This window comes from Nocardiopsis metallicus, from assembly GCF_014201115.1.
Taxonomy (GTDB): domain Bacteria; phylum Actinomycetota; class Actinomycetes; order Streptosporangiales; family Streptosporangiaceae; genus Nocardiopsis; species Nocardiopsis metallicus.
In genome coordinates this window covers 5,380,590-5,438,260 of the sequence record NZ_JACHDO010000001.1, presented here as the reverse complement: position 1 = coordinate 5,438,260, position 57,671 = coordinate 5,380,590, and the positions used below count along the sequence as shown (strand labels likewise).

Genomic DNA, 57,671 nt, shown 5'->3' with positions numbered 1-57,671 from the left:
GCGGGAACCTGGGTTCCATGCACAGAACCGTTCCGAACCCGACCCTTCCGAATCCGGTGCGTTGGGCCACGATCCTGTGGGCGGTGGCGATCGCGGCGGGGATCACCGAGACCTCCCTCGCTGTCGCCCCCGGACTGGCCGACGGCGGGGCCGTGCCGTGGCTCGCGCTGGTCACGCGCGCGCTGCTCTACACCTTCTCCGCCCTCCTGGTGGCCTGGTTCGCCCGCGGCCACGGCTGGTCCCGGGTCACCCTGGTGGTGCTCATGACCGGTGTGGGACTGGTGAGCGTGCTGGTCTCCATGGGGATCGGGGTGCTGTCGGGGCTGGGGGTGTTCGTCGGACTGGGCTATGAGGGCCACGGGGTCGCCCTGCTCGTGCGAATCGCGCACACGCTGGTCTACGTCGTGGCCGTGGTGGTGGCGACGGTGGCGGCCTTCACACCCGCCGCCAACCGCTACTTCCGTTGCTCCCGCGAGGACCGGCTGGCGGCCGCGGGGGCGCGCCCCGCCGCGGTTCCAGCTCCCCGTGGCGTCTCCGCGTAATCCCGCGGAGCCAGCCCTACCCCTCCGTTGTCCCCCTCCTGACCGCCCGGGAGGATGGGTGCCATGACCCTTTTGTCGTATGGCATGTGGCTCGGGATCACCTTCGGTGTTCTGTCCTGTGTCTCGTACACGGCCGCCGCCGTGGCCCAGCGCAGGCTCGCCGTCCGGATGACCGAACCCCTGACCGGCCGTAGGCAACTGGGTTCGCTCCTTCGCCACCCGCTCTGGTGGGTGTCGCTGGTGTTCAACGGGGGCCGTGCCGGTTTCCAGGTGGCGGCGGTGAGCTTCGCGCCGCTGACCGTCATCCAGCCCCTCGGCGTACTGGTGCTCATCTTCGGTATCCCGTGGTCGGCCAGGCTCGCCCACCGCAAGGTCAGCCGCGCGGAGTGGCACGGCGCCGCCTACACGATGCTGGCGCTCGGGGTGCTGCTGGCGGTCACGGTCACCGGTGACCAGGGAGGGGTGCTGTCCGCCGAGGATTCGGTGCTGGTGGGGGTCGGGGCCGTCGTTCTCCTCGCCGCCATCGCCGGGATCGCGGGCCGGGTCCCCTCCGCGTCCTGGCGCAGCTACCTGCTCGCCGCCGCGGCCGGAATCGCCTTCGGGGTGGCCGCGGCGACGGTGAAGACCGCGGTGTGGGCCTTCGGCGACGGTCTGTTGGCCGGGCTCACGCACCCGTCGGCGCTGGCCACCGCGGTGATCGCGGTCTTCGGGCTCTTCCTGGCACAGGCCGCTTACCAGGGCATGGACCTGGGGGCGCCGTTGGGTGTCACCACGCTGGCCAACCCGGTGGCGGCGGCGCTGGTGGGGGTCGTGTTCATGGGCGAGACCTACGCGGGCGGCTGGCTCGGCGGCGCGGTCGCCCTGCTGTGCGGCCTGGTGGCGGCCTACGGGATCCGTCTGCTGACCGTGCCCGCCAACGGCGTCGCCGAGTCCGCCGTTCAGACCCAGGAGCCCGAGCCCCGGGCCTGACGTCCTGTCCTTGACGCCTTGACGCCTTGACGCCTTGACGCCTTGACCCCGCAGCCCCCTTGCTTCGACTTTCGGGGGAACGCGGGCAGCACGGAGCAGGCGGGAGCGGAGGCTCTCCCGATATCGACATCAGGTCGGGTGGGGTGCGTGTGCCGGGTGTTGTCCCCAGGCTGTGGATAACCCGCGCCGAGAAACGTTACGCCCGCCACCTGTCTTCCGCTCCTGGGATCGCCCTACCACTGGGGCTCGCTTTCGTTGCGTAGTTTCGTCACGACTGCTTCGTCACGGCGGCGCCGTGACCGAGTGCCCGTTCGTCGGCCTGTCCGTCCGTCTGACCTTCTGTTCGGATCGGGTGGCGGGGATCAGAGCTCCGGGAAGCCGACGGTCACGACCAGACCCCCCTCGGGGCGGGGCCTCGCGGTGGCCCTGGCGCCGTGGGCGGTGGCGATCGATCGGACGATGGACAGCCCGAGCCCGCTGCCCGGGCGGTCACGGTGCAGGCGGGCGGCGTCGCCGCGGTGGAAGGGCTCGAACAGCTCGTCCGCGTCACCGGCCCCCGAACCACCGACCTCGGCGCCGGTGTTGGTCACCTTGAGCACCGTGCGCCCGGCCGCGGTCCGGCCCGCGGCGGTGCGCACGCGCACCTCCACCCAGCCGCCGGGGGTGTTGTAGCGGACCGCGTTCTCCACCAGGTTGCGCACCAGCTGCTCCAGCAGGACCGGATCACCGTCCACCCGCGCTGACTCCACGTCCACCCGCAGGTCCACGCCCTCCTCCTCCGCGGCGCCCGCGTACTGGGCTGCCACGTCGCCCACCACCTCGGCGAGGTCCACCTCCCGGGTCCGGGCCGGTCCGCGGTCGGAGCGGGCCAGTAACAGCAGTCCGCTGATCAGCGCTTCGCTGCGGCCCACCGAGTCCAGCGCCCGCCGGAAGGCCGGCCGCAGGTCCTCGGGCACCCGGTCCTGGGCCAACGGGACCTCCAGGGCCGCGCGCTGCACCGACAGCGGGGTGCGGAGCTCGTGTGAGGCGTTGGCGACGAACCGGCGCTGGGAGTCGAAGGCTCGTTCCAGCCGGCTGAGCATGTCGTCGAAGGTGTCGCCCAGCTCGCGGAACTCGTCGTCGGGACCCCTGAGGTCGAGTCTGCTGTGCAGGTCGCGCTCGGACAGGGTGCGCGCGGCCTCGGTCACCCGGTGCAGCCGCCGGAGCGGACCGCCCGCGATCACCCAACCGGCCAGCGCCGCCAGCAGGGTGACCCCCACCAGGATGAGCACCGAGTTGAAGAGCAGGTCGGAGAGCACCCCGTCCTGGTAGTCGTCCACCATGACCGTCAACGGCTGGGCCTCGGTGCCGCCGCCCTCGGGCAGTTCCTCCGTGGGGGCCGGGTCAGCCGGCTCGAACGGCACCGCCGGGGTCACGGGCACCGCGATGACTTCGGACGGGTCGCCGCGGTACACCGCGGTCGTGGCCAGGTCGACCCCTCGAATCTCCAGGCTCGCGGAGACCATCGCGTAGTTGGCGGTGAGCAGCAGCGTCCCGCCGAGGGCGAAGACCCCGGTGTAGACGAGGGCGAGCTTCGTGCGCAGGGTCAGACCGGTGAACCGGGCCCGCCACCGCCGCGTCGGGTCGGGGCGCTTCCCGGCGCCGGAGCGCGCGCCGGGCCCGGAAGCGGCGTCAGTTCCGTCGGCCATGTCAGATCCGGTAGCCGTGGCCGGGGACGGTCTCGATCACCGGCGGATCGCCGAGCTTGCGGCGCAGCCCGTGCACGACCACCTTCAGCACCCCGCTGAACGGGTCCAGGTGGGCGTCCCACACCTTCTCGATCAGGTGCGTCGCGCTCACCGGGGCACCGTCCGCGCGCAACAGCTCCTCCAGGACCCCCAGCTCCTTGGGGGAGAGCGAAAGCTCCCGGCCGTCGCGGAAAGCGGCCCGCCGGGTGGTGTCCACCACCAGCCCCGCCCGGCTGAGCCGGGGCGGTGCCGCCGGTCGCGCCCTGCGGCCCAGTGCCCGCACCCGCGCCACCAGTTCCAGGTAGGCGAAGGGTTTGGCCAGGTAGTCGTCGGCGCCCAGGTCGAGCCCGTCCACCCGGTCCTCCAGACCTCCGGCGGCGGTGAGCATCAGCACCCGGGCCTCCACCTCAGGGTTCTCAGCGATGCGCAGACACACCTGATCCCCGTGCAGCACCGGTAGGTCGCGGTCCAGGACGACCACGTCGTAGGAGTGCACGGCGGCCATCTCCAGCCCCGTGTCGCCGTCGTGGCACACGTCCACCGCCATGCCCTCACCGCGCAGCCCTTCGGCGACCGTCTCCGCCAGATCGGGTTCGTCCTCCACCACCAGGATCCGCATCCGCCCCCCTCACCCCGAAAACCCGACTGACCAGCACTATCGCCCGCCCGGTTAGGCCGAGGTTAACCCGACCCACCACGGATCACCCAAGGAGACAGAACCCGACCGGCCCTAACCACCGGCTAACCACGAGCCCGCTGACATGTCCTCCGAAGTCACCAGCGGCGCCGGAGGACCGGCGCCATGATCAGGAGGACGACATGCGCGCACTGACCCTCACGGCCGCGGTCACCGCGGCGGCCGGGCTGCTGCTCACCGGATGCGGGGTCCTCGGCGGGGACGACGCGGCGGACTCGGACGCGGGTGCCGGGAAGTCCATGGAGGAGGCGATGCTCGACTTCGCCGCCTGCATGCGCGACAACGGCGTCGACATGCCCGACCCCGAGCCCGACGGCGGCATGATCGCCCTGCCCGCCATGGGCGAGGACGACGAGTTCGAGGCAGCGATGGAGGCCTGCGAGGGCCTCCTCCCCGTCGACGAGAACGCACCCTCCGACGAGGAGCGGTTCGAGACCGACCTGCGGATGGCCCAGTGCCTGCGGGAGAACGGCATCGACGTCGAGGACCCCGAACCGGGCATGGGCATCGCCCTGCCGGTCGACCCCGAGGACGACGAGCACATGGCCGCCCTCACCCGGTGCTCCGACGAGGCCGGTCTCGGTCTGGAACTCGGAGACGACACCGAGGAGGGCTCGTGAGCGCGGACACCGAACTCCTCCCTGGGGACGAGAGCGACGAGACCCGCGACACCGACGCGTTCCGGCCGCGCCGCCGTCGCGGGTTCGTGTGGCTGTTCGCGGCGCTGCTCACCCTGGCGGTGCTGTGCGCGGGCGCGGCGGTGACGGTCTGGGGCTGGCCCCGGGGCGCCGCCGAAGAGGAGACCGCCGCACCCGGGGCCACCGCCTCGATCGAACGGACCACCCTGCTCCGCGAGGAGCGGCTGGAGGGCACCCTCGGCTACGCGGGAGGGGGTTCGTTCTTCGCGCGCTCCGACGGCGTGCTCACCTGGCTGCCCGAGGAGGGGGCCGAACTCGCCGCGGGGCAGCGGGCCTGGGAGGTCGACGGCCGCCCCGTCATCCTGCTGCGGGGGGACAAACCCGCCTACCGAACCCTGGAGCCCGGCGCCAAGGGTCCGGACGTGCGCCAGTTCGAGCAGGCCCTCGCGGAGCTGGGGTACGGCGGCTTCACCGTCGACGACGAGTACACGCAGCTCACCGCGGAGGCGGTCAAGCGCTGGCAGGAGGACACCGAGGGCATGGCGGTCACCGGCACCGTCGGCCCCGACCAGATCTGGTACGCCTCCGGACCGGTCCGGGTGACCGGCCACGAGGTGTCGGTGGGGGAGAACGTGGCCCCGGCGACCCCGCTGCTGACCACCGCCTCCACCCGCCGGGTCGTCCGGCTCGATCTGGAGGTGGGCGACCGCGACCTCCTGGCCGAGGGCGACGAGGTCACCGTGGAGATGCCCGACGGCCAGGCGGTCACCGGAGAGGTGGAGTCCGTGGGCGACGTCGCCCAGGTCGAGGAGGACGAGCCCGGAACGGGCGGCGGCGGTGGCGGCAAGCCGACCGTGCAGGTACTGATCTCGCTCGAAGCGGGGGACGAGGGCGCCGGGGGCTTCCTCGACCAGGCCCCGGTCGAGGTCCTCGCCGGGGGTGAGTCGCGCGAGGACGTGCTCGCCGCCCCGGTCGGCGCGCTGATCGCGCTCTCCGGCGGGGGCTACGGGCTGTCCGTGGTGAGCGCAGACGGAGGGGTGGCGGACGTCCCGGTGGAGACCGGCTGGTTCTCCGACGGCCTGGTGGAGGTGGCCGGCGACGGCATCGACGCGGGCACCGAAGTGGTGGTCCCCGAATGACCGCCGCGGAATCCGCCTCCAGATCCGCCCCGGCCTCCGAGCCCGGTGCAGCCGTCGAGTTCAGCGGGGTGAGCCGCCACTACCCGGGCGGGGTGCGGGCCCTGGACGGGGTGGATCTGCGGATCGACCGCGGGGAGATGCTCGGGATCGTCGGCCCGTCCGGGTCGGGGAAGTCCACGCTGCTCAACCTGCTGGGCACACTGGACGCGCCGACCTCGGGCAACGTGCGCGTGTTCGGGTACGACATCGGATCGCTCACCGACGACCAGCTCTCCGCGCTGCGGGCGCGTTCGATCGGGTTCGTCTTCCAGCAGTTCCACCTGGCACCGAACGTGTACGCCGTGGACAACGTGGCCGACGGACTCCTGTACTCCGGCGTTCCCGCCCGAACCCGGGTGCGGCGGGCGTTGCGGGCCCTGGAACGGGTCGGACTGGCCGACCGGGCCTACCACCGGCCGCACGAACTCTCCGGCGGTCAGAAACAGCGGGTGGCCATCGCCCGCGCAGTGGTGGGTGCGCCGCCGCTGCTACTCGCCGACGAACCCACCGGCGCCCTGGACACCGTCTCCGGTGAGGCCGTGATGCGGGTGCTGCGGGAACTGCACGGGGACGGGGTGACGGTCGTGGTGATTACCCACGACCGCGAGCTGGCCGCCGACCTGCCCCGACAGGTGGAGGTGCGCGACGGCCGCGTCCTCACGGACTCCGGTACCCCGAAGGAACCGGACACCTCCGGGGTGCGGAAGGGGGCTGGCCGATGAGCACGCTTCTCCAGCGGTGGCGTGCGCGCTGGGCGCAGCCGCGGCCCGCTCGGCTCTCCCCGGCCGACCGGCTGCGGACCGGGTCGAGCGGGCTGCGGGCCCGGCCGACCCGGGTGGTGCTGTCCGCACTCGGCATCGCCATCGGGATCGCGGCGATGGTCGCGGTGGTGGGGGTGTCCTCCTCCGGTCAGGCCGAACTCGACCAGCGGATCGCCCGGCTGGGCACCAACCTGGTGACCGTGGAACCCGGCAGCGACCTGTTCGGCGGGGACGCGAAGCTCCCGGAGGAGGCGCGGGGGCGGATCGACCGGATGCCGGAGGTCGAGCACACCTCGCAGGTGGAACTGGTGGGCGGGACCAACGTCTACCGCAGCGATCTCGTACCGAGCGGGGAGTCCGGCGGGATCGGCGCCTACGGTGTCGACCTCGACCTGTTGGCGGCGGTTCGCGCCGAGGTGCGCGAGGGGTCGTGGCTGAACGGGGCCACCTCCGACCACCCCGCGGTCGTGCTCGGAGCTTCGGCCGCCCAGCGCCTGGGCGTCAACCGAATCACCCCGGACACCCTGGTGCTCATCGGGGACACCTACTTCTCCGTGGTCGGTGTGCTGGAACGGGTGGAGCTGGCGCCGGAGCTGGACAACGCCGCGCTGGTCGGCCAGGAGGTCGCCGAGGAGGTGCTCGGCGCAAAGGGGGAGGCCTCCACGGTGTACGCGCGGGTCGACCCCGAGCAGGTGGAGCGGGTCCGGGACGAGGTGGGCCGCAACGCCAACCCCGAGAAGCCGAACGAGGTCCGGGTGTCCCGTCCCTCGGACGCGCTGCAGGCCCAGCAGGCCGCCGACCAGACCTTCCACGGGCTGCTGCTGGGGCTGGGCGGGGTGGCCCTGCTCGTGGGCGGGGTGGGGGTGGCCAACACGATGGTGATCTCCGTGCTGGAGCGCCGGGGCGAGATCGGCCTGCGCCGGGCCCTGGGCGCGACCCGCCGCGACATCCGCGGTCAGTTCCTGGTGGAGGCGATGACCCTGTCCGCGCTGGGCGGGGTGTTCGGAGTGCTGCTGGGTTCCCTGGCCACCGGCGGATACGCGCTGCTGCGCGGCTGGCCGGTCTCTCTGCCCTGGTGGGCGGGGGCGGGAGCGGTGGTCGCCACGGTCGTCATCGGCGCGGTCGCCGGGATCGTGCCCGCCCTGCGGGCCGCAGCCCAGCAGCCGACCCGGGCCCTGGGCACCGGCTGAGCTCCCGGTTCACACCGAGGCTTCCGGCGCTGGTCCCGGCTGACGACTCCGGTACCGACTGGACCCACGGCGCGATCGGCCGTGCGCCGGCGTCCGCGGGGCTGTCCACAGACTGTGGACAGCCCCGTCCAGCGGTGAACCCCCGGCTCAGGGTTCCGAGTCCGGATCTCCGCGCCCGCCGTCTCAGACCTCCGGGTCGGGTACCGACACCGGCACCTTCCACACCAGGACGGTGCCGCCGCCCTCGCCCCTGCCCGCGCTGAACCCGCCGCCCAGGGCCCGGGCGCGCTGGTCCAGGTTGCGCAGGCCGCTGCGGCGGCCCTCCTCGGGCAGCCCCACGCCGTTGTCGGTGACGGTGAGGGTCAGGGTGGTCGGACGATCGGTCACCGATGTCTCCTCCACCGTCACCGAGACGTGCACCTCCGTGGCCCGGGCGTGCCGGGCGACGTTGGTCAGGCCCTCGCCCAGGACCGCCAGCAGCTGCTCGCCCACCTCGTCGGGCACGGAGGCGTCGATCGGCCCGTCCAGGCTCACCCCCGGATGGCAGCCCAGACTGTGCGCGGTGTTCTCCGCCAGCCGCAGGATCCGCCCGCGCAGTGAGGTGTCCCGCCGGCTCGGCGGGTTCTGCAGGTCGAAGATGGTCGAGCGGATCTCGCGTATCGTGCTGTCCAGCTCGTCGATGGTGCGCTGGACCCGCTCCTCGGCCTCCGGGGAGTTGATCAGCCGGACCGTGCTCATCAGCGTCATCGCGGAGGCGAACAGCCGCTGGATCACCACGTCGTGCAGGTCCTTGGCGATCCGGTCCCGTTCCTCCAGGACCACGATCCGCTCGCTGTCCCTGCGTGCCTCGGCCAGTTCCAGCGCCACCCCCGCCTGCACGGAGAAGGCGTGCAGCATGCGCCTTGTGTTGGCGTCGAAGGGTGCCCGCTCGGAGAGCTTGCCGAGCAGCAGGACCCCGCGGGTGTTCCCCGGAGTGCCCAGCGGCACCAGCAGACCGGGCCCGTACCCGCGGTGCGTGAGCATCGGGCAGTTGGCCTGCCGCAGGTCGGGGATGGCCGTGGCCTCGCCTGACTCGTACACCCACCCGCAGGTGGAGTCGTGGATGTCCACCGGGGTCCCCAGGATCTCCTGGGCGATCGGGCCGTCCGCGATCTCCGCGAACAGGTGCCCGCGCGCGTGCGGGTCCGGCAGCATGATCACCGCCGTGTCCGCGCCGCCGATCTCCCTGGCCTGCGACGCCAGGTAGGCCAGTACCTCGTCGGTGTCGGCCCCCGACAGCAGCCGGGTGGTGATCTCGGTGGTGGCGCCCAGCCACCGCTCGCGCAGCCGGGTCTCCTCGTACAGGCGGGCGTTCTCGATCGCCACACCGGCGGCGGTGGCCAGCGCGGTGACGATGGTCTCGTCATCCTCGTCGAACTCCCCGCCGTTCTCCTTCTCGGTCAGGTAGAGGTTGCCGAAGATCTCGCCGCGCACCTGGATCGGCACTCCGAGGAAACTCGACATCCCCGGGTGGCCCTCCGGGAAACCGCTGAAGTCCGGGTGTTCGCGCAGGTCGGACAGGCGGATCGGGGCCCGTTCGCGCAGTGGGGTGCTCAGCACGCCCTTGCCGTAGGGGAAGCGGCTGATCCGCTCGGCCTGGGCCTGGGTGAACCCGACCGGGATGAACTCGGTGAAACTGCCGTCCTCACCGATCACACCCAGCCCGGCGAACCTGGCCTCGGCCAGGTGTGCGGCGGCCTCCGTGAGCCGACGCAGCACGGTCGCCAGGTCCAGGTCGCCACCGATGTCCAGGACCGCCTGAAGCAGAGAGTGCACCCTCCCCTGGGCGGAGAGCCCTGGGTTCATCTGGGAATGCACCTCCGCGAGGAGTTCGTCCAGGGGCTTCGGGGACAACCGGTGGCTCTGGGGGATCTCGGTCATGTGTGGTTCAACCTCCGCAGAGCCGTTGAGGGGTTGAGGACTATTGGATGAATTGTCGTTGGTTTTTTCCCGATTTGCCACATCTGGCTGCTCGGAAGCTTGTCCGAGGGGCTGGGAATTCCTCTGGAATCGAGGACAGCGGCCCGGTAATTCATGCTAACGTCACGGTCAGTCGGCGCACGAAGGCCTCTCTGGCCTCGCGTTGGGCACCCGGATCCCAGTTTTTCCGGTGCCATTCACATGACTCCCATGAGCTTGTCGTCCCTTCGGTACTTCGCCGGAGCGGACCGGCCCACACGGCGGAAGGAAACCCCCGGTGTCTGGATACCACGGTACGGTCGGCGCCACAGGCGTCCGTCCCGCCGTGTGCCCGGAACCACTCCGGCGGGCCCTGGCGCTGGTCGGTCTGCTCACCGGAATCCTGTTCACCGTGTGGCTCGCCTCCGCCGCCCCCGCGCACTCCGCGGAGCTTTCGGGGCCCGGTCACGCCCTTTCTGGCGGGCTCGTGGAGAGCACCCAGAACCTCGGCGGGTCCATCAGCGGGGCCGTCACCACCGTCGGCGAACACACCGCGAAGACGGTGGACGGTGCCTCGGAGGCCGCGCAGGCGGTCGAGACCGAGGCGGCCGACCCCGTGCAGCACGTCCGTGACGCGGTTCGGGAGACCTCCCTGCCGCGTCCCGAACCGCTTCCCGAATTCGTCGCCCCGGCGCCCGAGCAGGTCACCGCACCCGCTCCGGAGTCCGACGGCGGCGACGCAGCTTCCGACGAAGCCCGCGAGGCCGGCGAAAGCCGGGCGCGGACCTCCGAAGAGGTCGTGGCGGTGGCCGAGGAGCCCGCCGCCCAAGCCCTGAGTTCGGTGCGGGAGCAGAGCGCCTCCGTCGCCCAGGACTCGGGTTCGGCCGAGCGCGGGACGGCCGGTGACACCGGCCCCCGCGGCGCCGACACCGTCAACACCGTGGCGAGCGGCACCGCTCCCGCCAACGGCGGTAGCGTTCCGGCGCCCGCCGTGGCCGGGTTCCTGCCCGTCACCGGCGCCCCGGCGCCCGCTCCCGGCCTGTTCGAGGCCGCCCGGCACGTCCTGCGCTCGGTGCCCGCCGAGTCCGCCGACGAGCCGACCTTCTCCCCGGACTAGCGCGCCCACCGGATCCGCGTCCCGCGCGTGCCCTGCTCTGGCCGGCTCCTGAGCTCCATCGCGCCGCACGCAGACCGACCCGGCACGGTTTCTCCAGCCGCACCCGTTCCCAGCCGCACCAGCCTTCCCGGTGACTTCTGGGGGCTGACGTGAGCCCCGCACCTCGACCGCGAGGTTCACGTCAGCCGGTGGTCCGCCAGACCGACCGACTGAATCCGGATCGAACCCACCCGCCCCCACCAGGGGCGCACGGGTTCACCGACCGGAGAGCTCGCCCGTACCACCCTCAGGACCGGCCTCCCCTGGCCAGGGAAACGGTCCGGCGCGACGGGGTACGACACCCGCTCCGTCGCGCCCCCACGAACCGAACACACGCACACTCCGAAAGGACTCACATGTTCCACACCGCCCGTTCCTCAGCTCGGACCCTGCTGCTGGCCGCCGGCACCGCCGGCTTCGTCGCCCTCGGCGCCGGTATCGCCGGGGCCGACACACTCGGCGGTGTCACGGACGGCCTCCCCCTGGGCGACCTGCAGAACCAGGTCCCCACCGCCCTGACCGAAGGCGTCACCACGCCCCTCGGCGACCTCGTCAAGGTCCAGCCCGGCGAGATCTCCGCCCAGCCCGAGCTCCAGCACCAGTCCGCCGAGGTCCAGCACCAGAGCGACCCCGTCGGGTCGATCGTCGGCGACACCCTCTCCACGGACACGCTGTCCACCGACGCCCCGCTGCAGACCGGCGAGGACAACGCCGCCAACGTCGGACCGCTCGACCTGGGGACCGCCACCGAGACCTTGCCGCTCAGCGACACCGGCGGCGCGGTCGACCCCCTGTCCATGCTGCTCGGCGGGACCGGCCTGCTCGACGGTCTGGCCCTGGACGGCGGCGGACTGCCCCTGGGCGGCGGAACCCTCCCGATGAGCGCGCCCGCCTCCCCGGTCAACCTGGAGCAGGGCGCGGCCGTCGTCGACGACACCGTCACCGAACTGGGCAGCCGCGCCGGGACCGGTCTGCACGAGCCCAGCCTGGACGTGGTCGGCCTGGACGACCTGGACGTCGCCCAGATGGGCGAGACCGTTCCGATGAGCGACCCGGTGGGCCTGGACGCCGGTGAGAACGCCGACCTCACCGGCGGTGTGACCACCCTGCTGCCGCACGACCTCAAGGGCACCCTGCCGATGGCCGCCCCCGAGGACCTCGAGGTCGTGGGCGCCGTCGAGGACGCCGTCGACAGCACCGCCGGGGACCTCGGCGACGCGGTCGGGGGGCTGGGCGTCGAGGAGGCCCTGCCGCTGTCCGGCACGGAGACTGACCTGGTCGGCACTGTGCTGTCCGAAAGCGTGCTGCCGGAGACCCCCGGCGGCGACCTGGTCGGCGTCCAGGGCCTGCCCGAGCTGGGCGAGCCCGAGTTCGCCACTCTGCCCCTCTCCGACGAGCTGCCCACGGGTGACCTGCCCGTCGACCTGCCCGCGGAGCTGCCGGTCGAGCTGCCCGGTGCCGCGGAGCAGCCCGTCGACCCGGCATTCGTCAGCTAGTCACCAAGAACGTGCGCCCGTCGGTCGTGGCGGGCGCACCACGCCTCGGGCGGTGAGCGGGACCACCCCCGTTGACCGAGGCGCCGGCGGGAACTGTGGGGGTTCTCCGGCGCGTACCAGCGGGACGGAAGCGTCCCCGCCGCCCGAGGCACCCGCTCTGCTGGGGGCGTACACGCCCTGCCAGGGGCATGAGGAGGCCCCCGCCGCGAACACCCGCGGCGGGGGCCTCCTCCTCGTGTCGGGCGCTTTCCGGCCCCTCTACCAGCCGTCGTCCTCGCCGGTGCCGAAGCCCAGGCCGTCCTGGCAGGGGTTGGAGGTGGCGTCGCGGCCCTCGCCCGGGCGGGCGGAGGGGTTGGACTCGGTCTCGGCGGGTCCCTCGGTGCCCTCCTCCAGCGCGGCCGGGTCGGCCGGGGTGGGCTTGGCCGTCGGCGGCTCCTGCGGGATGGTGGCGTCGTCGGCGGCGAGCAGCGTGGGCAGTGGGCGGTCCTCGCGCACGGCGGCGAACAGCTCTCCGGCGTCCTCCTCGTTCCACATGACCCGGTTGGGGTCGTAGGGCGCCTGGTACCAGGGAACGGTGTGGAACTCGATGTCGGACAGGTCCACGTCGGCCATGGTGACCGCGATGGACAGCATCCGGTCCAGGGTCAGCTCCCGGTCGGTGGCGCTGTGCCGGGCCACCGCCTGGAGGATGCCGTTGAGCTTGGTCGGGCTGCTGAGCACGTCGCCGCTGGTCGCCTGGTCGGCGAGGGCGGCCAGGAACATCTGCTGCCGGTCGATGCGCCCCATGTCGCCGCCGTCGCCGATCTCGTACCGGGCGCGGACGAAGGCCAGGGCCTGCTCGCCGTCGAGGGTCTGCTCCCCGGCGTCGAGGTCGAGCTTGGCACGCCGGTCCTGCATCGGCTCGGGGATGCACATGTCCACCCCGCCGATGGCGTCCACGACGTCGCGGAAGCTGGCGAAGCTCAGGTGGACGAAGTGGTCGACCCGGATGTCGGTGAGTGTCTCGATGGTCCGGATCACGCAGGGCGGGCCGCCGTGGTACAGCGCGGTGTTGATCATGCCGAAGTAGCCGTAGGTGCCGTCGGCCTGCCCGTAGGCGTCGCACTGGGGGAGCTGCACCAGGGAGTCGCGCGGGAAGCTGATCACCGAGACGCGGTTGTCCGGGGAGATGTGCGCGAGCATCAGGGAGTCGGAGCGCTCGCCCTCGAACTCCGTGGAGTAGGCGGGGCTGTCCGCCTCGAAGCCGTCCGAGCCGATGAAGAGGATGTTGACCGCGTCGCTGATCTTGTCCGGCCGCTCATCCTCGCTGAGCAGCGAACCGATGTCGTGCTGCACCATGCCCGAGCGCAGGGAGTAGTAGTAGCCGTAGGCGGTGCCCACCCCGGCGAGCATGATCAGCGCCAGGGACGCCGCGGTCCACAGGACGCCCCGGCGCAGTCGGCTCCGCTCGCGCCTGTTCCCCACGGCGGCGGCCGTGGCGGCCGGGGCCTCGTCCTCCGGTTCCCCGGTGCCCGACCCCTGAGCGTTCGGTTCACTGCTTTCCGGGCCCTCCGAGGCGGTTGCCGGAGTGTCCGCGGCGCTCTCCGCCGGGCGGTCCGCGGTGGTCTCGACCGGCGCGTCGGCGTCGATGACGACGGTCTCCGGACTGTCCGGCCCGTCGGCCCCGGTCACGGCTTCGGCGGCCGCTGGCTCGGCGGAGTCCCCGTCGGTCCTGTCCTGCTCTGCGTCCTGCTCGGCGGGATCCCCCTCGGCCCTCGCAGACCGGGGATCGGGCTCGGGAGTCTCGTCTGGTGTGTGGTCCGCGCCGGAGTCGGCGGAGTTCTCGTCAGCGGGCATCGTGACAATCTCGGTGAGTTCGGACGGCTGGGTGTGCCAACGGCCGGACACCGACCCGGTTGGGTCACGCGTCCGTGTCCGGGTGAGGGCGGAGGTCGCGCGGGGGAAGGGCGCGGGCAGACCGGAATCCTGACCGAAAAGTCGCCGAGGGGGTGTGTCGAGTCCGTGTGGAAAGCCGGGACACCGGCGGACAGGGGTTGCCGAGGACGCCGGAACCCACGCGTGGCAGTGATCCTAGGTGAAGTTCTCTTCGAGTGCGCGTTCGGGTTGTCCATGCGCGCGGTTCCTGACCACAATTGCGCCGCACAATTCCTTCGCCGGGTGGAAGTCGCTGAGGCTTTCCTCTCCGACTGTCTCATCCGTACCCGAGGGAATCACTTCTGACCCGCCGGTGATACGCGGGTTCCTGGCGCTCAAGTGCCCTTCGCCGCACATATCCCGCGTCGTGGCCTGTGGGGTCAGTCGTCCCAGAAGGTGCTCTCCTTCTTCGGATCCTCCTCCTCGGCGGTGGCGCGCCCGCCGCTCTTGCCGGTCGGCTTGGCGGCTGTCTTGGTGCTCTTGGTGGTCTTGCGGGCGGTGCCGCCGCTACCGGTGCTCTTGGCGGTACCGGTGTGGCGCGGGCGCGGGGTGACCGGGCTCTTCTCGATCGGCGCGCTGGGCTTGGGGGCCTCGCCGGAGTGAATGCTCAGGGCCTCCTCCTCCACGCTGAGCAGCTTGCGCATCACGGCGGGTACCTCGGGCAGGCGGTCCGAGCGCAGGTGGGCGCCGAGGACGTCCAGGGCGTGGTCGCACAGGACGCGCTTGGCGCTGGCGGCGCTGACCCCGCTGAGCTGCTCGACCTCGGGGAGGTCGTGTTCGCGCAGCAGGCGGACGACGGCGCTGAGCCGCTCGCGGGTCTTGCGGTCGGTCATGGACATGACCGTGAGCTCCGACTCGCGCAGGAAGTCGGTGTCGTCCGCGGTGCCGTCGCGCTCCGCGATGAAGGCGCTGGTGAGGTTGCGGGCGGAGGTGCGCGTGCTGGTGCGCAGTTCGGCGCGGCGGATCTGGCGGGCGTGCAGCGCGGTCACGACCACGCTGGTGACGAGGCTGATACTGGCGCCGATCACGACCAGCACGACGGTGTTGTCGAGCATGTGTACGGGAGACCTTTCCGGGCGGTGGTCCGCACGGGACATGGCCGCGGGGTTGGTGGGGGCACTGGTGCGGGGTGACGGAGGGCGGGCGAGCACCAGGCGGTACTCGGGTGCGTGACTATTCGGCAGATCAGTACTCGTTGTCAAGTGTCATGACGAACCGGGCGCTCGTGGAAACGGCGCCTTCACAGGTCAGGGCGGGTATGGGCACGGTCGTGGGGATTCGCCCCCTGCCAACGCTTGCCCGGCCCCGATCCGAGTGGACGCCGTTGTCCACAGCCTGTGGACAACGACTCGTTCCGCTTGCCCCTGCCTGTTCCTTTCGGAGTCCCTCTCCGGGCCCTATCCCGGCCCTCTCCCGTGCCCTATCCGGCCAGGAGTTTGTTCACGGCCTCCGGGGAGAGGATCTCCTCGCTGACCATGGCCGCGCAGCCGCGCACCCCGGCGTCGTCCCACAGGGTGCTCGCCACGATCCGCAGCTGCCGGGTGGCCAGGGCGGTGCACTGCTGGAAGACCACCTCGCGCACGCCCGCCACCAGGTGGTCGTAGGCCTCGGACAGGTCGCCGCCGAGCACGATCAGCTCCGGGTTGAGCAGGTTGACCGCGCCCGCGAGCGCCTCGCCCAGCCGCCGACCGGCCTCCCGCACCAGGGTGACCGCTACCGGGTCGCCCTCCGCGGCCAGCGCCACCAGCTCCTTGATCCCGGCGACCTCCCTCCCCTGTTCGGCCGCGCGGATCAGCAGGCGGCGCCCGCCCGCCACCGCCTCCAGGCAGTCGGTGTTGCCGCAGCGGCACGGCAGGCCGCCGCCGTCGCGCACGGGGATGTGGCCGATCTCTCCGGCCGCCCCCAGGGCGCCGCGCAGCAGGTTGCCGCCGGAGACGAGGCCGGCGCCGATCCCGGTGGAGGCCTTCACGAACACCATGTCGTCGGTGTGGCCGTGCCCGCCCGCGATGTGCTCGCCCAGCGCCATCACGTTCACGTCGTTGTCCACGGTCACCGGGACGGGGAAGCGCTCGGCGACCAGCGGGCCCAGGGCCACGCCCGCCCACTTGCCGAGGAAGGGGCGGTCCTCCGCCCGTCCGGCGTGGAACTCCACCGTGCCGGGCAGGCCGACGCCGACGCCGCGGACGTCCTCGGGGGAGCGGCCCAGCTCGCGGATCTGCTCGGACCAGGTGTCCAGGAGCCAGGGCACGGTGGCGTCGGGGCCCAGTTCCATCTGGGGCGAGCCGGGGGTGCGCAGGAGCACCCGTCCGTCGAGGTCGCACACGGCGGCCTGGCTGCGGACCATGCCCAGGGCGGCGGTGAGGATCAGTCCGCTGGCGGCGTTGAACTCCAGGAGCGTGGGCGGTCGGCCGCCGCTGGAGGCGGCGCGGGTCCCCTCGGTCACCAGACCGCCCTCGATCAGTTCGGTGATCCGCAGTGCCACGGACGGACGGGACAGCCCGGTCGCCCGGGCGATCTCGGAGCGGCTGGTGGCGCTGCCGGTGCGGATCATCTCCAGGATGTGGCCGCTGGTGGCGGTGGAGGACAAGCGTCCGGGGGTTCTGGCCATGCCTCATTGAACCATTCACTCGGCGGGGCGCCTGGAAGGCCGTTCACTTATGTAAATTAATGTTCTGAAGTGTGCTGGTCTTTTTACCATAGTGGGATTAGGGTCGAAACCAGACCGTAAGACCCCCGGGCAAGGGCCCCGCGTCCCCTCCGCCCGGCACCCCCACCTCCCATCTCCCTTCCGTACTCCCTCCCGCAGGAGCCAACCGAATGCCGCAGCAGCCCGCGCCCCGCCCCACCGACCTGGTGGTCTTCGGCGGAACCGGTGACCTGTCCATGCGTAAACTGCTCCCCTCCCTCTACCTCCTGGACCGCGACGGTCATCTGAGCGGGGAGACCCGGGTCATCGCGGTTTCCCGGGACGGTCTCACCGATGCCGACCTGCGTGACAAGGCCGCTTCCGCCGTCCGCGGCCACAGCGCCGTCCAGGTCGTCGAGCCCGACGTGCTGCGCCGTTTCCGCCGCCGTCTCTCCCACGTGACCGTCGACGTCGGCGGGGACCCCTCCGGCTGGGCCGACCTGGCCGCCGCGCTCACACCCGGCCGCGACCGCGTCTTCTACCTCGCCGTGCCGCCGATGATCTCCGGCGCCATCTGCCGCGGGCTCCAGGACGCGGGGCTGGTCACCCCCGAGTCCCGCGTGGTGATGGAGAAGCCCCTGGGCCGCGACCTCGCCTCCGCCCAGGCGGTGAACGACGAGGTCGGAGCGGTCTTCGAGGAGTCCCGCACCTACCGGATCGACCACTACCTGGGGAAGGAGACCGTGCAGAACCTGCTCGTGCTGCGGTTCGCCAACGTCTTCCTCGAACCCCTGTGGAACTCCCGGTGGATCGACCACGTGCAGATCACCGCGGCCGAAACGGTCGGCGTGGGCGGTCGGCGCGGCTACTACGACTCCTCCGGAGCCATGCGCGACATGGTGCAGAACCACCTGCTCCAGCTGCTCTGCCTCACCGCCATGGAACCCCCGGCAAGCTACGACCGCGATGCCGTACGGGACGAGAAGCTCAAGGTCCTGCAGTCCCTGAGACCCATCCCCGCGGCCAAGGTCGCCGAGCACACCGTCCGCGGCCAGTACACCAGCGGCACGGTTCAGGGCGAGGACGTCCTCGGCTACCTGGACGAGGCGGGCGGCCCGCCGGTCAGCGACACCGAGACCTTCGTGGCCCTGCGCGCCGAGGTCGCCAACTGGCGGTGGGCGGGCGTCCCCTTCTACCTGCGCACCGGCAAGCGCATGGAGCGCGCCCGCTCCGAGATCGTCATCCGCTTCCGCGACGTCCCGCACACGATCTTCCCCGGGGCCGCCGCCGCGTCCGGCGCGGGCAGCCTCGTCATCCGTCTCCAGCCGGACGAGGGCATACACCTCACCATGCTGACCAAGACGCCCGGCGCCGGTGCGCTGCGGCTGCGGCCGGTTCCGCTGGAACTCAGTTTCGCCGACACCTTCGCCACCCGCTCTCCCGAGGCCTACGAGCGGCTCCTGATGGACGTGTTGGCCGGGGACTCCACCCTCTTCATGCGCCGCGACGAGGTCGAGGCCGCGTGGCGCTGGGTGGACCCGATCATCGAGGCCTGGCAGGGCCTCGGCACCGCACCCGAGACCTACCCCGCCGGAAGCTCCGGTCCCGCAGGAGCACAGCGGCTCATCGGCCGCACCGGCAACACGTGGCACGAAGAGGAGCAGGCATGACCGCGCACACCCCCAGCACCTCCGACAACGGCACCCCGGGACCTCGGTCGAGCGTCCACCCGGTGATCGCCGAGGTCACCAGGCAGCTGACCGAGCGCAGCGCCGACACCCGCGCCGCCTACCTGGCCCGCATCCGCGAGGCCGTCGGCCAGGGCCCGGCCCGCACCTCCCTGGGCTGCGCCAACCTCGCGCACGGCTTCGCCGCCTGCGGGGTCGGCGACAAGCTCTCCCTGGCGGGGGACGTCACCCCCAACCTGGCGATCGTCTCCGCCTACAACGACATGCTCTCCGCACACCAACCGCTGGAGACCTACCCGGCCGTCATCAAGAAGGCGGTCGGCGAGGCGGGCGGCGTCGCCCAGTTCGCCGGCGGCGTGCCCGCCATGTGCGACGGCATCACCCAGGGCCGCGCGGGCATGGAGCTGTCCCTCTTCAGCCGTGACGTGATCGCGATGTCCGCCGCCGTGGCCCTGTCCCACGACATGTTCGACGGCGCCCTCATGCTCGGCGTGTGCGACAAGATCGTGCCCGGCCTGCTCATCGGCGCCCTGTCCTTCGGGCACCTGCCGACGGCGTTCGTGCCCGCCGGTCCCATGCGCTCCGGCCTGCCCAACAAGGAGAAGGCCCGGGTCCGCCAGCAGTTCGCCGAGGGCAAGGTCAACCGCCGCGAGCTGCTCCAGGCCGAGTCCGCCGCCTACCACTCGCCGGGCACCTGCACCTTCTACGGCACCGCCAACTCCAACCAGATGCTCATGGAGGTCATGGGCCTGCACCTGCCCGGCGCCAGCTTCGAACAGCCCGGCACCCCGCTGCGCGAGGCCCTCACCGCGGAGGCCGGGCGCCGCGTGCTCGGGCTGACCGCCCTGACCGAGCACCACACCCCGGTCGGCGAGCAGATCGACGAGAAGGCGATCGTGAACGCCGTGGTCGCCCTGCTGGCCACCGGCGGCTCCAGCAACCACACGCTGCACCTGGTGGCCATCGCCCGCGCCGCCGGGATCCAGCTCACCTGGGACGACTTCGCCGCGCTGTCCGAGGCCGTGCCGCTGCTCACCCGCATGTACCCCAACGGCGCCGCCGACGTGAACCGCTTCCACGAGGTGGGCGGCATGGCCTTCCTCATCGGCACCCTGCTGGACGCCGGTCTGCTGCACGAGGACGTCCGGACGGTCGCCGGTCCCGGGCTGGACCGCTACCGCAAGGTGCCCCGGCTGACCGAGGACGGCGAGCTGGTCTGGGTGGACGGACTCGCCGAGAGCGCGGACAAGACGGTGCTGCGTCCGGCCGGTGACCCCTTCGCCCCCGACGGCGGACTGCGCATGCTGGAGGGCAACCTCGGCCGCGCCGTGATCAAGGTGTCCGCGGTGGCGCCCGAGCGGCACGTGGTGGAGGCCCCCGCGAAGGTCTTCGCCGACCAGGCCGAACTCCAGACGGCCTTCGCCGCCGGTGAGCTGACCGGGGACTTCGTCGCGGTGGTCCGCTTCCAGGGGCCGCGCGCCAACGGCATGCCCGAGCTGCACAAGCTCACCCCGCCGCTGGCGGTGCTCCAGGACCGGGGCCAGAAGGTCGCGCTGGTCACCGACGGCCGCATGTCCGGTGCCTCCGGCAAGGTGCCCGCCGCCATCCACGTCTCGCCGGAGGCCGAGGCGGGCGGCCCGCTGGCCCGGGTGCGCGACGGCGACGTCATCCGGCTGGACGCGGTCCGGGGCACACTGGAGGTCCTGGCCGACCTCGGCGACCGCGAGGAAGCCCGGCCCACGGTGGACTCCTCCGCCGGGACCGGCCGGGAGCTCTTCGCCGCCCTGCGCGGGGCGGTCGGCCCGGCCGAGAGCGGCGCCGGGGTCTTCGGCCACTGAGCCGCGCGACCTTGGCCGGGCCCTCGCGAGCCGAGCCGTCGCACTCTTTCCTTCCCGCCCAGCCTTTCCCACTGAGTCTTTGGAGACAGCCATGACGACGACCCCCCGCTCAGGCGCGGACGTCCTCGACCTCGCCCCGGTCATGCCCGTGGTGGTGGTCGAGGACGTCGAGCACGCCGTGCCGCTGGCCCGCGCCCTGGTCGCGGGCGGCCTGCCCGGTATCGAGGTGACCCTGCGGACCCCGGCGGCGCTGTCCGCGATCGAGCGGATCGCCCAGGAGGTGCCCGAGGCCGTGGTGGGCGCGGGGACCGTGGTCAACGGCGAGCAGGCCGGGGCCGCCGCCAAGGCGGGGGCGCGCTTCCTGGTCAGCCCCGGTTGCACCCCGGAGCTGGCCCGGGCGATGGCCGACACCGGGCTGCCCGCCCTGCCGGGGGTGGCCACGGTGTCCGAGGCGATGGCGCTGCTGGAGCTGGGGCTGACGGAGCTCAAGTTCTTCCCGGCGGAGGCGTCGGGCGGGGCGAAGTTCCTCAAGTCCCTCACCGGTCCGCTGCCGCAGCTGAAGTTCTGCCCGACCGGCGGGATCACCGCCCAGAGCGCCCCGGACTACCTCGCGCTGCCGAACGTGGGCTGCGTGGGCGGCAGCTGGTTGACCCCGGCCGCGTTGGTCGGGGAGGGCCGCTGGGACGGGATCACCGAACTCGCCCGGGAGGCGGCGGCGCTGGCCCGTTGACCTGCTCCGCTCGATCCAGTGGAAGCCCGGAAGGACTCCTGGGATAGTATGTGTGACTCTGCATATTTATTCCATGGGTCCTTCCGTGCTGATCCACCCCGTGGGACGCGGCGATCGACGACGCCCAATGGCGCGCGTGGATCGCCCGGGGCCGCGACTTCGGGCAGCTCGCCGTCAACGGGGCCGACGGCGCTCCGCCCGTGGTCGTGCCCACCCGCGCCGCCCCGGCCCAGGGCGCCCTCCTGGTCCACCTGGCCCGCCCGAACCCGGTGTGGCGGGCGCTGGAGGAGGGGGACCCGGTCACCTTCACGGTGATCGACGACTACGCCCTCGTGCCCGGCCTCTGGCGGGCACCCGAGGGCGCCGGCCCCCTCGGCGTGGTCCCACCAGCTACTACTCGGCGGAGCGGTTCACCTGCCGGGCCGAGATCGTCGACGAACCGGCCGCCGGGGCCGCGCTCCCCACCCGCCAGCTCGCCCGCTTCCAGCCCGGGGACGACCACGCCGCGGTCCTCCCGGGCGGCTCGCCCCGCGGTCGGATGCCCTCCGGGATCCGCGGCCTTAACCTGCGCGTGGCGGAGGCCGCGGCCGAGTTCGAGCACGACGATCACCGCCCGGCGGCCCCGCGCGGGGGAGGTCGCGGACCGGCTCGCCGAACGGCGCGGGCGCGGCGCCGGGGCGGCCCGCCCAGCAGCGGCGCCGGATTCAGGCCCTTGGCCCCTGGGGAAGCCGGGACTGATGTTCTCCCCGTGAAGGATGACCGCATGGTGATTTGGGTGCATACTGCTTGCCTCGCGGTCCGGGCGCCTGGTCGCCCGATCCACGCGTCATACCCCCCACACAAATTTCACAATGAGGTGCAAAATGGGCATCACGGTAAACCGTTCGCCCGTGTTGACCGCTGTCGCGGCCGTCTGCCTCGTGCTGACGGCCTGCGGAGCCGACCCCGAGGACACCGCTGACGCGGCCGCCCCGTCCCCCGAGGCCTCCCAGGAGATCAGCCGGGCCCTGCTCTTCGAGGCCGAGACCACCAGGGGCGAGGCCTTCGAGGGCCGGAGCCTGGCCGAGACCACCGCCCTCCTGTGGTTCTGGTCCGACGGCTGCGCGGAGTGCGTCTCCCAGGCGCCGCTGGTCGTGGCCGCGGCCGACAGGCACGACGACATCGATTTCTTCGGACTGGCCGGGCGCGGCGAACCCGACGACCTCCTAGAGTTCGAGATGACGCACGGGCTCGACGCGCTGCCCAACATCGTCGACGAGCACGGCCTCATCTGGGCCGGGTTCGGGGTGATCAGTCCGCCCACCCTGGTCTTCGTCCGCCCCGACGGGACCCACAGCACCGTCCCGGGATCCATGACCGAACACGAACTGGAGCTGGCCATCGACGAGGAGCTCGGATAGGGGAGAGCCGCGGCTGCCCGGAGTGCCAGCACGCGTCCGGGCCGCACGACAGCGCCACCCGCGGGTCCAACCGGTCGTCCGGGCAGCCCGGATCCCGGCCGGTCCCGGGCGACGACCGGGCGGTGCGCCGGACGGACCTAGGTGGCCGGTCGCGCGGCGGGGCCGCAGGCGCCCGGGGGACCGGTGGCGGGGGCGGCGGAGTCCGCGGGACGCTCGGCGGAGCGGGCGTCGACCAGCACCTGAACACCGTCCAGGACCCGCTCCAGGCCGAAGGAGAACTCGTGGTCCGGGTCGTAGACCGCCTGGTGGGCGGCGCCGACGGCCGAGCCCACCCGGGAGGCGACCGGGTACTGGGAGTCGTCGATCAGGGCGGCCAGCAGCGGGTCGTAGGTCCGCCACCACTGCTCGTCGTCCATGCCCGACTCCCGGGCGACCTGCTCCGCGCCCAGGGTCTGCCGGGCGGTGCTCTCCACGTAACCGTTGACCAGGTTGACCGTGGAGTCCATCTCGACCTCGCTCAGGCCGAGCCCGTCCACGGCGGAGAGCTCGTGGTCGTACTTGGCGATGAGGTTCGGGCCGAGCAGACGGGTGGTGATGGTCTGGAGGATCCACGGGTGGCGGATGTAGAGGTCGCGGTTGGCGTTGGCGATCCGGCGCAGCCGCTCCCGCCAGCCGCCGGAACGATCGCCGGAGTCCAGGTCGGCGTAGGCGGCGTCGACCATCAGATCGATGAGCTCGCCCTTGCCCGGCACGTAGGTGTACAGCGACATCGTGCCCACCCCCAGGGCCTCGGCGACCCGGCGCATGGACAGCGCGGCGAGCCCTTCGGCGTCGGCGATCTCCGTGGCGGCCAGCACGATCCGGTCGACGCTCAGCCCGGGTCTGCCCCGGCGGCGGCTCGCGGGCTCCTGGGTGCGCCACAGCAGGGCCAGGCTGCGCGCGGGATCGCCACTCTTGCTGTGCTGCGGGGGCATCGGTCCGTCCCGGTGGTGGGTCCGTAGGGCGTACGGGTCAGTGTACGCCCGCACGGACCCGCCACCGGGGCTCGTCGGCGGGGACGGGGCCGGGCGTCAGGGGAAGGGTCAGCCGCTGAGGTTGCGGTACCGGTGCACGCACAGCGGAGCGAACACCGCGACCAGCAGCACCGGCCAGACCACCGCCATCAGGAGGGCGTTCTGGGTGATCCAGGAATCCCCGGCCACCGCCGGGTTGCCGAACAGCTCGCGCGCGGCCGCCACGGTGGAGGACATCGGGTTCCAGTCCGCTACCGCGCCCAGCCACACCGGCATGGTCGCGGTGGCCACGAAGGCGTTGGACAGGAAGCCGATCGGGAACTCCAGGGTCTGGATGAGGGCGATACCGCCCTGGCCGCGCATCACCAGGCCCACGTAGATGCCGATCCACACCAGGGCGAACCGCAGCAGGAGCAACAGCCCGAACCCGGCCAGGGCCGCGCCTGCGCTCCCGTGCCACTGCCAGCCGACCAGCATCCCGAAGCCGATCAGGATGACCAGGGTGACCGTGGACCGGAGCATGTCCGCCAGGCATCGGCCCACCACCACGGCGGAGGAGGCCATCGGCATCGACCGGAACCGGTCGGTGACCCCGCGGGTGGAGTCGGTGGTCACGGCGGTGACGGTCTCGCCGAGGCCGAACACCATGACCATCGCGAACATGCCGGGCATGAGGTACTCGGTGTAGTCCCCGCCGCCGGGCACCGACATGGCACCGCCGAGCAGGTAGACGAACATCAGCACCATGAGGACCGGGAAGAGCAGCCCGAAGAGCAGCTCCCAGGGCTGGCGCAGCCAGTGCAGGACGTCGCGCCGGGCCACGGTCCAGCCGTCGGCGGCCGCCCAGCCCAGCCGGGCCAGGGGACCGGACGGCCGGACCGGGGGCAGGGTCGGGAGGGCGGGCGGGGCCGTGTTGGGGGCGGTGCCGTTCATCGCTGGACCTCCGTGGTGTGGGAGCTGGGCTGGTTCGCGCCGGTCTGACCGGCGCCGGGGGCGCCGCTGGTGTCGGCGGCGGTGCCGGAACCGGTCAGGTGCAGGAAGACCTCGTCGAGGCTGGGGCTGCGCAGGACCACGTCCGCCACGGCCACGCCGCTCTCGTCCAGGGCGCGCACGGCCCGGGTCAGGGAGGCCGCCCGGTCGTCCACCTCGGCGCTGAGCCGCCGCTCCTCCGGAGCGGTGCGCACGGTGTGCCCGGTGGCCCGCCCCACCAGGGCCGCGGCTTCGGCCAAGACGTGCTCGTCCTGCACGACCACGTCGATCCGGTCGCCGCCGATCCTCGACTTCAGCTCGGCGGGCGTGCCCTCGGCGATCACGCGCCCGGTGTCGATCACCGAGATCCGGTCGGCCAGCTGGTCGGCCTCCTCCAGGTACTGGGTGGTGAGCAGGACGGTCGTACCGCCGCCGATCAGGTCGCGCACGGCGGACCAGACCTCGTCGCGTCCGCGCGGGTCGAGGCCGACGGTGGGTTCGTCGAGGAACATGACGGGCGGGCTGAGGATCATCCCGGCGGCCAGGTCGAGCCTGCGCCGCATTCCGCCCGAGTAGGTGCTGACCGGGCGTTTCCCGGTGTCGGACAGGCCGAAGCGCTCCAGCAGCTCGTCGGCCCGCCGGGCCGCCGCGCGGCCGCCCAGATGGTAGAGGCGGCCGAAGAGCTCCAGGTTCTGGCGGCCGCTGAGGATCTCGTCGACGGCGGCGTTCTGGCCGACCAGCCCGATCCGGTAGCGGACCTGGGCGCCCTGGGTCGCCACGTCGTGCCCGGCGACCTCGGCGGTTCCCTCGTGCGGGCGGAGCAGGGTGGTGAGCACGCGGACCGCCGTGGACTTCCCGGCGCCGTTGGGCCCCAGCAGTCCGTGGACGGTGCCCCGGCCGGCCGACAGATCGAACCCGCGCAGGGCCCACTTGTCCTTGAACCTCCGTCCGAGTCCGCGCGCGCTGACGGCGGTGGGCGTGGATTCCATGGGATCCCTTCCGTTCGTACTTCGTACAGTACGGTGTACGGAAAGGGGAACGCGCAGCCCCGGCCAGATAATTCCTTATGGCCTAAAGTTTTCTGATGTTTCCTGTCGGTGCAGGTCAGGATGGGTGATACGAAGGGCGCCCGCCCGGAAACGTCCCGGACGGGCGCCCCTTGTGCCCCCGACTGCGCTCACGCGCCTCACCAACCGACGGTCAGGCCCTCGTGTCTGCCCTCGTCGAGCCCCCAGGCGCAGGTCCGGCCGCGTTCGAGCACACGGACCACCCCGCCGACGCTCGCCTTCGGTACGACCTCGTGCCCCCGGGACCCGAGCTCGGCCACAGTCCCGGCGTCCATGGTGTCGTCGACCCTGAGCTGCGGTTCCATCGCGGCCTCGACCTTGTCGCACCCGGGGTAGTGGGTCCACCTCGGCCGCGAGAGCGCCTGGAGCGGGCTGACGGAGTCCTCGATCAGACCGAGCAGGACCTGGGCGTTCCACTGGGTCTGCCCGTCACCCCCGGGTGTGCCGCCCAGCCAGCGCAGGCCCTCGGGGCCGGAGGAGCTCCACGGGAAGATCGTGTTGACCGGTCTCTTGCCCGGGGCGCAGACGTTGGGGTGTACGGGGTCGATGGTGGCGCTGCGCCCCAGCCGGTTCCCGAGGAACAGGCCCAGTTCCGGCACGCCGATACCCGACCCGAACCCCAGGCCGAGGCTCTGCACCCAGCTGACACCGTTGCCCTCGCGGTCCAGGACGGCGAAGTGGGAGGTGTCCCCCTCGCTGTAGTGGCCCAGGCAGCTCGACGGACTCCGCTTGTCCGGGTCCACACCCGAAGCGAGCGAGGCGAGCAGCGCCGGGTCGAGCGGGTCGGTGAAGCCGACGAACTCCGGGTCCCCGAACTCCCTGAGCCGCCACCCGTACGTCTGGTCGATGATCTCGGCGAGCAGGTGGATCATGTCGGGGCGATCCGAGCTCTGGCCGCGGGACAGGGACCTGTACAGGGCCAGGTTCTGGAGGAGCAGGGGGCCCTGGGTCGGGGCCGGGGTGGTCGCCACTCGGTACTGGCCCAGCCGCACTGTCGCGGCGGGCTCCACCCGCGCGTGGTCGACGAGGAGGTCCGCGCGCGCGATCAGCCCGCCGAGCTCGTCACTGACCGGGGTGATGGCGTCCGCCAGTTCGGCCCGCAGCGTCTCGGGGGTCCGGTGCGCGGAGGCGACCATCGAGTACAGGGCGGCCAGTCCGGGCTGGCGCAGCACGGAGCCGACCGCGTCCGGGGACCCGTGCGGCTCGTACAGATCACGGAACCCGGGCTGTTCGAGGGCGGCGAGGTTGTCCCGGGTCCACCGGGCCACCTGGTCCGTGACCGCAACCCCGGACACGGCGATGTCGATCGCGGGTTCGAGCAGCCGCTCGAAGGGGAGGGTGCCGTACTCGCGGTGCAGCCGGTACCACCCGTCGATGAGCGCGGGTGTGGAGAGTGAGAGGGCGCCGGTCGCGGGCACGGTCGTCAGGCCGCGGCTCCGGTACGCCTCGGGCGAGGCCCCGGCCGGTGCCCGGCCGAGAGCGGTGAGACTGACCGGCTCGTCCTGTCCGGCCCGGTGGAGGACGGCGACCCCGTCCCCGCCGGGACCGCAGGCCATGGGCAGGGCCACCGTCAGTACCGCCGACGCGGTGATCGCCGCGTCGAAGGCGGTGCCGCCCTCCCGGAGGACGTCCAGGGCGGCGAGTGTCGCCGGCGGGCTGCCGGTCGACACCATGCCGTTGCGGCCCCACCGCTGGCGGTCGCGCAGGATGTCCCTCACCGTGTTCCCACCGCCGCGCACTCCATTCCGTTGGCCCGTTCGTTGGTCCGCTCGCCGATACGGTTCATGCCGGGTCCCGCTTGACCGGGGCGAGGCCGATGAGTTCCCTGGCCTCGACCGGGCTGGCCGGTTCCCGCCCCAGCTCCGCGGCGATCCGGACGACGCGCTCGACCAGACGGGCGTTGGTCGCCGGAGCGCGCTCGGACCAGTCGTAGTAGGGATTGTCCTCGAGCCCGACCCGCACGTGGCCGCCCAGGGCGAGAGCGGCGGTGTTGGCGGCCTGCTGAAAGCGCCCGATGCCCGCGAACGCCCAGGTGGCTCCGGCGGGCAGCGCGGCGAGCACGGCGGCGGCGTTGGCCGCGCTCAGGCTCGCCGTCCCCTTGGACCCGAACAGGACGTTGCAGTAGTAGGGCGGCTCGAGCACGCCCCGGTCCGCCAGATGGCGGGCGTAGTCGGCCATACCGGCGTCGAAGATCTCGAGTTCGGGGACGATCCCCCGCTCGTTCATGGCCGAGGCCAGCCCGACGATGGTTTCGGGACTGTTCACGGAGGGGCCGGTGGGGAAGTTCATCGACCCGAGTGTCAGGGAGGCCATCTCGGGTTTCACCTGGCCGTCCAGGTCCAGCACGGCGCTTCGCTTCGCCAGCTCCGACCAGTTCCGTCCGCTCGTGGTCACCACCAGAACGATGTCGGGGACCTCGGCGACGACCGCTTCGCAGATCTCCCGGAACCGCTCCGGCCGCCAGGTGGCCTCCTCGTCGTCGTCCCGCGCGTGCAGGTGGGCCACGGAGGCCCCGGCGTCGTGGCAGCGGCGGACGTCGGCCGCGATCTCCTCCGGGGTGATGGGGACGTGCGGGACCCTGGCCTTGCGGGGCACCATGCCGGTGGGGCACAGGTTCACGATGAACTTGTCGGGTAGCGACACGAAAAAATTCCTCACATGACCTGCGGAAATGATCTGCGAAAAAGGATTTGCCAAGCGGCAGAAAAAATGCCGCCGCGCCTTCGGGCTGCGATTTCTGGGAAGTCGCTCTCTGAGGTTCGGTGAGATATGGCCTTTGGGAGGCTAACGGACGGGGCCGGGGCGGTCCAGGTCATGTGACTCACATCACAGTCACTTGTTCGGTTCGGATGGGGAAAGTAATGTTTCGGCTGCGGTCGCCCTGAATTTCTTTGTCGGCCTGCTTGTGCTGGGGAATCCCGATGTCTGGGATCTGGCTCGGGGTGCGCAATGTGAATGAACGTGCGCCCCGCGCATGCGGGTGGGGCGATGGCAAGTCCGATTTTTCAACCGGAAGGGGTCTCCCTATGTGCGTTTCCACTGTTGTCAAGTGCGTTTCCACCGTCTAAGTCGGTGAGATACCCGCTCCCCGGGCGGTGACGTGCCGGGGAGCGGCGCTCTGTCCGTCCGCGCTTCCCCGAGGACCCACCGCCGTGAGCCGCAGCACCCCCCAGATCACCGTCGACCTGCCCGTGGCCGAGCGCAACATCCGACGCTTCCACGACCTGGTCCACCGTGCCGGAAAAACGGTTCGTTCCCACGTCAAAGCGCATCGCAGCTGGGAAATCGCGGATGTGCAGCTGCGGGCGGGGGCCGTGGGGATCGTGTCCCAGAGCACCCCCGAGGCCATGCGCTACCTGCTGCGGGGGGCCGGGGACATCGTTCTGGCACGCCCCCGGACCGAGGCATGGCGGCTGCCGCGGATCGCGCGGTTCGCGGCCTACGCCGCGGCCGTCAGCGGTGGGCGGGCGTCCGTTTCCGTGCACGTGGCCGACCGGGACGCCGTTTCCGCCCTCGCCGCGGAGTGTGCGGCGCTGGGAACAGAGATCGGCGTCCGGATTGATGTCGCCTTTACCGCTGGCCGGGGCGTCCCGATTGACATGGCTCTTGGCCTGGCGCGACATATTCACCGCACACCCGGAGTGCGGCTCGACGGCGTCAGCGGATACTGGGGCCCCTCGACAAAAGATGATCTTGATCGGATCGCGAAAAACAGTTTCGAAGTTTCTGATTCTCTCGTCGAGGTCGCCGAAGATGTGCGATCATCTGGTATTCCCTGTCCGGTGGTGTCGGTGAGTGGAAGCGTGAACACCGCCGCCGCCCTCGCCACCCCGGGTGTCACCGAGATATGTTCGGGAGCTTATGCGCTTTATGATGCGGGAACAGCGGCCATCGGTCTGTGCGACCTCTCGGACGTGGCGCTCAGGGTGCGTGCCCGTGTGGTCGGGACCGCCGGCTTCCGGGTGCGTACCGACGCCGACGGACTCCTCGCGAGCGCCTGCCATGACTGGGACCCCGGCCTCACCGCGACACGCGTCGACGGAACGCCGCTCCGCGCCTCGGACGTACGGGTCGGGGAGTTGGTGGAGCTGCTGCCCGCGCACACCTGCCCGCTCATGCCCGGCGTGACCTCCGTGGTCGGGGTGGCGGAGGGCCGTGAGCAACGGGTGTGGTCACCGGTCATCGCCCCCGAACTACGCGAAGAGGACTTCCCCGCACCCGTGGAACAGACCGAGGAGGACGCATGGCGCAGGACTTCGCCGTAGAGGCCAGAGGTCTCAGGCGTGTCTACGAACGCCGGGGCGGATCACCCGTGGTCGCGTTGGACGGGCTGGACCTCCAGGTGCGCCGGGGAGAGGTGCGCGGGCTGCTCGGACCCAACGGGGCGGGCAAGACCACCCTGTGCAAGATCCTCTCCACCGTCCTGCTGCCCTCAGGGGGGACGGCGTCGATCAACGGCCACGACGTGGTGCGGGAGACCGCCGAGGTGCGGCGCACCATCGGTATCGCCTTCGGTGGTGAACGCGGTCTCTACACGAGGCTGACCGCACGCCAGAACCTCATGTACTGGTCGGCGCTGTACCGGCAGCGCACCCGGCAGGCCCGGGTCAGGGTGGCGTACCTCCTGGACCGGATCGGCTTGGCGGAGAAGGCCGACGAACGGGTGGAGACCTTCTCCCGGGGGATGAAGCAGCGCCTCCACCTCGCCCGCGCCCTGATCGGGAACCCCGGGGTCCTGCTCCTGGACGAGCCGACCATCGGCATGGACCCGGTGGCCGCCAGGGACTTTCGCGCCCTGGTCGCCGAACTCCAGGGCGAGGGGCGGACGGTACTGGTCACCACACACGACATGGCGGAGGCGGAGGCGGTGTGCGACCGGGTCACCCTCATCGACGGCGGTCGGCTGCTGGGCACCGAGGAACCCCGGACCATCGGCGGGTGGCTCTCCGCGCACGAGCGGGTGATCGCCGCGGCCGTCCCGTCGCACGTGGTGGCGGAACTGCGCGCCCTCCCCGGGGTGGCACAGGTGCTCTCGGAGGGGGACCGGACCATCGTGGAGACCAGCGTCGAAGGCGCCGGGGGACGGGTGCTCCGGCACCTGGTCGACGCTGGTGTCACCGAGGTCTCCACCGGACGCCCCACCCTGGAGGACGTCTACCTCCACGTCATCGGTGACCGGGGGCTGAAACTCCGGTGATGGTCGTCCTCGCCGCTTCCGTTCGGCAACAGCTCCTGATGTTCCGCCGGAACCCGGAACAGCTGATGGCCCTGGTGAACGCGCCGCTGCTCACGCTGGCCTTCCTCGCCATCATGCGCCATGCCGAACGCCCGGACCTGGAGGCGTACGCGATCCTCGGACCGGCGGTGATCACCGTCTGGTCCATGGCGCTGCTGGTCTCGGGAGAGCTGATCGACGGTGAGCGCGCCAACGGCACCCTCGACGCCATGATCGCCGCCCCGGCGCCCATCGGGCTGACCGTTCTGGGCCGGGGCGCGACGGTCACCGCGGTGAGCATGCTGTCACTGCTGGAGTCCGTCCTGGTGGCCCGGGTGGCGTTCGGGGTGGGCATCGGGGTCGAACACCCGCTGTTGTTCACCGCGACCCTGCTGGCCATGGCACTGGCGATGGCCGGAACCGCGGTCGTGATGGCGGCGGTGTTCGTCCTGCACCGCTCCGCCCGCATCTTCCAGAACTCCCTGTCCTATCCCTTCTACCTTCTGGGGGGAGCGGTCATCCCGCCCGAGTTCCTACCGCATTGGCTGCAACCGGTGACCAAGGTGATCTTCCTGTCCTGGGCGACCGACCTGCTCCGTGACTGCCTCCGACCCGAAGCGGTGGAGAACGTCGCTCCGAGGCTGGGGATGGTGCTCCTGCTCGGCGCCGTGGGGTTCGCGGCCGGGATCCTGTTGCTGAACAGCGTGCTGCGCAGGGTGCGCCGCACAGGTGAGGTGAGCCTCGCATGAGCGCCATCCGGGACTCGGCGCGCGTCCTGCGCTGGTCGGCGACCAGCGCCCTGGCCGACCTGCGGGCGTTCTACACGTGGAAGACCTGGCTGTTCGGCTGGCTGACCCGCATCCTGTGCCAGGTGGCGTTCTTCGCGCTGATCGGGGCCATGTTGGACTCCCCGGACCGCACCGCCTACCTGCTGGTCGGGAACGCGGTGTTCGTGGGGGTCACCGCCACGATGTTCGTGTGCGCCTCAAGCAGCTGGGAGCGGATGGCGGGCACCCTCCCCCTCCTGATCGCCTCCCCCGCGCCGCCCTTCCTCGTCTTCGCCGGACGCAGCGTGCAGTGGCTGGCGGACGGCCTGGCCTGCGCGGTGATCTCGTTGTTCCTGCTCGCCCCGGTCTTCGGCGTGCACCTGCCGATGCCGGCCGCGCTGTTGGTGGTCCCGCTGATCGCCCTGACCTATGTCTCGGTCTACTCATTCGGGCTGGTGCTGGCGGGCCTGGCGTTGCGCGTGATGCACGTGCGCAACCTGATCGGCAACGTCGGCGGGTTGATCCTGATGGTGGTCTGCGGGGTCCAGGTGCCGGTGTCCTTCTGGCCCCCGGCGGTCGAGTTCGTCGCGCAGGGCCTGCCCCTGACCCACGGGTTGGGCGCCGTCCGCGAGCTCCTCTCGGGAGCCTCCGGCGCGGTGGTCGCCCGCCTCGCCCTCCTGGAAGCCGCGGTCGGGGCCGTGTGGTTCTGTGTCGCCGCCCTGACCTTCCGCCACCTGGCCGAGTCGGGCCGACGCGACGGCAGCATCGAGTTCGGCGACTAGGGCGTGGCCCGGCCGCTCGGGCCCGCTCCTCTCACGGACCGGGGACGAAGGCCCCCTCCGCGGCGGCGTCGGCGGTGATCCGGGCGGTGCGGCGCAGGTCGGCGGGGGAGACGGGCTCACGGCTGACCAGCAGGCGGTAGTAGACCGGTGCGACCGCCGAGCGGACCACCTCCTCGGGGTCGGTGCCCTCCGGGGCCTCGCCCCGGGCGATCGCTTCGGTCACCACCGCGGCCGAGCGCCGGTGCCGGTCGGCCATGAAGCGGCGCAGGGCGCCGGCGACCGCCTCGGACTCGAAGGCCGCGGCGACGGCGGCGGCCGACACCTCCCGCTCGGGTGCCTCGGTGAAACCCTGCGCCACCGTCTCGGCCAGGGCCAGCAGATCCGTGTGCAGCGCCCCGGTGCGGGTGGGCTCCCAGTCCTGGTCCGCCGACCAGTCCAGGGCGGCCCGCACCAGCCCGTCCACGCCGCCCCAGCGCCGGTAGACGGTGGCCTTGTGGACCCCGGAGCGGGCGGCCACGAGGTCGACGGTGATCGCCCCGTACCCGTGTTCGCCCAGTTCGTCGAGGGTGGCCTGGAGCACGGCGACCGTGTTGCGCGCCGTGCGGCCGCCGGGGCGGGTGCTGCCCGGGGCGGATTCCTGGGAACTCATAACGCGACTCTCGTTGCATTTGTGGTCTGGATGTGTCATCGTTCTATTGCGACATTAGTCGCATCAGTACATCCGAAGGAGGAGTTCGTCATGGGCCCGCGTCGCTCGACCCAGCGTCCCCAGCCGTCCACCACCTTCGGGAGACCCTTTGTCACACGCCGTCGTCTGTACCGGGATCGGCCTGACCTGGCCTGACGGAACCGTCGCGCTCTCCGGCCTGGACGCCGCCCTCGGCGCCGGGCGCACCGGCCTGCTCGGCCGCAACGGCAGCGGAAAGTCGACCCTGCTCAAGCTCATCGCCGGGTGCCTGACCCCGACCGCCGGGACCGTCACCGTCAGCGGGGACGTGGCCTACCTCGACCAGTCACTCACCCTGGCCACCCACAGCACCGTCGCCGAACTCCTCGGTGTGGACCGGGCTCGCCGCGCCCTGCGCGCCATCGAGGCGGGGGAGGCCACCGAGGCCAACTTCGCTCTGGTGGGTGATGACTGGGACATCGAGGAACGGGCCCTGGACCAGCTCGAACGCTTCGACGTGCTCCGTTCAGGAGACCCCTCCCCGCTGGACCGGCGGGTGGACGGGATCTCCGGGGGAGAGGCCGTCCTGACCGCCCTGGCCGGGATCGCCCTGCGCCGCCCCGACATCACCCTGCTCGACGAACCCACCAACAACCTCGACCGACAGGCCCGGAGCCGCCTGTACGCGGCGATCGAGTCCTGGCCGGGCGTGCTGGTCGTGGTCAGCCACGACCGGGAACTCCTGGAACGGGTGGACCGGATCGCCGAACTCCGGGGCGGCCGGCTGCGCGTCTGGGGAGGCAACTTCACCGCCTACGCGGAACAGCTCGCCACCGAACAGGAGGCCGCCCGGCGCATGGTGCGCGCCGCCGGCGCCGACGTGCGCCGGGAGAAGCGCCAGCTCGCCGAGGCCCAGGTCAAACTGGCCCGACGGGTCCGCTTCGGCCAGAAGAAGTACGACACCAAACGCGAGCCGCGCGTCATCATGAACCAGCGCAAACGCCAGGCCCAGGTGGCGGCCGGAAAGCACCGGGCCACCCTGGAGGACAGGCTCGCCGAGGCCCGCGAGGACCTCGACCGGGCCGAGGAGAGGGTCCGCGACGACGCGAGCATCCGGATCGCGCTCCCCGGCACCGAGGTTCCCGCCGGACACGACGTCCTGGAGCTCCACGAACTGGAACCCAGTGCGGGGCGACTGTACCTGCGCGGGCCCGAGCGGGTGGCGGTGGTCGGGCCCAACGGGTCGGGGAAGACCACCCTGCTGCGCATGATCGTCGAGCGGGCGGCTGGAGCACCCGCGGGGGCGGTGGCCCACGGGCCGCCGGTGCGGGTCGCGCACGTCACCGGCCGGGTCGGCTACCTGCCACAGCGGTTGGATGTCCTGGACCCCGGGCTCAGCGTGCTGGACAACCTGCGTGCCGCCGCGCCCTCGGCCGGTGCGCAGCGGATCCGTGCGGGCCTGGCCCGCTTCCTGGTCCGGGGCGACAGGGTGGACCAGCGGGCGGGGGATCTCTCCGGTGGTGAGCTGTTCCGGGTCTGCCTGGCCCGCCTGTTGCTCGCGGATGCCCCGCCCCGCCTGCTGATCCTGGACGAGCCCACCAACAACCTGGATCTGGACAGCCAGCGTCAGCTCGCCGAGGCCCTCAGCGCCTATCGGGGCGCGCTGCTGGTGGTCAGCCACGACCACGCCTTCCTCCGGGAGGTCGGAGTGACCCGGTACTGGTCCCTCAGCCGAGGCGCTCCACCGGAGGAAGCGGCCCTCACCACGCTGGGACAGCCTCCTCACGGATCCCCTGAGGAGGAAGCGGGACAGTGATCGACCAACACACCCGAGGAAGCCAGACCCGTCCGGGGAAGGACCGAGCTCCCCCGGGGCCGGCGGGTGAACTCCTCGGCGTGTTCGGGGCGCGGGTGAGGGTGCGTACCCGGTGCCCGGCGTCGATCAGTTGACGGACGATCTCGCAGCCGACGGTGCCGGTGGCCCCGGAGACGAGGAAGCTCATGGCGCAATCTTTCCGTAGTACGTACAGTACAGCGTACGGAAAGGCTCGGGTATTCGGCGGAGCGCTCAGGTGCGCTTGGCCGGGCAGCCCGTCAGGTGGTCGTCGACCACACCGGTGGCCTGGAGGTAGGAGTAGACGATCGTGCTGCCCACGAAGTTGAACCCGCGCTTCTTCAGGTCCTTGCTCAGCCGGTCCGAGAGGTCGGTGGTCACCGGGACCTCCTCCTGTGCTGTCCAGTGGTTGACGATCGGGGTGCCCTCGACCCAGCCCCACAGGTAGGCGTCGAAGCTGGCGAACTCCTCGCGTACCCGCTGGAAGGCCTGGGCGTTGCGCGCGGCGGAGGCGATCTTGAGGCGGTTGCGGATGATGCCGGGATCGGCGAGGAGCCTGTCCTCTTCGGTCTGCCCGTAGGAGGCGATCCGCTCGAAGTCGAAACCGTCCATCGCGCGCCGGTAGTTCTCGCGTTTGTTCAGCACGGTGGACCAGGACAGACCGGCCTGGGCGCCTTCCAGCACGAGCATCTCGAACAGGTGTGCGTCGTCGTGCGAGGGGCGCCCCCACTCACTGTCGTGGTAGTCGGTCATCAGCTCGGACGTGTTCCGGGCCCAGCCGCAGCGGCGGTCCTCGGTGTCGGTCACGGGGTACTCCTCGGTGCGGTGGCTCGGGCGGGCGCCCCCATCGTCCCGGAGTCCGGTGACGGTCGGCTGCGAGACCGGCGGGGCGCGGGAGGGCGAATACTCGTTGCGGCGGCGGGGTCAGGGGATAAGGATGGAAAGGTGACAGACACCGACAACACCTCCCGGGCCACGACGCACCGACGCCTCCGGCCTCGCGTCCACGTCCTCTTCCGACCGCGCCGGCGGCCCCAGAACCCGACTCGTGGAGATGACCGAACCCGTACTCGCCGCGCTGGCCGAAGGGGACACGGAGACGGCCGGTGCGCTGATCGGCACCGAACTGGGCGCACACTTCGCCAGCGAGGAGATGCGCTGGCTGAGCCGCTACCGGCTCGGGCAGCTCCGTGCGGTGCCCAGCCGGGCGGGCTGGCTGGCCAACGTGGTCGTGGACGCCGACGACGGCCGGGCGGTGGGCCACGCCGGTTTCCACGGCCCGCCGGACGAGCGCCGGATGGTGGAGATCGGTTACTCCGTGGTCCCTGAACTGCGCCGTCGCGGCTACGCCCGGGCGACCCTGGCCGAGCTACTCCGCAGGGCCGACGCCTCCCCCGAGGTCGTGACGGTCCGTGCCTCGATCCGACCGGACAACACCGCCTCGCTCGCCACCATCGCCGGGTTCGGGTTCGAGCGGGTGGGTGAGCAGTGGGACGACATCGACGGCCTGGAACACATCCACGAGCGCCCCTCGCCGAGGCCCGGCACCGGCACGGAATTCGGTTTCGGCCTCCACGACGCGCAGATCTCGCTGCCCCCGGACGGTGAGGACGAGTGCCGGGCCGTCGCGCTGGTGGCAAGGGGGCCCGAACACTGACACCGCACCCGTTGTCCCGAAGCGCACGCACCTGGTCACCACAACCGTGCGGTGCCAGTCAACCCTCATCGCTGCAGGACCCACCCGTGAACACGCGTACACACCCGCACACACTCAGCGAAGAGCAGCTCGCGACCCCTGTTCGACCACTGGCCCGACCCCGCCCGACCCGACCCCGCCCGGGCCGGGGTCGCGGGCCATCGGATCAGTCGGTGCCGTGCCAGGAGCGCCACAGGGCGGCGTAGGCCCCGCCCGCCGAGATGAGCTCCTCGTGCGGGCCCAGCTCGGTGATCCGGCCGTCCGCGACCACGGCCACCCGGTCGGCGTCGTGCGCGGTGTGCAGGCGGTGCGCGATCGCGATCACCGTCCGCCCCTCCAGGACGACCGCCAGTGAACGCTCCGTGTGCCGGGCCGTCCGCGGGTCCAGCAGCGAGGTCGCCTCGTCCAGCACCACCGTGTGCGGGTCCAGCAGCACCACGCGGGCCAGCGCCACCTGCTGGGCCCGGGCCGGGTCCAGGGCCTGGCCGCCCGAACCCACTCGGGTGTCCAGGCCCTCGGGCAGTTCCCGCGCCCAGTCGGCGTCCACCGCGTCCAGGGCGCGCAGCAGGGTTTCGTCGGAGCCGTCATCGCCCGGGGCGGCGATGGCCAGGTTCTCCCGCAGGGTCCCGGTGAACACGTGGTGTTCCTGGTTGACCAGCACGATTCGCTCGCGCAGTACCTCCGGGGAGAGTTCGGCGACCGGGACCCCGCCCAGCAGCACCCGCCCCGAACCGGGGACGTCCGCCCCGGACAGCAGGCGGCCGATGGTGCTCTTGCCCGCGCCGGAGGGGCCCACCACCGCGAGCCGTTCCCCGGGGCGCACCTCCAGATCGACCCCGCGCAGCACGTCGTGCCCCGGAACGTAGGCGTAGCGGACCCCGGACAGCTCGATCCGGTCGTCCGCCGGTACCCGGCCCGGTTCGGCGGACTCCTCGGGCAGTTGCCGCACGCCCCGCAGCCGCGCGAACGAGGCGCCGGCCCGCTGGAGCTCCTCCAGCCGCTGGGTGATACCGATCATGGGGTCGACCAGCTGCTGTACGTACAGCAGACAGGTCACCAGCACACCGAGGCTGATCCCGCCGTTCATGTACAGCGTCCCGCCCACCAGCAGTGTGACGGAGACCGGCAGCACGAAGACCGACTCGGCCACCGGGAACAGCACGGTCCGCAGCCGAAGGGAGCCCCGGCGGGCCCGGTACAGCACGCCGACGTCCCGGTCGGTCACCCCGCGGCGGTCCTCCTGGATGCCCAGGCCCTCCACGGTGCGGCCGCCCTCGGCGGTGGCGGTGCTGCTCTCCAGCGCGGTGGAGAGCGCGGCACCCTCCGCGAGGTAGGTCTCGCGGGAACGCTTCAGGTACCAGTGCGCGGCGGGCCACATCAGCGGGAGCCCCAGAAGTGCGCACAGGCCCAGCAGCGGGTGGAACCAGGTGATCGCGACCACCAGCACCAGGGCCTGGAGCAGGGCCATGCTGATCTCCGGCAGTGCCCCGCGCAGGCTGGTGCCCACGGTCCCCACGTCGGCGGAGACGCGTGTGGTGAGGTCGCCGGTGCCCGAGCGCTCCACCACCCGGGTGGGCAGGGACAGCACCCGGCCGACGAAGTCCTCGCGCAGCCGCCGCAGCACGTGCTCGCCGAACCGGTAGACGGCGCGGCGCGCGTAGCGGGTCACCAGGAGCTGGACGCAGGCCGCGGCGACCACACCGGCGGCCAACAGGTCCACCGTGCCCGGGGTGGCGGTGCCGTCCTCCACCATGTTGATGATCCGGCCCAGCAGGTAGGGGCCGACCAGTCCGGCGCCGGTGGCCAGGCAGGTCAGCAGGACGACCCGGGTGACCCGTCGGCGCTCGGCGCCCAGCAGCTGGACGGTGTCGCGGCGCGCCTGGGCGCGGTCGGCGACCGGGAGCCGTTCACTCATGGGGGCTCTCCTCACCCGGGTCGCCGCGGAAGACCAGCGCCCGGTAGTCGGGGCGCTCGGCCAGCAGTTCGCCGTGGGTGCCGATCGCCGCCACCTTCCCGGCCACGAGCAGGACCACCCGGTCCGCCCGGTCCAGCAGCAGTGGCGAGGCGCCCGTGACCACGGTGGTGCGCCCGGCCCGTGCCTCGTGCAGCCGTTCGGCGATGGTGGACTCGGTGTGCGCGTCCACGGCGGAGGTGGGTTCGACCAGGAGCAGGATCTCGGGGTCGGCGAGCAGGGCCCGGGCCAGCCGGACCCTTTGGCGCTGGCCGCCGGAGAGGTTGCGGCCCTGGGGTTCGACCGCGGAGCCCAGGCCGTCGGGCATGGACGTGACCACGTCGTCGGCGCCCGCGATGTGCAGGGCGGAGTGGATTTCGGTGTCTTCGCTGGTTCCGTGCGGGTCCAGGACCTCGCGCAGGGAACCGGCGAACAGGTGGGCGTCGTTGTCGGAGACCAGGATCCGGTGGCGGACCTCGTCGAGCGCCAGGTCGCGCAGCGGTATCCCGCCCCAGCTGGTGTCGGAGGCGGTGTAGCGGCCCAGCCGGTCCACGACGTCGGCGGTGTGGTGGCTGTCCGCGCTGACCAGGGCGGTGGTCAGGCCCGGTGGGACGCGTACCCCGGAGTCCGGTTCGATGAGCTCCGAGCCCTCCTCCGGGCCGGGGCGGTCCCTGCCGCTGCCGGTGTCCGCGGGCCGGAGGGTGAGCAGGTCGAGCGCCCGGCGCACGGAGACCAGCCCCTCGATCATGCTGTTGGCCCCTTCGATGAGGAAGAACACCGGCAGGATGAGGATGGCCACGTAGGCGTAGACGGCGACGGCCTCGCCGACGGTGATCTGCCCGGTCACGGTGAGGCGGGCGGCCACCCAGGTGACCGCGCCGAGGAAGACCACCGGCAGGCAGGCGCTCACGGCGTGGAACCAGCTGGTGGTCTCACTGACCCGGTAGCCCTGCTTCAACAGTTCCCCGGACCGTTCCTCGTAGCGGCGGGCGAAGTGCGCCTTGCCGCCGATCCCGCACAGCACCCGCAGCCCGGACACGATGTCCGCGGCCAGTGCCGTCGTTTGCCCCTGGTGCTCGCGGTAGACGCTCTGCCGCCCGTGCAGCCGCCCCATCAGCGGGCCGATGACCACGGCGAGCACCGGCACGCCGAGCACGACGATCGCGGCGAGCGGCGGGGAGATGGTGAACAGCAGGACCGAGACGCCCGCGTAGGCGATGACCGCGCCCACCCCGGGGCCGGTCATGGTGAGGACGTTGGCGATTCTGAGGACGTCGCTGGCCTGCACGGTGGACAGCTCACCGGAGGAGACCCGGCGGGACAGGGAGGACCCCAGCACGGTGGAGTGCCGGGTGATCGCGCGCATGGTCCGGTGGGCGGCGTCCGTCCGGATCAGGGACATCGTCCGGTGCCGCAGGATCGACACTGCCGCGGTCGCCACGGCCACCGCGGCGGCGGCCCCGGCCCACAGGAGGAGGGCGCCGGGGTTCTCGGCGCGCAGGCCGTCGTCGATCGCGCGGGCGAGCACGTAGGGCGGGAACACCAGCCCGACCATCCACAGGGTGCTGTAGAAGGTGCCGCGCAGGACCCGCCAGGGCTGTTCGGCGATCAGCCACCACACGAAGCGCAGCGGGCCGCGCAGGTCGGGGTCGCCGACGGGGGGAAGGGCCGAGCGAGGGAGCGGGCGGGTTCCCCAGGGGCCGGGAACGCCCGTCGCGTCGAGCAAGTGAAACCTCCGTGCGGGTTGGCTCACGCTCATGTAACCAGGGCTTCGGAAGGTGTCTTCGGCGGGGTCTGTCCGAGAGGGATGAGTGTGGGCCATTGGTGTTATCGGCGCGCAGTGACTGTTTCGGAGCCAAGGTCCCTTATCCGACTAAGAGCAGCAAAATTCGCATCAGTGATGTTCGGCGATATAAGGGAGGGAATTCTTATAACGCATGCGTCACGAAAGGGGGGTTCGCTCATATATCGAGGAAAAACGCGCATCATAAATCCTTGATGGTCCAGCGGGCCCCGTGCCCCAGGAACGCGGAAAAGGAGAGGTGGCCACGGATGGCGGACACGGGCGGCAAGGACTGGAAACGCGTCTTGCTCCTGGGGTTCGCGGGCGTGCTCACCGTCGTCCTCGTCACGACCACCGTGGCCTTCTGGGACCAGTTCACCTGTGGCGGCCCCGGCAGCGGGGTCCGGGAGGTGGACGGCGAGTGCGTCGGCGTCACCGACGGCTCCTTTTCCTTCGGGCCCGAGTTCGAGGACATCCAAGAACGGATCAAGGCGGAGAACGACCGGGTCGCGGACTTGGCTGACCAGGAAAACCCCGTGGTCAGGGTGGCCTTTCTCGGTATTTTGACCTTCGGCGAGGTCAGCCCGATGGACCCCGAACGGATGCTCCGCTCACTGGAGGGCGCCTACACCGCCGTGCGGAGGGCCAACGAGACCCAGAACTTCGGTGACCAGTCCCCGCAGATCCAGCTGGTCCTGGCCAACGTGGGCAGCCGACAGGAGCAGTGGGAGCCGGTGGTGGAACAGCTCGTGGCCATGTCCGGCGACAAGGACCGGCCCCTGGTCGCCGTCACCGGCATGGGTGTGAGCGTCACCAGCACGCGTGACATCGCTGAGCGACTGAACGAGGAGAGCATCCCCATGATCTCCTCCGCCGTCACCGCCGACGGGTTGGCCCACGGGCCCGGGGGGATCAACGACGGCGGTGACGAGGAGAACCCGGCGCTGCCCGGCGTGATCCGGGTGGTGCCCAGCAACAACGAATACGTCAGGGCGCTCGGCGACTACCTCGACGCCGAACCCGATCCGGTCCGGGCACTCATCGTGTACGACAACGACACCGATGAACGCGACCTCTTCGTGGACACGCTCCGCCAGGCCTACGAGGAGCACCTCTCGGCCTACCTCGACGCCGACGACTACGAGCAGCCGTTCGAGGGGACCACGCTCGGCGACACCCCGAGCAAGGCGAAATTCAACATCATCGCCAGAAACGTGTGCAACACCGGGGTCAACACGGTCCTCTACGCCGGCCGCGCACCCGACCTGGACGTCTTCCTGGACAGCCTGGACTCCATCCCGTGCCGGCTCGACGAACCCCTGCGCGTGCTGTTCGTCGCCACCGGCCTCAGCGCCGCCAACAACGAGAAGACCATGGGGATCGCGGAGGCGAACGACATCAACCTCGTGTACGCGTCCGGGTTCGACACCCGCTGGGAGACGGCTCCCCCCGGCTCGGAGGCTGTTCCCGAGGGGTACGGGAAGTTCCGGAACGCCTACCTGCACTACCTTCCGGACGCCGAAGTCGAAGACCTTGTCAACGGTTACGCGCTGGCCAACCACGACGCCGTGGCGGTGGCCGCCAGCGCGGTGCGGATGACCAACGACGAGGAGGGGGCGGAGGGCCCCCCGACCCCCCGTGCGGTGCGGAGCATGTTGATGCTGCTCAACTCCGAGTATCCGGTCGAGGCCGGGGGCGGAACGCTCAGCTACAGATCGACCGGCGGCTCGGGTGAGGCGATCGGAAGATACGTCCCCATCGTCGAGCTCCCCCTGGGAGACAGCCGGGAACCGCTCCCGGATCCGTACGTCATCGGAGCGAACTGAGACCGCCCGCGGGTGACAGTCCGGTCGGCGGCAGGGTAGAACGGCACGAGCGCCCCACCCTGAAAAACGAGGAGCACCACCTCTTGACCGCCAACCCGTTCCTGTCACCCAGCGAACTCCCGTACCGGCTGCCCGACTTCGCGGCGGTCCGTGACGAGCACTACCTGCCCGCCTTCGAACAGGGCGTGGCCGAGCACCTCGCCGAGGTCGACGCGATCGTCCGCAACCCGGAGCCCGCGACCTTCGACAACACCATCGCCGCGCTGGAGCGCTCCGGCGCCACCCTCAAACGGGTCGAGGTCGTGCTGCACACCCTGACCGGCTCCGACGCCACCGACGGCATCCGTGAGATCGAGGAGAGGATCGTCCCCCTCGCCGCCCGGCACCGGGACGCGATCTCCCTCAAGCGCGAGCTGTGGGCCCGCGTCCAGCAGGTCACCACCGACGACCCCCAGGAGTCCTGGCTGCTGGAGCGGTACCGACTCGACTTCGTCAAGGCCGGTGCCGACCTCGGCGACCAGGAGCAGGAGCGGCTGCGCGAGCTCAACGCCCGGCTCGCCGAGCTCGGCACCGAGTTCTCCCGCAACGTCGTCAAGGCGACCAGTGAGAACGCCCTCGTCACCAATGCCGTTTAGTTAAGGGACAGGCTGAGCTGTCAACCCCGAACTCGCCCACCGTGGCGCCAGGGTGTAACGGCCTCGAGCGATCCGTTGCAGGAACCCTTCCTGGACCCACACGCCCATCTGCGTGGCCAGACTCCGGTAATGGGGATAACCCAAAGCCCGAGCCACCTCGATCGGGCTCCAACCTCGGTCTGGACCAGAACCCAACAGGCGCATCGTGCGCTCCTTGGACCCACCAGGGCGGATTCCAGGTGCCAGCGGTTGAGCTGCGGACTGTTTGGGGCCCACCACGGCCCCAGGCGCAGGGGCCAAGATCTCCAACTCCACTTTCTGCACCTGGTGGGTGGCGAGCGGCCGCTCGGGATCGGCGTAGCCGTAACGCAACTGAGGACACTTGACCTTGCGCGCGCTGATCCGAGCACGGCGGGCCGGGAGCAGGTTGTCCAACACCGCCTGAACGATGCTTCCGCCCCGGCCGGGATCGTCATCGTCGGGCAGCACCTGCTGGGCAGTGATGACCTGACATCGGGCGGTGTTCAGGGCAGTGGTGAACCCAGCCCGATCGGCGTGGGTGCCCGGCCGGGACTCCACCGCCTCGACCATGGCCATGCGCAGCGCTTGGTAGAGCGCCAACAGGGCCCACACCTCCTGCTCCAGGCCGACCGGGTCCTGGGAGCGCAACACGCGACGGTGCAGCAGGGTATGGCGCAGGGAGTAGAAGGCCGATTCGATCTCCCAGCGTTCGTGGTAGAGGGCCAGCAGCTGTGGGGCGGGGTCGGTGCGGTGGTCGAGCAGGGTGGTGGCCAGCCGGTACACGCCCCTGGCCTGCTGCCCGTCCTGGGTGGTGGCGGTGATGCGGGCTTCGATGACGCGGAGTTTGAGCCCGTCCAGGTGGGTGAGGTAGGAGCCGTCCGGTAGCAGGGTTTCCACCCGGGGGCGGCGGCGTGGGTGCAAACGGATCAGGAGTTGGGCTCCGGTGGTGGCGAGCTCGCCCAGGAAGGTGTTGCCTTGGTAGGCCTGGTCGGCCAGGACCAGCATCTGGGGGGTGAGCAGGCCCAGCAGGGGGCGGGCCTGGTCGGGTTCGCCGCTGGGGGCTCGGGTCAGGGTGGCTCCCAGCAGGGAGCGGGTGCCGGTCTCGCACAGGGTGGTGATCTGCAGGCGGGGGTAGCCTTCCACGCCTTGCTGGTAGTGGATTTTGCGGAGCCAGGTGAGGTTGCGTTCGCTGTCAGGGGCTTTGATCGAGTGGCAGGCGTCAAAGGCCACGGTGCGCCAGTGCCGGTAGCGGGTGCCGGGGGTCGCGGGTTGGGCCAAAGGAACCGCGAGGGTCTCGAAGAGGGTTTTGAACGGGCCGGCTCCCAAACGTCGGCGTAGGTGGCTGAGGGCGGATTGGCTGGGGCGGGGCACGGGTAGGCCGTGCAGGCCTGCGACGAGGGTGTCCCAGACGCGGGCGTATCCCAGGTGGGGGAACAGGGTGAGGGCGAGCACGAAGTAGACGCCGACCCGTGAGGGCAGGCGGCGTAGTCGTTGTTGCTGGGTGCGGGTGTGTTCCAGGGCGGCGTCGATGAGGTCGAAGGGGAGGTAGCGGGTGAGCTCGCCCAGGTGGCCGGGGGCGTAGATTCCAGCGGCCACGGTGATCGTGCGGGTGGCAGAGGTTGTGGTGGTGGCATACTGGTCGGGCAACGGGGCCTCCGGGCGCAGGTGGATCTTGGTCGATTTCCTGCTTCTATCGGAGGTCCCGTTCTTTGTGCTGGGTGGTTGCGGGTGGTGTTACAGGCTTGACATCTGGCCTGAAGCGCTAACTAAACGGCATTGCCCTCGTCACCGCTGACGCGGCCGACCTGGACGGTCTCGACGAGGCCCAGATCAGCGCCATCAAGCAGGGTGACGAGTACGTCCTGCCGCTGCTGAACACCACCGTGCAGCCCGCCCTGGCCCAGCTCACCAACCGGGCCGTCCGCGAGCGCCTGTACACCCTGAGCGCCGAACGCGCCCCGGAGAACCTGGAGATCGCCGCCCGCATGGCCGCGATCCGGGCGGAGCGTGCCCAGCTGCTGGGGTACCCCGACCACGCGGCGTACAAGGTCGCCGACCAGACCGCCAAGACCGTCGAGGCGGTCGAGGAGCGGCTCGCCCAGCTGGTCGGTCCGGCCCGCCGCAACGTGGAGAAGGAAGCCCGGGTACTGGCCGAGCACGCCGGGCACGACATCGAGCCGTGGGACTGGCCCTTCTACACCGAGCAGGTGCGCAACGCCCGCTACGACTTCGACGAGAGCGTGCTGCGGCCCTACTTCGAACTCGGCCGGGTGATCGAGGACGGCGTCTTCCACGCGGCGACCCTGCTGTACGGGGTCACCTTCGCCGAGCGCGCCGACCTCAGGGGCTACCACCCGGACATGCGCGTCTGGGAGGTGTTCGACGAGGACGGCACCGCTCTGGGCCTGTTCCTGCTGGACCCCTACGCCCGCCCGACCAAGCGCGGCGGCGCGTGGATGCACAACCTCGTCGACCAGTCGTTCCTGCTGGACGAGAAGCCGGTGGTGGTGAACAACCTGAACGTCACCAAACCGGTGTCCGGGCCCACGCTGCTCACCTTCGACGAGGTCGAGACGGCCTTCCACGAGTTCGGCCACGCCATCCACGGCCTGCTGTCGGCGGTGCGCTTCCCCCGGGTCGAGGGCACGAGCGTGCCCCGCGACTTCGTGGAGTTCCCCTCGCAGGTCAACGAGATGTGGGCGCTCTGGCCGGAGATCCTGTCCAACTACGCCAAGCACCACGAGACCGGTGAACCGGTGCCCGCCGACCTCGTGGAGCGGTTGACCGCCGCGAGCCAGTTCAACCAGGGCTTCGGCACCTTCGAGTACCTCGCGGCCGCGCTGCTGGACTGGTCCTGGCACCGCCTGGCCCCGGGTGAGACCGTCGAGGACCCCGCGTCCTTCGAGGCCCGGGCGCTGGAAGCGGTCGGCGCCCTGCACCCGCTGGTCCGCCCCCGCTACCGGAGCGCGTACTTCCAGCACATCTTCTCCGACGACGGCTACAGCGCGGGCTACTACTCCTACGTGTGGAGTGAGGTCCTGGACGCCGAGAGCGTCGAGTGGTTCAAGGAGAACGGCGGCCTCACCCGCGCGGGCGGCGACCGCTTCAGGGAGAAGGTGCTCTCCCGCGGCGGCAGCGTCGACCCGATGGAGGCCGTGACGGAGTTCCTGGGGCGTGAGCCCCGGATGGAACCCCTGCTCACCCGCAAGGGCCTGAACTAGGGCGCCCCCGGGCGCGGCGGTGCGGCCCGCCCCCGCAGCGGGCCGCACCCGCCGATCAGGTGTGCGGCCCGCTCTGGTTGCTGGAGGCCGCGTCCGAGGCGGGCCACACCAGGACCTCGTTGCCGTCCGGGTCCCGTACGCGCAGGGAGCCGGGCACGTCCTGGGGGCCTGCGGGGAGTCTCTCGACCCCGCTCTCGTCCACTCGTCGGCTGACGCCTTCGGGGTCCGAGCTGGCCAGGGTGATCCGGGCGCTGTTCCCGAAGAGCGAGGGCGTTTCCCCGCCGCTGTCCAGGAAGGCCAGCCAGCGGCTCAGGTACAGGGCGGGACCGTTCTGGCTGACCCGTGCGCCGAGGATGCCGGCGTAGAACTCGCGGGTCCGTTCGAGGTCCGCCACCTGGAGGGCGAGACGGCTGACGACCGCGGTCGGTTCCGGTGGCCGCCGCTCGGCTCGTTCGAGGGGCTCCCGGGTCTCGGTGGCTGCGGCCTCGCGTGCGGGCCTGTCGTGTGCGGGCTTCTCACGGCGGTCGACCATGACGTGCTGTCCGTCCCCGAGGACGAGCCGCACCCGCTCCACCTCCTGCTTCCCGGAACTCTCCAGGCGCTCCCGCTCCACCGCCGTCACCGTGCGGCCGTCCGCGAAGTCGTGCGGCCCCTCCGGGTCCGCCAGAGACTCCAACCATGTGCCACCGCTCGCGGCTGGCCCTGCCGGGGCCGGTGCCGCCGGGGGCCCCTCACCCGCGGCGGAACAGAGCCGCTCGGCCAGCGAAGCGATGTACGCGTGGTCCTGGAGCGCGGGTGACAGCTCCGTGAGCCACGGGGTACCGTGCACCGCCCCCAGGACGCCTCCGGTCATGGAGGCCAGGGTGTCCGTGTCCGCGTCAGCCAGGAAGGCGGGTTTGAGCAGGCCCGCCCGGGGTTTGACCGAGAACCGGTCCGCCAGGTAGCAGGCGGCTGCGGCGGTGACCGTCCCGGCCCCGTTCACCTTCGGGTCGAAGCAGCCCAGTGCCCGCATCGTCTCCTCGTCGTCCGCCAGGGCGGCCCGCTGCATGGAGTGCTGGGCCGTGTTCAGCAGGTCTGTCATCTCCCTGGCGGTGGACTCCCACGAACGGTGGAAGTCGAGGTCGCTGTGCTGGTGGAACGCGTCCAGCCAGGTCTTGGGGAGAACCTCGTGGGGGACGGTCGGATCCGCCCAGTCCGTCTGCTTCAGAAGCTCACCGACCAGGCCGCCGTACTCCAGGGGCGGGTGCAGCCGGAGCGTGTGCCGCACGGCCAGCGCATAGACGACCGCGCCCAGCAGCGCTCTCGTATGGCCGTGGGTCGTCACTCCGTCCAGGACCACCCTCGCGACGAGTTCGCGCGGGGACGGGTCCTCGGCGAGCAGGAGCGCGTGCGGGGCGATACGCATCGCCGCTCCGTTGGCTCCGGCCGCGAAGTACGCGTGCGCCGTCTTCGCGTCGGCCTCCCAGGGGGCCCTGCCCTTGGCCCACGAACGGCAGGCCCTGAGCACGGCCAGACCGCCTCCGCGCTGGTAGAGGGGCCAGACCGGCAGCTCCGTGCTGGTCAGCCAGGACCGCCAACCCTCTCCGCGCAGACAGGCCCGCGCGGTCGCGAGCAGCAGCTGTGTGTCGTCGCTGTACTCACCCGCGGCCACCGGGTCCCGGTAGCGGGAGAACCGGTGGCCGCCCCAGCGGTCCCAAGCACGGAACGCCCAGCGTGGCTCGGTGGAGCGGCTGCTCTTCCCGCCGACGATCCCGCTGCGCTGTTCCTGCGGCCAGCCCAGGGCGTCGCCCGCCGCGGCGCCCAGGAGCAGGCCGCGGCCGCGGTCCGTCAGGTCCAGCTGGGTTGGCTCCGTCATACGGTCTCTCCATCGGCTGAGGGTGCCCAGGGGATCAGCGGGATGTCGATCCCACCGTGGATCCTCCTACGCAACTCCTCCTTGTCAAACAGGTGGGGCGAGACGACCCAGGTGAAGGTGTCGGGGTCCAGGCCGAGCATGGTCAGCCGCGATCTCTCGGCCGTGGCTTGCTCCGCCGTACGGACCGCCACCGCCGAGATGTGCTCGACGGCGATCGGTCCCGGGACCAGAACCTCTGCCTGGAGGTCGGTGGTGGCTCCCGGCAGGTGGCGCGCCCCCCGCCGCCATGTGCCGACCTGGGCCGCGAAGCAGGAGGCGAGCCCCGCGCCCCCTGCCCGCAGGTGCGCTCCTCCGCCCGTGGCAGCGTTGTGGGGTGCGAAGAGCGTCCCGGGTCGGGTGACGAGGGAGATGTCGAGGAAGAGGCACACCCAGTCGCGGTAGTTGGTGAACGCGGGCTTGTTCCTGGCCTGGGCGAGATAGTAGCCGTTGGGGTACTCGAACGTGCAGCAGATCTTGTCCGGGTGCCCGTCGAAGCGCTCCCGGTCCGTGGGGGAGAAGCAGTCGGGAGACTTTTCCGCCAGATCCGCGCTGCTGCGGATCCTGCCGTCCTCGAGGATGAACGACAGGTTCACTGCCGGGGTGAAGTGGGCGAGCCGGGTGGCGCCACAGGCGCGCAGGGCATCTGGTACCGAGGGTTCGGAGCCGGGGGGTTCGGCTGTCGGGGGTGTGGGGGACGAGGTCACGGGCGGACCTCCGCGAACAGGTCGGGGGCGGAGGGCAGGAGCCGGGTGCGATCGCCGCTGTAGGTGATCACGAGATCGGATTTGGCTCTGGTGATCGCCACGTACAGCAGCTTCGCCTCGCGTGCCATGGCATCCTCCTCACCGAAGGAGTCCAGGGCCTTCTCGCTCGGCATGAGCGCGTCACCGCAGAAGGGGATGATCACCGAGTTGAATTCCAACCCCTTCGCCGAGTAGTAGGTGGACCGGTACACGCCGGGCGGCGCGTTCCATGAGTACGAGATCTGCTTGATGTTCTGGGACTCGAGCCCCTGGCAGACCCGTTCGGTCTCCTGCCAGGTGCGGCCGATGACGGCGACCGTCCCCTCGGAGCTGAGCCGAAGCGCGATCCGCCGAGCGATCTCGATCTCCTCCCGCTCGTCCGCGCACTTCACCAGGGTGGGTTTGGGGCCGGCGGCCTTCGGCGCGACGGGCTCGACGAGATCCTCGGATTCACCGAAGAAGGGCCCCGAACTCAGCGCGAGCGCCACCTTGGCGATAGCAGTGGAGTTCCGGTAGTTGTCCTGGAACTTCTCCACCCGCTTCACCTTGAGTCCGCACGATTTCCAGGACATCGCCTGCCCGTAGATCTGCTGCGCGTAGTCACCGAAGAAAGTCACCGAGCCGTCTGGAGAAACGGCGTCTGCGAGCGATCGGATTTCCTCTGGGGAGAGGTCCTGGCCTTCGTCGATGACGATGTGGCGATAGAACCTCTCCTGATCATCGTCCTGTAGCTGCTCGCGTACGGTGATGGCGATGTCGTCCCAGTCGAAATCGTATCCCCTTTCCGCGCGGAGTTCGCGGTAGTGTTCCAGGATCTCCCAGATGATCGGTCTGGAGTTCTCCGGGATCCGGGCCCTGATCCTGCGTTCGGCCTTGAGGTAGGCGCTCTCCTCCTGGAACCCCATACCGGTGATCCAGGAGAGCTCGTCCCCGAACCACGTCACCTCGCGCTCGAACAACCGGTGGCCCGGATGGTGCGCCGACACTGCCTTGATCGCCTGCTTCACAAGGCTTGTCCGCGTTCTGGACTTGACGATGTTCTGTCCCCGCATGAGGCCGCGGCTGTGCAGGTAGCCCCAGGCGAAGCGGCCGTAGGTGCGCACGTCCAGGTTCCCCGCCGCCCCCCGCGCCATGTCCTGCAGGTGCCCCGCGAGCGCCTTGGCGGAGGTGACCAGCAGTGTCCTTCCGGACCATCGCACACCAGGCTGGGAAAGGTGCTTTGCCCGGTAGATCGACATCACCGTCTTTCCGGTCCCCGCGCTGCCGAGAACCACCTGGTGGCCCTGTTCGGGAAGGTAGATGACCTTCCGCTGGTGTCCCGTGGGGCGGGGAAGGTTCACGAAAGTCTCCTCCAGGGCGCGGTGTTTATTGCACATATATTACCGGTGCGGAGTTTCGTGAATTAAGCCGGGTCGGGGGTATCAGGCCGTTTTTCGGGGCGACCGCACGCTATTTACCTGCGAAAACGCCGTGCAGCTCTGAGTTTCCGGGGTGCGCTGTTCCACTGCCCGAAAACACGAGCATGTGTATTCGGTTCTCGCATCCTTCCGTCGCCGATCACTCCGGATCCGGACGGGCCCCGGCGACCAGGGCCTCGCCGACGCTTGTGCGCGCGTACAGCACGTAGCGTCCGGTGCGGTGGGCGCTGACCAGCCCGGCCCGGCGCAGCGCGGTCAGGGCCTCCGAGACCGAGGCCTTCGACCTCCCGGTGCGCCTGGCCAGGTCCCCGTTGCTCGCGGGGGTGTCCACCTCCCAGAGCAGCAGGGCCCGGGTCCGGCCGAGCACCCCGGTGAGGGCATCGGACACGGTGGTCGTCCGCCGCTCCCAGAGGGTCCCCACCCCGCGGGCCGGGTAGCGCACGGTCGGCGGGGCCATCGGCGACAGGATGTGCCACACCCCCGGATGGACGAACACCGACGGGGTCAGGACCAGGCCCCGTCCGTCCAGGTCGCGCGGGCCGTCGACCAGCTTGCTTGGAACCCGGAGCGTGACGTCCCGCCAGCGGATCCTCGGGTCGAGGTCGGCGAACGCGTGCCCTACACCGCCCTCGGCCAGCCGTCGGGCGCGGTACAGCACCTCGCCCTCCAACAGGGAGAGCACCCGCGGCCAGTAGGGGGCCAGGGCCACCTCCCAGTACGCCTGGACCTCGTCGGCGAGTTGCCGCAACCCGTCCTCTGGGGCGGATACCAGCCGCTCCACCTGGGGTCCACGCGCGTCGGGTACCAGGTCCAGGGAGGCACGTACGAACTCCGCGGGCTGGGCGCGCACCGCCGCCAGCTCCAGCGGGAGATCGGGCATGGCGAGCGAGGGCACCGGGCACACCAGGGCGGGCACCATTCTCGCGCCCGGCCGCACCAGTTCGGCGAAGAGCGGCCATGCCTTCTCCTCTGCCCGGACCCGGGGGGCGACCTCCTCGATCCACGGCCGGTACACGGGGTCGGGGCAGGGCCGGGTCAGCTGCATGCGCGCGGCCACCACCTCCCACAGCGGGGAGACAGCGAACCGGCTGCCGGTGATCTCCTCGGTACTGAAGGTCAGTTCGATCATCACGCCTCCGGTTCGGCCATGTCCGAACTCATGGTGCCCCAGCCACCGGTGCGCACACCATGCCCGCATGACCACGACCAGTTCCGAATCCACCCCGGAATCCGCCTGCGGGCCGTTCGCCTCCGCCGGCTTCCGCCGCTTCTTCGCCGCCCGCACCATGGCCGACACGGGTACCGAGGTCGGCGCCCTGGCGATGCCGCTGCTCGCGGTGCTCACCCTGGACGCCACCCCTGGACAGGTGGGCCTGCTGGGCGCCCTCACCACCGCCGCCTACCTGATCATCGGTCTGCCCGCGGGGGTCTGGACCGACCGGTTCCGCCGCCGCCCGGTGATCGTCGTCAGCCAGTTCCTGCACGGCCTGATCCTGTTGTCGATCCCGCTCGCCTGGGCCCTGGGGGCCCTGACCCTCACCCAGCTCTACGTGTGCGCCCTGCTGGGCGGAGCGGCGGCGCTCTTCTCCCGCATCGCCCAGCAGGGTTTCCTGCCCGCCCTGGTCGGCCGGGACCGGCTCCTGCCCGCGAACGCCGCTCTCACCGGTCTGCAGTCCACCTCGATCCTGGTCGGGCGCGGCAGCGGCGGCTACCTGGTGCAGTTCCTGGGCGCCCCCGCCGTCCTGCTGCTCAACGGCCTCGCCCAATGCGCGTCGTCCCTGGTCACCGCCGCTGTCCGGGTCCAGGAGCCAGAACCGGAACGGAGCGAGCGCCGCCTTCTCGCCCAGATCCGGGAAGGGGCGCGGTACGTGTTCGGCCACGAGATCCTGCGACCGGTCGCCGCGTCCACCCTGATCGTCAACCTCGGCCTGAGCCCGCTGATCGTGCTGGCCCCGGTCCTGATCGTCACCGACCTCGGCCTGAGCGAAGGGCGCGCAGGGCTGTTCTTCATGGTCGGCGCGGTCGGGGTCCTCCTCGGCTCGATGGTCTCCACCCGCCTGGCCGTCCACCTCGGTACCGGGAGGACCCTGGTCCTGAGCTCATTGGTCACCGGGGTCGGCGCCCTGGCGGTGCCCTTCCTGACCACCGCCAACTTCTGGGCGGTCAGCGTGGTCTGGGCGCTCTCCCAGCTCGGGATCGGCACGCTCAACGTCGTCCAGGTGACCCTGCGCCAGCAGGTCACCCCGGACCGGATGATCGGCCGGATGACCGCGACCCTGCGGTTCCTGATGACCGGAGCCCTCACCATCGGAGCCCTGTACGCGGGCGCGGTGGCCGAGCTCTGGGACGTACGCGCCGCCCTCGCGGTGGGCGCCGCGGTCAGCCTGCTCGGCTGGATCCCCCTGGCCCTGTCCCGCCTGCGCGGCCCCGACCCACAGGGCGGCTACGGTTCGACCCGACCGGGGTGACCCGTCCCCGGCTCAGTTCCTCTCCGGCGCCTCGGGCTCGCCCAGCCCAGCGCGTTCCCTGGCCCGGCGGCCGACCCCCTCCACCGCACGGAGCGCGTCGCGCACGTCCCGGTGCGAGGGGGTGAACGGCAGGTTGTGGATGGTCTCCTCGGGGGTCATCGCGGCCTCGACCACCCGGTCCAACAGCGCGTCGTCGGCGTCGCCCAGACCCGCCTCGGTGAGCGTGGTGGGCAGGCCCGCCCGCGCGGTGAACTCGGCGAACTCCTCCACCTCGGCGGTGGCAGCGCCCTCCAGGAGCAACTGGGTGAGCGAGCCGATGTTGACCTTCTCGCCGTGGGCCAGGTGGTGGGTCTCGTCCACCGCGGTGAGGCCGTCGTGCACCGCGTGCGCGGCGGCCAGCCCGCCCGACTCGAAGCCCAGTCCGGACAGCAGGGTGGTGGCCTCCACCACCGCCTCCACGTCCGGGGTCACCAGGTCCCGTTCCACGGCGTCCAGCGCGGGCAGGGCGGACTCCCACAGGATGTCCCAGGAGAGTTGGGCCAGTGCGGTCCCGGCCCGGGTGGGGAGTCCGTTCACCATGTTCGGGGCGTCGGTGCCCCGCAGCGCGCGGGCCTCGATCCAGGTGGCCAGGGCGTCGCCGACCCCCGCCGCGAGGAACGCGGCGGGGGCCTGTGCCACCAGCTGGGTGTCGACCACCACCAGAGCGGGGTTGCGGTCGTAGAAACGGTAGGACTCGAAGGCGCCCTCCTCCGTGTAGACCACGGAGAGCGCGGAGGTGGGCGCGTCGGTGGAGGCCACCGTGGCGGCGCTCACCCAGGGCACCCCGGCGTTGTCGCCCGCGGCCTTGGCGGCGTCGATCGCCGCCCCGCCGCCCAGGCCCACGATCACGTCGTGGCCGTTCTCCTCGATGACCTCGCCGACCCGTTCGGACTCGGCCCTGGTGGGGACCCCACCGAACCGCTCGAAGGTCAGCGGCACACCGGCTTCCTTGAAGGAGCGCGTCAACGTGTCGTCGACCAGGTCCCGCACCACGTCGTCGGTGAGGACCAGGGGTTTGTAACCCAGTTTGCCGACCAGGGCGCCGAGCTGCTCCATCGCGCCCCGCCCCTGCACGTAGCGGTCGGGTGAGGCGAAGACGCGCAGGGACGGAGTGTTCGAGGCCATGGAAGTTCCCCCTGTGGTTGGTGGTTCCTCTCCCCGGCCTGACCACTGTCCCGCCCGCCCAAACGTCGGGTGGTCGAGGTTGCCCCGTTCTTTGCCTCACCCCTGACCGTCGCGGGCCTCCATGGCCTTCAGGAACTCGTGGGAGCGGCGCCGCGCGCCCGCGTTCAACGGTGCCGAGACCGCGGCCGCCACCACCAGCAGGACGCACATCACCGCGAAGGAGGAGACGGAGAAAGCAGGGGCGGCGTCCAGGTGCATCCGCACCGCCACCCCCGCGGACACCGCTGCGAACAGAAGGAACAGCGGGACGGTGAGCCAGGCTCCGCTGCGTGAGGCCAGGATCTGCTCGGCCTGCGCGCGGGCGGTCTCGTTGGTGGCGGGGTCCTCGCCCGGGCGGCCCAGGAGCAGGAGTTCGTAGGCCCGCACCGCCTGGTCGGGGTCGGTTCCGGCCGGGAAGCGCCCGGCCACAGCCCCGGAGCGGTTCTGGCACGGGAAAGAGTGGCCCAGGAGGAGGCCGAAGCCCGTGCCCAGGGCCAGACCGAGCAGGGCCGCCTCCCCAACCGAGGCGCGGCCCGTGCCTGCCGCGTGCGCGGCCATCGCGGTCCCGAAGAAGAGCCCGGCGAACACCCCCTGTTAGAAGGCGAATCGTCCGGGGCGGCGGAGACCGTGGAGCAGCACGCGCGCGTGGAGGTCGCGTGGGGGAGGCAAGCGCTCGTTCATGCCGACCACCTACCCCTGAGGCCGCCTCCGAAAGACCACCGGGACCGGCCACGGTGAAAGGGCCCCGCCACGTGGGGCGGGAACTCCTTCTCGTCGGCGGAGGATAGGGGATTTGGGCCCGTGAAGGGGTTGGCCCCTCATCGCATCAGCGGTTCCCTGTGTGGCGGAAACAGGCTGTGGCAGCTGGATCACCTGCTGACCGGGCGACCCCGCGATGATCTGGGTACAGGCTTCGGCAGTCTGTTCAACACCGGGCACGAACCATCACAGGACGGCAGATCCTGAGAGGACGATCTCGGCTCGTCCACCGATCCAGATCTTGCCCCGGTCACTGCTGACACGAATGCGGCCCCGTCGTTCCAGTGAGGTTTTCTCAGCGAAGATCATTTCCACTGCCTGTTGAGGACAAGAGCCGCACGGGCGATGTCTCCGATCCGGCTCGGGCTAAGCGTGACGTACTTCAGCGTCCGCCAGCGCTCCTTGAGTTCGGCGGCGGTGCGCTCACCGAGCGCACGCACGTGCCGCAACAGCGCGTTATACATCCGTGTGTCCACGTGCAGAGCCCCTTCGCCCTGGCCCGTAGGGCGCTTGATGGGGGTGTGCACGCCGATACCGGCGCCTTGGTAGCCCTTGTCAGCCAGGGTGGGCAGGCCCTCGGCCGCTGCCTTGTACAGGGCGGGCAGGGCGTGGAGGCGGGCGGCGGTGATGTCGGGGGTGGATCCGGGCTCGACTGCGGAGACCCACAGCGGGGTGCCGTCCGGTGCGGATAGGAACTGGATGTTGCCGCCGAAGGCCTTGTGTTTTTGGCTGAACCACAGGTCGTTGCCGTTCTCGCGGACGCCCGCGAGGCGGTCGGAGGCGATCAGCGTGCCGTCCAAGACTACGCGCGCTATCCCTTCGTTGTGGCAATTGGCCAAGACTTCGTGCAGGTCGGGGGCCTGGCCGGCGAGGACGTCGATGCCTTCGTGTAGGTAGCGGTAGCTGGTGGCCTGGGAGATTCCGGCGTCACGGGCCAGGCAGTGCACACAGCCGCGCTCACGGAACCAGCGCAGCACCAGCACCGCTTGGCGGAACGGCCCGAGTGCCCGTGAGCCCTTCGGAGTGGCGATGCTTCGGCGGTGGGCGGCCAGGTGTCGGGCGAGGAACTCGACGATGTGGCGTGGGACGTCGAGGGTGGCAGAATAGGTGACCAACGTGAAGCCTCTGGTGGTTACGGACATGATCTTGTGGTGAGACCTGTCCTACCAGGGGCTTTACGTCTGCTCGCATCCAGGTGCCACTCGTCCGGCCCGGCGGGGATCCGAAAATCACCCTGCTCCGCAGAGATCATTTCGCTGAGAAAACCTCAGTGAAGGAGTACGGCGCGACAGTCCCCCGGATTCCGTCGACAGCGGTGACCCTGGGAGGTGTGCGTGCGCGCGGTGCGTGCTGAGCGGCCACATAAAGAAACCTGGGGCCTTCCGCAGTGCGGAAAGCCCCAGTTCAGAGCGCGGAGGATATGGGATTTGAACCCATGAAGGGGTTGCCCCCTAACCGCATTAGCAGCGCGATGGTTCAATATTGCATCCTGTTTTCAGGTGCCCTGTGGTGCCATTTGATAAGGCCAGGAGGGATTCACCGTGTCATGATGCGATGCCCTGTGAACCCTCGTTCCGGAAGGTTTGTGCCAGGCTCGTGCCAGGAACTCTGGCCAAGGTATCTGCTTGATTTGTACCAAGCAGATGAAGCTACCACGAGAAGCCCAACAGGGCATCGAGCCAAAGCCCGCTGCTGTCGAAGGTCGCTACGACTGGTTCACAGCCCTTGCCTACGCCAAGCTCCATGGTCACCCAACCAACCGTCCCCACCTCATCAAGGCCGGGACTCGGGCGGGGGCGCTCATGCGCGCACGAGGGGAGCAGCCGGTTCCCTGCCAGGACGCCGGGTTTGGGTCAGTTGACACCTATCCTGCGGACGTGCTCGACCGAGCTTTCAGGGAGATCAACTGATGATCGGGTACCAGAAACAGCAGTAGTTCTTCGTTAACTCGTGTCAGGTAGGTGCTGCTGGGGGAACGGTCTATGGTGCGTGCCACATGAGTAGATCCAGCCCAGCAGCACCCCTTGGAGCTATTTCGTAGCGGGTGTCTTGGGTGCTCCAAACCAGCATCTTGTTCCTCGTCGCTCCCAAATTCTTCATCGAAAAACGGAGTCGGACTCCACGGGTGTTCGTGGCGATGCGAATTCGTGCCTCGGAGTGCTCAGCGCAGGTGTCGGCGGACTTCGGCGGCGAACTGGGGTACGCCGGTTCGCTCCAGCAGGGCGAGCACTCCGGGAACGGTCGTCGGTTCGCGGCGGTAGGAGGCAGCCTGTTTCTCCAGAACGCCGAGCGTCAGTCCCGGGTAGAGGTCGAGTTGATCGAGAAGGAAGTCGTCCGGGTGCACGGCCAGGACGTCGTAGGGGTTGAGCGCCGTGTCCGGGAAGTCCTTCGTGTTGAAGGTAACGATGACCTCGGCGTTTGCTCGGACGGCGCCAGCGAGGACGTGCCGGTCCTTGGGGTCGTTCTTCATGCCGTCGATCAGTGTCTCGTAGCCGTGCACCGTCGCGTCGGGGAAGGCGCGGTTCATCTGGGTGATCCTGCGTTCGACCTTGTCCGCTGCGATGCCCCGCTTGGCGACGTTGCGGCTGAGCTCGTCAAGCACGTCGGCAGACCACAGGGGGCGGTACGCTCCGGCGGCCGCGAGCCGTAGGAGGGTGTCGCACAGGTACGCGGGATAGAGCACACAGGTGTCGAGAAAGGCGGGAAAAGCCACTGCCTGCCACTCTCACCTGGTGTTTTCAGGGGTGGAGGTCACGTCGTACAGGCCCGTTTCCTCGGCATCGACCGCCAACTGGTCCAGGACCTGCTCCCGCTCCTGCCGGGTGCGCTCCTGGTAGTCCAGGACATCGCGGAGGAGTACCCGACGATGCCGCCCCCGCATGCTGAAGGGGATCTCGCCCTCGCTCAGGAGCCTGACCAGGGTGGGGCGGGAAATACTGAGTAGATCAGCCGCCTCCTGCGTGGTCAGCATGGTGTTGTGCGGAGCGATGGAGATCGCCAACCCCTGGGAAAGCGCTGCCACGACGTCCCGCAGGACTCCGTAGAGTTCCTCGGGGACATCGATTTTCGAGCCGTCCGGGCCGATGAGCCGCGCGCGTGGTCGGCGGTCGTCGGTCAGGTCACGAGCGAGTCTGGTCAGCTCGGACCGGTCGTCGGGTGGAAGGACCGTTCGTTCCCGCAGTGTCATCGCCATAGCGCCATTCTACCTTAATCGAAAAAAACGAAACCCTGTTCCATCGCTGGCTTGCCCT

At 70.9% G+C, this 57,671-nt stretch carries 46 protein-coding genes and 2 pseudogenes; 23 read left to right on the top strand and 25 right to left on the bottom strand.

The window, feature by feature from the left end:
• Positions 1–17 precede the first annotated feature (17 nt).
• Together HNR07_RS23800 and HNR07_RS23795 are read left to right on the top strand one after the other, a co-directional pair.
• Positions 18–542 carry a hypothetical protein gene (locus HNR07_RS23800; protein ID WP_184366872.1) on the top strand — a complete coding sequence of 175 codons (525 nt, stop codon included), beginning with the start codon at positions 18–20 and terminating at the stop codon, positions 540–542.
• Between the two features lie 63 nt (positions 543–605).
• Positions 606–1,511 carry a DMT family transporter gene (locus HNR07_RS23795; protein ID WP_246420474.1) on the top strand — a complete coding sequence of 302 codons (906 nt, stop codon included), beginning with the start codon at positions 606–608 and terminating at the stop codon, positions 1,509–1,511.
• Positions 1,512–1,873: 362 nt separating this feature from the next.
• Here HNR07_RS23795 and HNR07_RS23790 read toward each other — a convergent pair whose 3' ends face one another.
• Positions 1,874–3,199, bottom strand: coding sequence for a sensor histidine kinase (locus tag HNR07_RS23790; protein WP_184366871.1), 1,326 nt, complete (start codon positions 3,197–3,199; stop codon positions 1,874–1,876).
• A gap of 1 nt (position 3,200) precedes the next feature.
• Positions 3,201–3,857 carry a response regulator transcription factor gene (locus tag HNR07_RS23785; RefSeq protein WP_184366870.1) on the bottom strand — a complete coding sequence of 219 codons (657 nt, stop codon included), beginning with the start codon at positions 3,855–3,857 and terminating at the stop codon, positions 3,201–3,203.
• 200 nt (positions 3,858–4,057) lie between these two features.
• Between HNR07_RS23785 and HNR07_RS23780 the strand changes: the two genes are divergently transcribed.
• Genes HNR07_RS23780 through HNR07_RS23765 form a run of 4 tightly spaced genes read left to right on the top strand, consistent with a single transcriptional unit; the run spans position 4,058 to position 7,702 of the window.
• Positions 4,058–4,555, top strand: a complete 498-nt coding sequence (locus HNR07_RS23780) for a hypothetical protein (RefSeq protein WP_184366869.1) — start codon at positions 4,058–4,060, stop codon at positions 4,553–4,555.
• Positions 4,552–5,712, top strand: coding sequence for a peptidoglycan-binding protein (locus tag HNR07_RS23775; protein WP_184366868.1), 1,161 nt, complete (start codon positions 4,552–4,554; stop codon positions 5,710–5,712). The genes HNR07_RS23780 and HNR07_RS23775 overlap by 4 nt, the downstream gene beginning before the upstream one ends.
• Positions 5,709–6,473, top strand: a complete 765-nt coding sequence (locus HNR07_RS23770; RefSeq protein WP_184366867.1) for an ABC transporter ATP-binding protein — start codon at positions 5,709–5,711, stop codon at positions 6,471–6,473. The genes HNR07_RS23775 and HNR07_RS23770 overlap by 4 nt, the downstream gene beginning before the upstream one ends.
• Positions 6,470–7,702, top strand: a complete 1,233-nt coding sequence (locus HNR07_RS23765) for an ABC transporter permease (protein ID WP_184366866.1) — start codon at positions 6,470–6,472, stop codon at positions 7,700–7,702. The genes HNR07_RS23770 and HNR07_RS23765 overlap by 4 nt, the downstream gene beginning before the upstream one ends.
• Positions 7,703–7,885: 183 nt before the next feature.
• Here HNR07_RS23765 and HNR07_RS23760 read toward each other — a convergent pair whose 3' ends face one another.
• Positions 7,886–9,622 (bottom strand): sensor histidine kinase, encoded by a 1,737-nt coding sequence (locus HNR07_RS23760; RefSeq protein WP_184366865.1) that lies wholly within the window; start codon positions 9,620–9,622, stop codon positions 7,886–7,888.
• 316 nt (positions 9,623–9,938) lie between these two features.
• Between HNR07_RS23760 and HNR07_RS23755 the strand changes: the two genes are divergently transcribed.
• On the top strand, positions 9,939–10,757 hold the full coding sequence (locus HNR07_RS23755) for a hypothetical protein (RefSeq protein WP_184366864.1): 819 nt from the start codon (positions 9,939–9,941) through the stop codon (positions 10,755–10,757).
• 395 nt (positions 10,758–11,152) lie between these two features.
• Positions 11,153–12,292, top strand: coding sequence for a hypothetical protein (locus HNR07_RS23750; protein ID WP_184366863.1), 1,140 nt, complete (start codon positions 11,153–11,155; stop codon positions 12,290–12,292).
• Between the two features lie 258 nt (positions 12,293–12,550).
• Here the strand turns inward: HNR07_RS23750 and HNR07_RS23745 are convergent, their stop codons facing one another.
• From HNR07_RS23745 to HNR07_RS23735, 3 genes are all read right to left on the bottom strand, one after another.
• A complete protein-coding gene (locus HNR07_RS23745) occupies positions 12,551–14,128 on the bottom strand; it encodes an LCP family protein (RefSeq protein ID WP_184366862.1) in 1,578 nt (525 codons plus the stop codon).
• Between the two features lie 458 nt (positions 14,129–14,586).
• Positions 14,587–15,261 (bottom strand): hypothetical protein, encoded by a 675-nt coding sequence (locus tag HNR07_RS23740; protein WP_184366861.1) that lies wholly within the window; start codon positions 15,259–15,261, stop codon positions 14,587–14,589.
• A gap of 365 nt (positions 15,262–15,626) precedes the next feature.
• The gene (locus HNR07_RS23735; protein ID WP_184366860.1) at positions 15,627–16,814 is read right to left on the bottom strand and encodes an ROK family transcriptional regulator; all 1,188 of its coding nucleotides are present in this window, start codon (positions 16,812–16,814) and stop codon (positions 15,627–15,629) included.
• A gap of 209 nt (positions 16,815–17,023) precedes the next feature.
• On the opposite strand from HNR07_RS23735, the gene zwf reads away from it, so the two are divergent.
• The 5 genes from zwf to HNR07_RS23710 all read left to right on the top strand — a co-directional run bounded on the left by zwf (position 17,024) and on the right by HNR07_RS23710 (position 22,488).
• Positions 17,024–18,502 (top strand): glucose-6-phosphate dehydrogenase, encoded by a 1,479-nt coding sequence (zwf, locus tag HNR07_RS23730; protein WP_184366859.1) that lies wholly within the window; start codon positions 17,024–17,026, stop codon positions 18,500–18,502.
• The gene (edd, locus tag HNR07_RS23725; protein WP_184366858.1) at positions 18,499–20,358 is read left to right on the top strand and encodes a phosphogluconate dehydratase; all 1,860 of its coding nucleotides are present in this window, start codon (positions 18,499–18,501) and stop codon (positions 20,356–20,358) included. Before zwf ends, edd begins: the two co-directional genes overlap by 4 nt.
• Positions 20,359–20,449: 91 nt before the next feature.
• A complete protein-coding gene (gene eda / locus HNR07_RS23720; RefSeq protein ID WP_184366857.1) occupies positions 20,450–21,088 on the top strand; it encodes a bifunctional 4-hydroxy-2-oxoglutarate aldolase/2-dehydro-3-deoxy-phosphogluconate aldolase in 639 nt (212 codons plus the stop codon).
• Between the two features lie 113 nt (positions 21,089–21,201).
• The gene (locus tag HNR07_RS36205; RefSeq protein ID WP_376769981.1) at positions 21,202–21,840 is read left to right on the top strand and encodes an FMN-binding negative transcriptional regulator; all 639 of its coding nucleotides are present in this window, start codon (positions 21,202–21,204) and stop codon (positions 21,838–21,840) included.
• A gap of 138 nt (positions 21,841–21,978) precedes the next feature.
• Complete coding sequence (locus HNR07_RS23710; protein ID WP_312893961.1) at positions 21,979–22,488, top strand: thioredoxin domain-containing protein; 510 nt, start codon at positions 21,979–21,981, stop codon at positions 22,486–22,488.
• A gap of 137 nt (positions 22,489–22,625) precedes the next feature.
• On the opposite strand, the gene HNR07_RS23705 is transcribed toward HNR07_RS23710, so the two are convergent.
• The 5 genes from HNR07_RS23705 to HNR07_RS23685 form a co-directional block, all read right to left on the bottom strand.
• The gene (locus HNR07_RS23705; RefSeq protein ID WP_184366856.1) at positions 22,626–23,462 is read right to left on the bottom strand and encodes a TetR/AcrR family transcriptional regulator; all 837 of its coding nucleotides are present in this window, start codon (positions 23,460–23,462) and stop codon (positions 22,626–22,628) included.
• 108 nt (positions 23,463–23,570) lie between these two features.
• Positions 23,571–24,434, bottom strand: coding sequence for an ABC transporter permease (locus tag HNR07_RS23700; protein ID WP_246420472.1), 864 nt, complete (start codon positions 24,432–24,434; stop codon positions 23,571–23,573).
• Positions 24,431–25,459, bottom strand: a complete 1,029-nt coding sequence (locus HNR07_RS23695) for an ATP-binding cassette domain-containing protein (protein WP_184366855.1) — start codon at positions 25,457–25,459, stop codon at positions 24,431–24,433. Before HNR07_RS23695 ends, HNR07_RS23700 begins: the two co-directional genes overlap by 4 nt.
• Before the next feature lie 197 nt (positions 25,460–25,656).
• A complete protein-coding gene (locus tag HNR07_RS23690) occupies positions 25,657–27,255 on the bottom strand; it encodes a gamma-glutamyltransferase family protein (protein WP_184366854.1) in 1,599 nt (532 codons plus the stop codon).
• A gap of 64 nt (positions 27,256–27,319) precedes the next feature.
• On the bottom strand, positions 27,320–28,180 hold the full coding sequence (locus HNR07_RS23685) for a BKACE family enzyme (protein ID WP_184366853.1): 861 nt from the start codon (positions 28,178–28,180) through the stop codon (positions 27,320–27,322).
• A 548-nt stretch (positions 28,181–28,728) separates the two neighbouring features.
• Between HNR07_RS23685 and HNR07_RS23680 the strand changes: the two genes are divergently transcribed.
• Genes HNR07_RS23680 through HNR07_RS23665 form a run of 4 tightly spaced genes read left to right on the top strand, consistent with a single transcriptional unit; the run spans position 28,729 to position 32,301 of the window.
• The gene (locus HNR07_RS23680; RefSeq protein WP_184366852.1) at positions 28,729–29,802 is read left to right on the top strand and encodes an alanine racemase; all 1,074 of its coding nucleotides are present in this window, start codon (positions 28,729–28,731) and stop codon (positions 29,800–29,802) included.
• Positions 29,781–30,734, top strand: a complete 954-nt coding sequence (locus tag HNR07_RS23675; RefSeq protein ID WP_184366851.1) for an ABC transporter ATP-binding protein — start codon at positions 29,781–29,783, stop codon at positions 30,732–30,734. Before HNR07_RS23680 ends, HNR07_RS23675 begins: the two co-directional genes overlap by 22 nt.
• A complete protein-coding gene (locus HNR07_RS23670; protein ID WP_184366850.1) occupies positions 30,734–31,501 on the top strand; it encodes an ABC transporter permease in 768 nt (255 codons plus the stop codon). Before HNR07_RS23675 ends, HNR07_RS23670 begins: the two co-directional genes overlap by 1 nt.
• A complete protein-coding gene (locus HNR07_RS23665; RefSeq protein WP_184366849.1) occupies positions 31,498–32,301 on the top strand; it encodes an ABC transporter permease in 804 nt (267 codons plus the stop codon). Before HNR07_RS23670 ends, HNR07_RS23665 begins: the two co-directional genes overlap by 4 nt.
• 31 nt (positions 32,302–32,332) lie before the next feature.
• Here the strand turns inward: HNR07_RS23665 and HNR07_RS23660 are convergent, their stop codons facing one another.
• The gene (locus HNR07_RS23660) at positions 32,333–32,950 is read right to left on the bottom strand and encodes a TetR/AcrR family transcriptional regulator (protein WP_184366848.1); all 618 of its coding nucleotides are present in this window, start codon (positions 32,948–32,950) and stop codon (positions 32,333–32,335) included.
• 148 nt (positions 32,951–33,098) lie between these two features.
• Here HNR07_RS23660 and HNR07_RS23655 point away from each other — a divergent pair, with 148 nt between their 5' ends.
• Positions 33,099–34,784 (top strand): ABC-F family ATP-binding cassette domain-containing protein, encoded by a 1,686-nt coding sequence (locus HNR07_RS23655; RefSeq protein ID WP_184366847.1) that lies wholly within the window; start codon positions 33,099–33,101, stop codon positions 34,782–34,784.
• Positions 34,785–35,036: 252 nt separating this feature from the next.
• Here the strand turns inward: HNR07_RS23655 and HNR07_RS23645 are convergent, their stop codons facing one another.
• A complete protein-coding gene (locus tag HNR07_RS23645; RefSeq protein ID WP_184366845.1) occupies positions 35,037–35,609 on the bottom strand; it encodes a DNA-3-methyladenine glycosylase I in 573 nt (190 codons plus the stop codon).
• Positions 35,610–35,856: 247 nt separating this feature from the next.
• On the opposite strand from HNR07_RS23645, the gene HNR07_RS23640 reads away from it, so the two are divergent.
• Positions 35,857–36,459: a GNAT family N-acetyltransferase gene (locus HNR07_RS23640; RefSeq protein ID WP_246420470.1), complete on the top strand. Its 603-nt coding sequence runs from the start codon at positions 35,857–35,859 to the stop codon at positions 36,457–36,459.
• Positions 36,460–36,664: 205 nt separating this feature from the next.
• On the opposite strand, the gene HNR07_RS23635 is transcribed toward HNR07_RS23640, so the two are convergent.
• Together HNR07_RS23635 and HNR07_RS23630 are read right to left on the bottom strand one after the other, a co-directional pair.
• Positions 36,665–38,413, bottom strand: a complete 1,749-nt coding sequence (locus HNR07_RS23635; RefSeq protein ID WP_184366844.1) for an ABC transporter ATP-binding protein — start codon at positions 38,411–38,413, stop codon at positions 36,665–36,667.
• Positions 38,406–40,208: an ABC transporter ATP-binding protein gene (locus tag HNR07_RS23630; RefSeq protein ID WP_376769939.1), complete on the bottom strand. Its 1,803-nt coding sequence runs from the start codon at positions 40,206–40,208 to the stop codon at positions 38,406–38,408. Before HNR07_RS23630 ends, HNR07_RS23635 begins: the two co-directional genes overlap by 8 nt.
• A 293-nt stretch (positions 40,209–40,501) precedes the next feature.
• On the opposite strand from HNR07_RS23630, the gene HNR07_RS23625 reads away from it, so the two are divergent.
• Together HNR07_RS23625 and HNR07_RS23620 are read left to right on the top strand one after the other, a co-directional pair.
• Positions 40,502–42,058, top strand: coding sequence for an ABC transporter substrate-binding protein (locus HNR07_RS23625; protein ID WP_184366842.1), 1,557 nt, complete (start codon positions 40,502–40,504; stop codon positions 42,056–42,058).
• A gap of 83 nt (positions 42,059–42,141) precedes the next feature.
• Positions 42,142–42,690: pseudogene (locus HNR07_RS23620) on the top strand (M3 family metallopeptidase); the annotation flags it as partial.
• Between the two features lie 3 nt (positions 42,691–42,693).
• On the opposite strand, the gene HNR07_RS23615 reads toward HNR07_RS23620, so the two are convergent.
• Positions 42,694–44,361 (bottom strand): IS4 family transposase, encoded by a 1,668-nt coding sequence (locus tag HNR07_RS23615; protein ID WP_184360216.1) that lies wholly within the window; start codon positions 44,359–44,361, stop codon positions 42,694–42,696.
• Between the two features lie 131 nt (positions 44,362–44,492).
• Between HNR07_RS23615 and HNR07_RS23610 the strand changes: the two are divergent.
• Positions 44,493–45,935: pseudogene (locus HNR07_RS23610) on the top strand (M3 family metallopeptidase); the annotation flags it as partial.
• Between the two features lie 55 nt (positions 45,936–45,990).
• Here HNR07_RS23610 and HNR07_RS23605 read toward each other — a convergent pair.
• The 4 genes from HNR07_RS23605 to HNR07_RS23590 form a co-directional block, all read right to left on the bottom strand.
• Positions 45,991–47,790 carry an ADP-ribosylglycohydrolase family protein gene (locus HNR07_RS23605; protein ID WP_184366841.1) on the bottom strand — a complete coding sequence of 600 codons (1,800 nt, stop codon included), beginning with the start codon at positions 47,788–47,790 and terminating at the stop codon, positions 45,991–45,993.
• Complete coding sequence (locus HNR07_RS23600; RefSeq protein WP_184366840.1) at positions 47,787–48,533, bottom strand: DarT ssDNA thymidine ADP-ribosyltransferase family protein; 747 nt, start codon at positions 48,531–48,533, stop codon at positions 47,787–47,789. The genes HNR07_RS23605 and HNR07_RS23600 overlap by 4 nt, the downstream gene beginning before the upstream one ends.
• The gene (locus HNR07_RS23595; RefSeq protein ID WP_312893957.1) at positions 48,530–49,912 is read right to left on the bottom strand and encodes a 3'-5' exonuclease; all 1,383 of its coding nucleotides are present in this window, start codon (positions 49,910–49,912) and stop codon (positions 48,530–48,532) included. The genes HNR07_RS23600 and HNR07_RS23595 overlap by 4 nt, the downstream gene beginning before the upstream one ends.
• Positions 49,913–50,129: 217 nt before the next feature.
• On the bottom strand, positions 50,130–51,119 hold the full coding sequence (locus HNR07_RS23590; RefSeq protein ID WP_184366838.1) for a winged helix DNA-binding protein: 990 nt from the start codon (positions 51,117–51,119) through the stop codon (positions 50,130–50,132).
• Positions 51,120–51,186: 67 nt separating this feature from the next.
• On the opposite strand from HNR07_RS23590, the gene HNR07_RS23585 reads away from it, so the two are divergent.
• The gene (locus HNR07_RS23585; protein WP_184366837.1) at positions 51,187–52,458 is read left to right on the top strand and encodes an MFS transporter; all 1,272 of its coding nucleotides are present in this window, start codon (positions 51,187–51,189) and stop codon (positions 52,456–52,458) included.
• 12 nt (positions 52,459–52,470) lie between these two features.
• On the opposite strand, the gene HNR07_RS23580 is transcribed toward HNR07_RS23585, so the two are convergent.
• The 5 genes from HNR07_RS23580 to HNR07_RS23560 all read right to left on the bottom strand — a co-directional run bounded on the left by HNR07_RS23580 (position 52,471) and on the right by HNR07_RS23560 (position 57,613).
• The gene (locus HNR07_RS23580; protein WP_184366836.1) at positions 52,471–53,622 is read right to left on the bottom strand and encodes a glycerol dehydrogenase; all 1,152 of its coding nucleotides are present in this window, start codon (positions 53,620–53,622) and stop codon (positions 52,471–52,473) included.
• Between the two features lie 96 nt (positions 53,623–53,718).
• The gene (locus HNR07_RS23575; RefSeq protein WP_184366835.1) at positions 53,719–54,249 is read right to left on the bottom strand and encodes a hypothetical protein; all 531 of its coding nucleotides are present in this window, start codon (positions 54,247–54,249) and stop codon (positions 53,719–53,721) included.
• 476 nt (positions 54,250–54,725) lie between these two features.
• Positions 54,726–55,535 carry a transposase family protein gene (locus tag HNR07_RS23570; protein ID WP_184371353.1) on the bottom strand — a complete coding sequence of 270 codons (810 nt, stop codon included), beginning with the start codon at positions 55,533–55,535 and terminating at the stop codon, positions 54,726–54,728.
• Positions 55,536–56,581: 1,046 nt separating this feature from the next.
• The gene (locus tag HNR07_RS23565) at positions 56,582–57,133 is read right to left on the bottom strand and encodes a PIN domain-containing protein (protein ID WP_184366834.1); all 552 of its coding nucleotides are present in this window, start codon (positions 57,131–57,133) and stop codon (positions 56,582–56,584) included.
• Positions 57,134–57,145: 12 nt separating this feature from the next.
• Positions 57,146–57,613 (bottom strand): helix-turn-helix domain-containing protein, encoded by a 468-nt coding sequence (locus tag HNR07_RS23560; RefSeq protein ID WP_184366833.1) that lies wholly within the window; start codon positions 57,611–57,613, stop codon positions 57,146–57,148.
• Between the last annotated feature and the right edge of the window lie 58 nt (positions 57,614–57,671).

Coding starts and splice junctions, on each gene's coding strand:
- HNR07_RS23800 (WP_184366872.1), top strand. CDS start 18: ATGCACAGAACCGTTCCGAACCCGACCCTTCCGAATCCGGTGCGTTGG.
- HNR07_RS23795 (WP_246420474.1), top strand. CDS start 606: ATGACCCTTTTGTCGTATGGCATGTGGCTCGGGATCACCTTCGGTGTT.
- HNR07_RS23790 (WP_184366871.1), bottom strand. CDS start 3,199: ATGGCCGACGGAACTGACGCCGCTTCCGGGCCCGGCGCGCGCTCCGGC.
- HNR07_RS23785 (WP_184366870.1), bottom strand. CDS start 3,857: ATGCGGATCCTGGTGGTGGAGGACGAACCCGATCTGGCGGAGACGGTC.
- HNR07_RS23780 (WP_184366869.1), top strand. CDS start 4,058: ATGCGCGCACTGACCCTCACGGCCGCGGTCACCGCGGCGGCCGGGCTG.
- HNR07_RS23770 (WP_184366867.1), top strand. CDS start 5,709: ATGACCGCCGCGGAATCCGCCTCCAGATCCGCCCCGGCCTCCGAGCCC.
- HNR07_RS23765 (WP_184366866.1), top strand. CDS start 6,470: ATGAGCACGCTTCTCCAGCGGTGGCGTGCGCGCTGGGCGCAGCCGCGG.
- HNR07_RS23760 (WP_184366865.1), bottom strand. CDS start 9,622: ATGACCGAGATCCCCCAGAGCCACCGGTTGTCCCCGAAGCCCCTGGAC.
- HNR07_RS23750 (WP_184366863.1), top strand. CDS start 11,153: ATGTTCCACACCGCCCGTTCCTCAGCTCGGACCCTGCTGCTGGCCGCC.
- HNR07_RS23745 (WP_184366862.1), bottom strand. CDS start 14,128: ATGCCCGCTGACGAGAACTCCGCCGACTCCGGCGCGGACCACACACCA.
- HNR07_RS23740 (WP_184366861.1), bottom strand. CDS start 15,261: ATGCTCGACAACACCGTCGTGCTGGTCGTGATCGGCGCCAGTATCAGC.
- HNR07_RS23735 (WP_184366860.1), bottom strand. CDS start 16,814: ATGGCCAGAACCCCCGGACGCTTGTCCTCCACCGCCACCAGCGGCCAC.
- zwf (WP_184366859.1), top strand. CDS start 17,024: ATGCCGCAGCAGCCCGCGCCCCGCCCCACCGACCTGGTGGTCTTCGGC.
- edd (WP_184366858.1), top strand. CDS start 18,499: ATGACCGCGCACACCCCCAGCACCTCCGACAACGGCACCCCGGGACCT.
- eda (WP_184366857.1), top strand. CDS start 20,450: ATGACGACGACCCCCCGCTCAGGCGCGGACGTCCTCGACCTCGCCCCG.
- HNR07_RS23705 (WP_184366856.1), bottom strand. CDS start 23,462: ATGCCCCCGCAGCACAGCAAGAGTGGCGATCCCGCGCGCAGCCTGGCC.
- HNR07_RS23700 (WP_246420472.1), bottom strand. CDS start 24,434: ATGAACGGCACCGCCCCCAACACGGCCCCGCCCGCCCTCCCGACCCTG.
- HNR07_RS23695 (WP_184366855.1), bottom strand. CDS start 25,459: ATGGAATCCACGCCCACCGCCGTCAGCGCGCGCGGACTCGGACGGAGG.
- HNR07_RS23675 (WP_184366851.1), top strand. CDS start 29,781: ATGGCGCAGGACTTCGCCGTAGAGGCCAGAGGTCTCAGGCGTGTCTAC.
- HNR07_RS23670 (WP_184366850.1), top strand. CDS start 30,734: ATGGTCGTCCTCGCCGCTTCCGTTCGGCAACAGCTCCTGATGTTCCGC.
- HNR07_RS23665 (WP_184366849.1), top strand. CDS start 31,498: ATGAGCGCCATCCGGGACTCGGCGCGCGTCCTGCGCTGGTCGGCGACC.
- HNR07_RS23660 (WP_184366848.1), bottom strand. CDS start 32,950: ATGAGTTCCCAGGAATCCGCCCCGGGCAGCACCCGCCCCGGCGGCCGC.
- HNR07_RS23640 (WP_246420470.1), top strand. CDS start 35,857: ATGACCGAACCCGTACTCGCCGCGCTGGCCGAAGGGGACACGGAGACG.
- HNR07_RS23635 (WP_184366844.1), bottom strand. CDS start 38,413: ATGAGTGAACGGCTCCCGGTCGCCGACCGCGCCCAGGCGCGCCGCGAC.
- HNR07_RS23630 (WP_376769939.1), bottom strand. CDS start 40,208: ATGAGCGTGAGCCAACCCGCACGGAGGTTTCACTTGCTCGACGCGACG.
- HNR07_RS23625 (WP_184366842.1), top strand. CDS start 40,502: ATGGCGGACACGGGCGGCAAGGACTGGAAACGCGTCTTGCTCCTGGGG.
- HNR07_RS23605 (WP_184366841.1), bottom strand. CDS start 47,790: ATGACGGAGCCAACCCAGCTGGACCTGACGGACCGCGGCCGCGGCCTG.
- HNR07_RS23590 (WP_184366838.1), bottom strand. CDS start 51,119: ATGATCGAACTGACCTTCAGTACCGAGGAGATCACCGGCAGCCGGTTC.
- HNR07_RS23585 (WP_184366837.1), top strand. CDS start 51,187: ATGACCACGACCAGTTCCGAATCCACCCCGGAATCCGCCTGCGGGCCG.
- HNR07_RS23580 (WP_184366836.1), bottom strand. CDS start 53,622: ATGGCCTCGAACACTCCGTCCCTGCGCGTCTTCGCCTCACCCGACCGC.
- HNR07_RS23560 (WP_184366833.1), bottom strand. CDS start 57,613: ATGGCGATGACACTGCGGGAACGAACGGTCCTTCCACCCGACGACCGG.